General features: G+C 73.7%; 52 protein-coding genes and 4 pseudogenes (2 of these 56 running past the window's edge). 26 read left to right on the forward strand and 30 right to left on the reverse strand.

The genetic code is table 11. The features are described 5' to 3' along the window. The 3 genes from AB0N17_RS17435 to AB0N17_RS17445 form a co-directional block, all read left to right on the forward strand. On the forward strand, positions 1-293 hold the final stretch of the coding sequence (locus AB0N17_RS17435) for an electron transfer flavoprotein subunit alpha/FixB family protein (protein ID WP_366012176.1). 670 nt of this gene lie to the left of the window's left edge; only the last 293 of its 963 coding nucleotides appear in the window; the start codon falls outside the window, past its left edge; its stop codon occupies positions 291-293. Positions 294-476: 183 nt separating this feature from the next. Beyond that, entirely contained in the window at positions 477-1,775 is a 1,299-nt protein-coding gene (locus AB0N17_RS17440; RefSeq protein WP_366012177.1) for an aldolase, read from the forward strand. Between the two features lie 231 nt (positions 1,776-2,006). Further along, complete coding sequence (locus AB0N17_RS17445) at positions 2,007-3,530, forward strand: reprolysin-like metallopeptidase (RefSeq protein WP_366012178.1); 1,524 nt, start codon at positions 2,007-2,009, stop codon at positions 3,528-3,530. A gap of 107 nt (positions 3,531-3,637) precedes the next feature. Here AB0N17_RS17445 and AB0N17_RS17450 read toward each other — a convergent pair whose 3' ends face one another. Next, positions 3,638-4,396: a hypothetical protein gene (locus AB0N17_RS17450; protein ID WP_366012179.1), complete on the reverse strand. Its 759-nt coding sequence runs from the start codon at positions 4,394-4,396 to the stop codon at positions 3,638-3,640. A 7-nt stretch (positions 4,397-4,403) separates the two neighbouring features. Further along, positions 4,404-5,453: a LacI family DNA-binding transcriptional regulator gene (locus tag AB0N17_RS17455; protein ID WP_366012182.1), complete on the reverse strand. Its 1,050-nt coding sequence runs from the start codon at positions 5,451-5,453 to the stop codon at positions 4,404-4,406. 210 nt (positions 5,454-5,663) lie between these two features. Between AB0N17_RS17455 and AB0N17_RS17460 the strand changes: the two genes are divergently transcribed. Further along, positions 5,664-6,617 carry an ROK family protein gene (locus AB0N17_RS17460; protein ID WP_366012184.1) on the forward strand — a complete coding sequence of 318 codons (954 nt, stop codon included), beginning with the start codon at positions 5,664-5,666 and terminating at the stop codon, positions 6,615-6,617. A 132-nt stretch (positions 6,618-6,749) separates the two neighbouring features. Here the strand turns inward: AB0N17_RS17460 and AB0N17_RS17465 are convergent, their stop codons facing one another. The 3 genes from AB0N17_RS17465 to AB0N17_RS17475 form a co-directional block, all read right to left on the reverse strand. Then, the gene (locus AB0N17_RS17465) at positions 6,750-8,768 is read right to left on the reverse strand and encodes an NPCBM/NEW2 domain-containing protein (RefSeq protein WP_366012185.1); all 2,019 of its coding nucleotides are present in this window, start codon (positions 8,766-8,768) and stop codon (positions 6,750-6,752) included. Positions 8,769-8,922: 154 nt separating this feature from the next. Continuing rightward, entirely contained in the window at positions 8,923-9,696 is a 774-nt protein-coding gene (locus AB0N17_RS17470) for a maleylpyruvate isomerase family mycothiol-dependent enzyme (RefSeq protein WP_366012186.1), read from the reverse strand. Positions 9,697-9,746: 50 nt separating this feature from the next. Continuing rightward, positions 9,747-10,100: a hypothetical protein gene (locus AB0N17_RS17475; RefSeq protein WP_366012187.1), complete on the reverse strand. Its 354-nt coding sequence runs from the start codon at positions 10,098-10,100 to the stop codon at positions 9,747-9,749. Positions 10,101-10,284: 184 nt separating this feature from the next. On the opposite strand from AB0N17_RS17475, the gene AB0N17_RS17480 reads away from it, so the two are divergent. Beyond that, positions 10,285-10,485, forward strand: coding sequence for a hypothetical protein (locus AB0N17_RS17480; RefSeq protein WP_366012188.1), 201 nt, complete (start codon positions 10,285-10,287; stop codon positions 10,483-10,485). A gap of 144 nt (positions 10,486-10,629) precedes the next feature. After that, positions 10,630-11,673 carry an NUDIX domain-containing protein gene (locus AB0N17_RS17485; protein WP_366012189.1) on the forward strand — a complete coding sequence of 348 codons (1,044 nt, stop codon included), beginning with the start codon at positions 10,630-10,632 and terminating at the stop codon, positions 11,671-11,673. Here the strand turns inward: AB0N17_RS17485 and AB0N17_RS17490 are convergent, their stop codons facing one another. Both AB0N17_RS17490 and AB0N17_RS17495 read right to left on the reverse strand, forming a co-directional pair. Next, entirely contained in the window at positions 11,674-12,378 is a 705-nt protein-coding gene (locus AB0N17_RS17490; RefSeq protein ID WP_366012190.1) for an MBL fold metallo-hydrolase, read from the reverse strand. It lies immediately after the preceding gene. Positions 12,379-12,440: 62 nt separating this feature from the next. Then, positions 12,441-13,796: a dipeptidase gene (locus tag AB0N17_RS17495; RefSeq protein ID WP_366012191.1), complete on the reverse strand. Its 1,356-nt coding sequence runs from the start codon at positions 13,794-13,796 to the stop codon at positions 12,441-12,443. 128 nt (positions 13,797-13,924) lie between these two features. Between AB0N17_RS17495 and AB0N17_RS17500 the strand changes: the two genes are divergently transcribed. Next, positions 13,925-15,166, forward strand: a complete 1,242-nt coding sequence (locus AB0N17_RS17500) for a geranylgeranyl reductase family protein (RefSeq protein ID WP_366012192.1) — start codon at positions 13,925-13,927, stop codon at positions 15,164-15,166. A gap of 355 nt (positions 15,167-15,521) precedes the next feature. Here the strand turns inward: AB0N17_RS17500 and AB0N17_RS17505 are convergent, their stop codons facing one another. After that, positions 15,522-15,971 carry a nitroreductase family deazaflavin-dependent oxidoreductase gene (locus tag AB0N17_RS17505; RefSeq protein WP_366012193.1) on the reverse strand — a complete coding sequence of 150 codons (450 nt, stop codon included), beginning with the start codon at positions 15,969-15,971 and terminating at the stop codon, positions 15,522-15,524. A 126-nt stretch (positions 15,972-16,097) separates the two neighbouring features. Between AB0N17_RS17505 and AB0N17_RS17510 the strand changes: the two genes are divergently transcribed. The 3 genes from AB0N17_RS17510 (at position 16,098) to AB0N17_RS17520 (ending at position 18,861) form a co-directional block, all read left to right on the forward strand. Then, on the forward strand, positions 16,098-16,784 hold the full coding sequence (locus AB0N17_RS17510; RefSeq protein ID WP_366012194.1) for a TetR/AcrR family transcriptional regulator: 687 nt from the start codon (positions 16,098-16,100) through the stop codon (positions 16,782-16,784). A gap of 200 nt (positions 16,785-16,984) precedes the next feature. Then, complete coding sequence (locus AB0N17_RS17515; RefSeq protein WP_366012195.1) at positions 16,985-18,199, forward strand: sensor histidine kinase; 1,215 nt, start codon at positions 16,985-16,987, stop codon at positions 18,197-18,199. Then, positions 18,196-18,861: a response regulator transcription factor gene (locus AB0N17_RS17520; RefSeq protein ID WP_366012196.1), complete on the forward strand. Its 666-nt coding sequence runs from the start codon at positions 18,196-18,198 to the stop codon at positions 18,859-18,861. Before AB0N17_RS17515 ends, AB0N17_RS17520 begins: the two co-directional genes overlap by 4 nt. A gap of 32 nt (positions 18,862-18,893) precedes the next feature. Here the strand turns inward: AB0N17_RS17520 and AB0N17_RS17525 are convergent. Both AB0N17_RS17525 and AB0N17_RS17530 read right to left on the reverse strand, forming a co-directional pair. After that, positions 18,894-19,105, reverse strand: a pseudogene (locus tag AB0N17_RS17525) (DUF6332 family protein); the annotation flags it as partial. A gap of 157 nt (positions 19,106-19,262) precedes the next feature. Continuing rightward, a complete protein-coding gene (locus AB0N17_RS17530; protein WP_366012197.1) occupies positions 19,263-20,753 on the reverse strand; it encodes an MFS transporter in 1,491 nt (496 codons plus the stop codon). An 85-nt stretch (positions 20,754-20,838) separates the two neighbouring features. Here AB0N17_RS17530 and AB0N17_RS17535 point away from each other — a divergent pair, with 85 nt between their 5' ends. Then, positions 20,839-21,237 carry a MarR family transcriptional regulator gene (locus AB0N17_RS17535; protein WP_366012198.1) on the forward strand — a complete coding sequence of 133 codons (399 nt, stop codon included), beginning with the start codon at positions 20,839-20,841 and terminating at the stop codon, positions 21,235-21,237. A gap of 40 nt (positions 21,238-21,277) precedes the next feature. On the opposite strand, the gene AB0N17_RS17540 is transcribed toward AB0N17_RS17535, so the two are convergent. The 3 genes from AB0N17_RS17540 to AB0N17_RS17550 form a co-directional block, all read right to left on the reverse strand. Further along, entirely contained in the window at positions 21,278-22,018 is a 741-nt protein-coding gene (locus AB0N17_RS17540) for a maleylpyruvate isomerase family mycothiol-dependent enzyme (protein ID WP_366012199.1), read from the reverse strand. 105 nt (positions 22,019-22,123) lie between these two features. Next, a complete protein-coding gene (locus AB0N17_RS17545; protein WP_366012200.1) occupies positions 22,124-23,296 on the reverse strand; it encodes an MFS transporter in 1,173 nt (390 codons plus the stop codon). 285 nt (positions 23,297-23,581) lie between these two features. Continuing rightward, positions 23,582-24,400, reverse strand: a complete 819-nt coding sequence (locus AB0N17_RS17550) for a DUF899 domain-containing protein (protein ID WP_366012201.1) — start codon at positions 24,398-24,400, stop codon at positions 23,582-23,584. 577 nt (positions 24,401-24,977) lie between these two features. On the opposite strand from AB0N17_RS17550, the gene AB0N17_RS17555 reads away from it, so the two are divergent. Further along, positions 24,978-25,373, forward strand: a complete 396-nt coding sequence (locus AB0N17_RS17555; RefSeq protein WP_366012202.1) for a luciferase family protein — start codon at positions 24,978-24,980, stop codon at positions 25,371-25,373. Between the two features lie 14 nt (positions 25,374-25,387). On the opposite strand, the gene AB0N17_RS17560 is transcribed toward AB0N17_RS17555, so the two are convergent. Beyond that, entirely contained in the window at positions 25,388-26,839 is a 1,452-nt protein-coding gene (locus tag AB0N17_RS17560) for an amidase (RefSeq protein WP_366012203.1), read from the reverse strand. A 110-nt stretch (positions 26,840-26,949) separates the two neighbouring features. On the opposite strand from AB0N17_RS17560, the gene AB0N17_RS17565 reads away from it, so the two are divergent. Both AB0N17_RS17565 and AB0N17_RS17570 read left to right on the forward strand, forming a co-directional pair. Next, positions 26,950-27,705, forward strand: coding sequence for an MBL fold metallo-hydrolase (locus AB0N17_RS17565; RefSeq protein WP_366012204.1), 756 nt, complete (start codon positions 26,950-26,952; stop codon positions 27,703-27,705). 79 nt (positions 27,706-27,784) lie between these two features. Beyond that, complete coding sequence (locus tag AB0N17_RS17570; protein ID WP_366012205.1) at positions 27,785-28,174, forward strand: hypothetical protein; 390 nt, start codon at positions 27,785-27,787, stop codon at positions 28,172-28,174. A gap of 28 nt (positions 28,175-28,202) precedes the next feature. On the opposite strand, the gene AB0N17_RS17575 is transcribed toward AB0N17_RS17570, so the two are convergent. Then, complete coding sequence (locus AB0N17_RS17575) at positions 28,203-28,982, reverse strand: DeoR/GlpR family DNA-binding transcription regulator (protein WP_366012206.1); 780 nt, start codon at positions 28,980-28,982, stop codon at positions 28,203-28,205. Between the two features lie 125 nt (positions 28,983-29,107). Here AB0N17_RS17575 and AB0N17_RS17580 point away from each other — a divergent pair, with 125 nt between their 5' ends. Both AB0N17_RS17580 and AB0N17_RS17585 read left to right on the forward strand, forming a co-directional pair. Continuing rightward, on the forward strand, positions 29,108-29,989 hold the full coding sequence (locus AB0N17_RS17580; RefSeq protein WP_366012207.1) for an SIS domain-containing protein: 882 nt from the start codon (positions 29,108-29,110) through the stop codon (positions 29,987-29,989). 34 nt (positions 29,990-30,023) lie between these two features. After that, positions 30,024-30,884, forward strand: coding sequence for a class II fructose-bisphosphate aldolase (locus AB0N17_RS17585; protein WP_366012208.1), 861 nt, complete (start codon positions 30,024-30,026; stop codon positions 30,882-30,884). A 294-nt stretch (positions 30,885-31,178) separates the two neighbouring features. Here AB0N17_RS17585 and AB0N17_RS17590 read toward each other — a convergent pair whose 3' ends face one another. Beyond that, the gene (locus AB0N17_RS17590; protein WP_366012289.1) at positions 31,179-32,312 is read right to left on the reverse strand and encodes a methyltransferase; all 1,134 of its coding nucleotides are present in this window, start codon (positions 32,310-32,312) and stop codon (positions 31,179-31,181) included. A gap of 68 nt (positions 32,313-32,380) precedes the next feature. Here AB0N17_RS17590 and AB0N17_RS17595 point away from each other — a divergent pair, with 68 nt between their 5' ends. Together AB0N17_RS17595 and AB0N17_RS17600 are read left to right on the forward strand one after the other, a co-directional pair. Continuing rightward, positions 32,381-33,031, forward strand: a complete 651-nt coding sequence (locus AB0N17_RS17595) for an alpha-ketoglutarate-dependent dioxygenase AlkB (RefSeq protein WP_366012209.1) — start codon at positions 32,381-32,383, stop codon at positions 33,029-33,031. Between the two features lie 48 nt (positions 33,032-33,079). Further along, positions 33,080-34,318 (forward strand): ROK family protein, encoded by a 1,239-nt coding sequence (locus AB0N17_RS17600; RefSeq protein ID WP_366012210.1) that lies wholly within the window; start codon positions 33,080-33,082, stop codon positions 34,316-34,318. 305 nt (positions 34,319-34,623) lie between these two features. On the opposite strand, the gene AB0N17_RS17605 is transcribed toward AB0N17_RS17600, so the two are convergent. After that, positions 34,624-35,190 (reverse strand): TetR family transcriptional regulator, encoded by a 567-nt coding sequence (locus tag AB0N17_RS17605; RefSeq protein ID WP_366012211.1) that lies wholly within the window; start codon positions 35,188-35,190, stop codon positions 34,624-34,626. A gap of 84 nt (positions 35,191-35,274) precedes the next feature. On the opposite strand from AB0N17_RS17605, the gene AB0N17_RS17610 reads away from it, so the two are divergent. Beyond that, positions 35,275-36,198, forward strand: coding sequence for an SDR family oxidoreductase (locus AB0N17_RS17610; protein ID WP_366012212.1), 924 nt, complete (start codon positions 35,275-35,277; stop codon positions 36,196-36,198). Positions 36,199-36,559: 361 nt separating this feature from the next. Here AB0N17_RS17610 and AB0N17_RS17615 read toward each other — a convergent pair whose 3' ends face one another. The 4 genes from AB0N17_RS17615 to AB0N17_RS17630 all read right to left on the reverse strand — a co-directional run bounded on the left by AB0N17_RS17615 (position 36,560) and on the right by AB0N17_RS17630 (position 39,033). Further along, the gene (locus AB0N17_RS17615) at positions 36,560-36,748 is read right to left on the reverse strand and encodes a DUF1272 domain-containing protein (protein WP_366012213.1); all 189 of its coding nucleotides are present in this window, start codon (positions 36,746-36,748) and stop codon (positions 36,560-36,562) included. Between the two features lie 118 nt (positions 36,749-36,866). After that, positions 36,867-37,775: a phosphotriesterase gene (locus AB0N17_RS17620; RefSeq protein WP_366012214.1), complete on the reverse strand. Its 909-nt coding sequence runs from the start codon at positions 37,773-37,775 to the stop codon at positions 36,867-36,869. After that, positions 37,772-38,329, reverse strand: coding sequence for a DUF4865 family protein (locus AB0N17_RS17625; RefSeq protein ID WP_366012290.1), 558 nt, complete (start codon positions 38,327-38,329; stop codon positions 37,772-37,774). The genes AB0N17_RS17620 and AB0N17_RS17625 overlap by 4 nt, the downstream gene beginning before the upstream one ends. Positions 38,330-38,457: 128 nt before the next feature. After that, positions 38,458-39,033, reverse strand: coding sequence for a TetR/AcrR family transcriptional regulator (locus AB0N17_RS17630; RefSeq protein WP_366012215.1), 576 nt, complete (start codon positions 39,031-39,033; stop codon positions 38,458-38,460). A 180-nt stretch (positions 39,034-39,213) separates the two neighbouring features. On the opposite strand from AB0N17_RS17630, the gene AB0N17_RS17635 reads away from it, so the two are divergent. From AB0N17_RS17635 to AB0N17_RS17645, 3 genes and pseudogenes are all read left to right on the forward strand, one after another. After that, a complete protein-coding gene (locus tag AB0N17_RS17635; RefSeq protein ID WP_366012216.1) occupies positions 39,214-39,507 on the forward strand; it encodes an SHOCT domain-containing protein in 294 nt (97 codons plus the stop codon). Further along, positions 39,504-39,752: pseudogene (locus AB0N17_RS17640) on the forward strand (ATP-binding cassette domain-containing protein); the annotation flags it as partial. The gene AB0N17_RS17635 and the pseudogene AB0N17_RS17640, both read left to right, overlap by 4 nt. Beyond that, positions 39,752-41,380, forward strand: a pseudogene (locus AB0N17_RS17645) (ABC transporter permease); the annotation flags it as partial. The pseudogenes AB0N17_RS17640 and AB0N17_RS17645, both read left to right, overlap by 1 nt. Positions 41,381-42,011: 631 nt before the next feature. On the opposite strand, the pseudogene AB0N17_RS17650 reads toward AB0N17_RS17645, so the two are convergent. Next, a pseudogene (locus AB0N17_RS17650) lies at positions 42,012-42,428 on the reverse strand (ATP-binding protein); the annotation flags it as partial. A gap of 230 nt (positions 42,429-42,658) precedes the next feature. Beyond that, a complete protein-coding gene (locus AB0N17_RS17655; protein ID WP_366012217.1) occupies positions 42,659-42,982 on the reverse strand; it encodes a hypothetical protein in 324 nt (107 codons plus the stop codon). A gap of 307 nt (positions 42,983-43,289) precedes the next feature. On the opposite strand from AB0N17_RS17655, the gene AB0N17_RS17660 reads away from it, so the two are divergent. Beyond that, on the forward strand, positions 43,290-44,420 hold the full coding sequence (locus AB0N17_RS17660) for a PLP-dependent cysteine synthase family protein (protein WP_366012218.1): 1,131 nt from the start codon (positions 43,290-43,292) through the stop codon (positions 44,418-44,420). 227 nt (positions 44,421-44,647) lie between these two features. On the opposite strand, the gene AB0N17_RS17665 is transcribed toward AB0N17_RS17660, so the two are convergent. The 6 genes from AB0N17_RS17665 to AB0N17_RS17690 form a co-directional block, all read right to left on the reverse strand. Further along, positions 44,648-45,124 carry an SRPBCC family protein gene (locus AB0N17_RS17665; protein ID WP_366012219.1) on the reverse strand — a complete coding sequence of 159 codons (477 nt, stop codon included), beginning with the start codon at positions 45,122-45,124 and terminating at the stop codon, positions 44,648-44,650. A gap of 69 nt (positions 45,125-45,193) precedes the next feature. Beyond that, positions 45,194-46,042 (reverse strand): DeoR/GlpR family DNA-binding transcription regulator, encoded by an 849-nt coding sequence (locus AB0N17_RS17670; protein ID WP_366012220.1) that lies wholly within the window; start codon positions 46,040-46,042, stop codon positions 45,194-45,196. A 197-nt stretch (positions 46,043-46,239) separates the two neighbouring features. Next, complete coding sequence (locus tag AB0N17_RS17675) at positions 46,240-48,678, reverse strand: right-handed parallel beta-helix repeat-containing protein (protein WP_366012221.1); 2,439 nt, start codon at positions 48,676-48,678, stop codon at positions 46,240-46,242. A gap of 223 nt (positions 48,679-48,901) precedes the next feature. Next, the gene (locus AB0N17_RS17680; protein WP_366012291.1) at positions 48,902-49,507 is read right to left on the reverse strand and encodes a hypothetical protein; all 606 of its coding nucleotides are present in this window, start codon (positions 49,505-49,507) and stop codon (positions 48,902-48,904) included. 215 nt (positions 49,508-49,722) lie between these two features. Continuing rightward, the gene (locus tag AB0N17_RS17685) at positions 49,723-50,547 is read right to left on the reverse strand and encodes an MOSC N-terminal beta barrel domain-containing protein (protein ID WP_366012222.1); all 825 of its coding nucleotides are present in this window, start codon (positions 50,545-50,547) and stop codon (positions 49,723-49,725) included. A 43-nt stretch (positions 50,548-50,590) separates the two neighbouring features. Continuing rightward, the gene (locus AB0N17_RS17690) at positions 50,591-51,025 is read right to left on the reverse strand and encodes a DUF6643 family protein (RefSeq protein ID WP_366012223.1); all 435 of its coding nucleotides are present in this window, start codon (positions 51,023-51,025) and stop codon (positions 50,591-50,593) included. 293 nt (positions 51,026-51,318) lie between these two features. On the opposite strand from AB0N17_RS17690, the gene AB0N17_RS17695 reads away from it, so the two are divergent. After that, complete coding sequence (locus AB0N17_RS17695; protein ID WP_366012292.1) at positions 51,319-52,629, forward strand: TerD family protein; 1,311 nt, start codon at positions 51,319-51,321, stop codon at positions 52,627-52,629. Between the two features lie 6 nt (positions 52,630-52,635). On the opposite strand, the gene AB0N17_RS17700 is transcribed toward AB0N17_RS17695, so the two are convergent. After that, a complete protein-coding gene (locus tag AB0N17_RS17700) occupies positions 52,636-53,799 on the reverse strand; it encodes a glycosyltransferase (protein WP_366012293.1) in 1,164 nt (387 codons plus the stop codon). Positions 53,800-53,868: 69 nt separating this feature from the next. On the opposite strand from AB0N17_RS17700, the gene AB0N17_RS17705 reads away from it, so the two are divergent. Both AB0N17_RS17705 and AB0N17_RS17710 read left to right on the forward strand, forming a co-directional pair. Beyond that, positions 53,869-54,654 carry an aspartate/glutamate racemase family protein gene (locus AB0N17_RS17705; RefSeq protein WP_366012224.1) on the forward strand — a complete coding sequence of 262 codons (786 nt, stop codon included), beginning with the start codon at positions 53,869-53,871 and terminating at the stop codon, positions 54,652-54,654. A gap of 606 nt (positions 54,655-55,260) precedes the next feature. Further along, on the forward strand, positions 55,261-55,327 hold the 5' end (the start) of the coding sequence (locus AB0N17_RS17710) for a hypothetical protein (protein WP_366012225.1). It continues 479 nt past the right edge of the window; the window shows 67 of its 546 coding nt (coding positions 1-67); it begins with the start codon at positions 55,261-55,263; the stop codon falls past the right edge of the window.

Here is a 55,327-nt window from a genome sequence, read left to right on the forward strand (position 1 = left end):
ACTCCCTCGGTGCCGCTGTCGGTGCCTCGCGCGCCGCCGTCGACGCCGGCTGGTACCCCCACACCAACCAGGTCGGCCAGACCGGCAAGTCGGTCTCGCCGCAGCTGTACATCGCCAACGGCATCTCCGGCGCGATCCAGCACCGCGCCGGCATGCAGACCTCCAAGACGATCGTGGCCGTCAACAAGGACGCCGAGGCCCCGATCTTCGAGCTGGTCGACTACGGCGTGGTCGGCGACCTCTTCGACGTCGTCCCGCAGCTGACCGAGGAGATCAAGGCCCGCAAGGGCTGAGCCCCCTCCTGGCTTCACGAGGCCCCTGTGACCTGCGCGGTCACAGGGGCCTCGGTGCATCCTGGTGACGACCGGCGAGCGGAGGACCACGGTCCGGACGGGGTGTTGACCAGGGGGAACCACCCGGATAACTTCATTCTACGGATTGTTGATTCCGTACAGCGGAAAACAGGAGGGTGTGGGATGGGTCAGCAGGAGAAGGTGGCGACGAGCCTCGCGGGCGCGGTCAGCGAGGAGATCAGTGCCTCCCTCGCACCGGTCGACGCGGAGCTGGAGCGCCGCTACCCCGGGGACCCGGGCACCCGGCAGCCCGTCCACACCGTCTACGTCCCCGGCGACGCCTTCGCCGCCGACACCCTGCGCACCTGGGGCGACCAGGCCCTCGCCCTCCTCGACGAGCACGCCCCGGACGCCGCCTCCTTCGCGGCCGTCCTGGGCCTGGCCGACGACCTCGCCGAGCCGGTCTACTCCCGCGTCCGCGCCAAGCTGGAGCGCGAGCCCGTGGAAGACCTGCGCGTCGACTTCGAGGACGGCTACGGCCCCCGCCCCGACGCCGAGGAGGACGCGACGGCGGCCCGCGCGGCCCGCCTGATCGCCGAGGCCTACCGCGACGGCACGGCCGCGCCGTACATGGGCATCCGCATGAAGTGCATGGAGGCGGCCGTCCGCGACCGGGGCATCCGCACCCTCGACGTATTCCTCACCGGCCTCATGGAGGCCGGCGGCCTGCCCGAGGGCCTGGTGCTGACCCTGCCGAAGGTCACGTACCCCGAGCAGGTGAGCGCGTTCGTCCGCCTCCTGGAGGCCTTCGAGAAGGCGCACGGCCTCGACGCCGGCCGGCTCGGCTTCGAGATCCAGATCGAGACCAGCCAGTCCATCCTGGCCACCGACGGCACCGCGGCCGTCGCCCGCATGATCCAGGCCGCCGAAGGCCGCGCCACCGGGCTGCACTACGGCACCTTCGACTACAGCGCCTGCCTCGGCGTCTCCGCCGCCTACCAGGCCAGCGACCACCCGGCCGCCGACCACGCCAAGGCGGTCATGCAGGTCGCCGCCGCGGGCACCGGCGTACGCGTCTCGGACGGCTCCACCAACGTCCTCCCGGTCGGCCCGACCGCCAAGGTCCACGACGCCTGGCGCCTGCACTACGGCCTCACCCGCCGCGCCCTCTCCCGCGCCTACTACCAGGGCTGGGACATGCACCCCGGGCACATCCCCACCCGCTACGCCGCCGTGTTCGCCTTCTACCGGGAGGGCTTCGAGCAGGCGGCCGGCCGCCTCGCCCGCTACGCCAACCGCGCCGGCGGTGACGTGATGGACGAGCCCGCCACCGCCAAGGCCCTCAGCGGCTACCTGCTGCGCGGCCTGGACTGCGGCGCCCTCGACATCGCCGAGGTCGCCCGCCTGACCGGTTTCACCCGCGCCGACCTGGAGGCTTTCGCAGCACCCCGGCGCGGCGACCTGACCGCCTCGGCGAAGTAGCAAGCCGTTCCCCGGCCCCGGCCGGCCGCACACCTCGCCCCCGCTGCCCCCGACGAGGAGGGCGCCGGGGGCGAGGCGCGTCCCGAGCGACGCGGTTCTCGCCGTCGCCGTTGGCGGCTGACCGGATGAACCTCCGGGCGACTTCGCCCCGGCGCGACCGCGTGCGCGGGCACGAAGCGCTCCGACGCTGATCATGGGACCGATTTCACCACAGAAAGGCTGACGTCCCCGATGCGTCGTTCCCTGCTTGCCGCCTGCACCGCGGCGACCGCCCTCCTCGCCCCCCTGCCACTGGCCATGGCCTCGCCCGCCGCACACGCCGGGACGGGCTCCAAAGAGCCCTGGGTGGTGCGCACCGCCGTGCTGCGCACCAACGCCAAGCAGTACGCCGACCTGTGCGACAAGCAGAAGGACGGGGTGCCGGAGTTCCGCACGTTTCCGCTCTTCCGCGGCCAGCGAGGCATCACCGCCGAGCGGGACTACTACCGCAAGGACACGGACGGCACGGTCTACTGGGAGGGCCACGACCCCAAGAAGCCCCAGGACACGGTGTCCCTGAACATCATCGGGCTCTGCGCGAAGGGGCCGGTCACCCTCGACGGCGTCATCGAGATCGGCACCAAGGACTACCTGTTCTCGCCCCTGCCCAAGCGCCCCGGCGAGTACCGCCTGCAGGAGATCGACACCACGAAGCTGCCGCCCAGCGGGCACCCGGGCGACACCGTGACGCTCCCGCGGTCCCAGCGTTCCGAGTCCGAGCAGAGGGCGCCGAAGGCCGACCCCTCCCACCCCGTTGCCATCGACGTCATCGTCCCCTACACCCCGGCTGCCGTCACTGAACTCGGCGGCGTCGCCGAGGTGCAGGCCCGGATCCGCTACGGCGTCAGCCAGATCAACAAGGCCCTCGCCGCCAGCCATGTGCCGGCCAGCGTGCACGTCGTCCACTCGTACGAGACGCCGCCGTCCGGCGTGCCCAACGAGAACGCCAACACGATGCTCAACAAGCTCAACAACCCCGGGGACCAGACGCTCGGCGCCCCGGCCCACGTCAACCGGGAGCTCTACGGCGCCGACCTGGTCGCCCTGCTCGCCTCCATCCCCATCCAGAACAGCTCCGGCTCGGCGAACCTGCCGCTGCCCGTGACCTCCCAGACCGGCGAGGCCGCCTACTCCGTCACGAGCGTCCTGTCGGTGAAGGACTGGGACAACCTGGGCCACGAGATCGGCCACAACCTGGGCCTCCGGCACGACCGTCAGACGGTCGCCACCAACGGTGAGCTGCCGCCGCCCGGCCCGCACGACGTCAACTTCGGCTGGATCACCGCCGACCACAAGTACCACACGCTCATGGCCTACAGCACGCCCTGCCAGCCCACCTGCAGGGTCATCAACCAGTACTCCAACACCTTCAACGTGACGCCCGACGGCGAGGCGCTCGGCAACTCGAGCAACAACAACGCCGCCGTCGCCCAGATCGCCACCCCCCTCGTGTCCGCCTACCGTGCCTCGAAGGTGACCAACCGGCACAACCTCACCCTGTCCGTCTCACCGGGAGGCGGCGGCTCGGTCTCCGTCAGCGAGTACGGCCCCTACGACCCGGGCACGCAGGTGACCGTCACCGCCCGTGCGGCCGCCGGGTACACGTTCGCGGGCTGGGAGGTCGACGGCGTGCGACAGAGCGACCCCACGACCGCGTACGAGATCACCGTGAACGCGAACCACAGCATCGTCGCGATCTTCCACCCCTCGACGTGACCGCGGATCCGTACCGCCCCTGACGGACGGACGGAACCGAAACGGCTGCCGGCCGCACCCGACGCGGCCGGCGGCCGGCTCCGGTCCGGCGGCGCCCCGCGGCCGGGCTACCGGTGCGTCGGCCCGACGGCGTAGGGCTCCAGCCCCGACTCCGTCACCCACTCCTGCTCGGCGAACAGCCGCGTACCCCGCGCGCACAGTGCGGGGTTCCCGCGGGCCCGGGCGCAGAACTGCTCCGGCGTGACACCGAACAGCTCCCTCAACGGGGCGCAGGACGTCAGGAGTTCGGTCAGCAGGATCTGTTGGCTGCCGGGATGCAGGCGCGGCACTCCGGCACCGTTGCTCAGTACCCCGTGCCGGTTGACGTACACGTACGCCCCGTCGAGCAGGCAGCCGTCGGGCAGCTCGACCCGCACGTCGGGGGCGGGCAGCCAGGCCCGCCGGAAGTTCCCGCCGGGCAGCGGAACGCCCTCGCTGGCGTCGATCGCGGCCAGTTGCCGCGGGTCCAGCCAGATCACGAACAGCTCGCGCACGGACCGCGGCGCCCTGACGGGCGAGGCGGAGACGTAGCCCATGCGGCTGACATGCGCGGAGACACCCACGTCGAGGCCGGTCACCCGGGTGCGCACCATGGGGATCGGGGAGTCGTTCCCGCACTCCGTCATCTTGTGCCGCAGCTGGCCGGGACTGGCGTTGGAGCCGACGGCCAGCACCGGTACCCGGTCCGCGTACACCAGACGCTCCAGCGGGAGCATCCGGTCGCGGTCCAGCAGCCCGGAGTCGGCGGGCCAGGCGCCGGGATAGGTCAGCGGATGGTCGCGGGCCGCCGCGTCGAGCCCGAGTTCCTCCAGGGTGTGTCCGGTCATCCGCGGCTCAGTCCGCCGGCGGCAGCTCGCCGGAGCCGCGCGTGATCAGGCGCGTGGGCAACTCGATGCGCTCCGGTGCGACCAGGGTGCCGTCCAGCTGGCGGAAGAGGCGTTCGGCCGCGGTACGGCCGAGGGCCGCCGAGTCCTGGGCGACGACCGTGAGACCCGGCCGCAGCAGATCGGCGAGCTCGATGTCGTCGAAGCCGACGAGGGCGACCTGCCGGGAGTGCTCGGCGAGGACCCGGATCACGGTGACCGTCACCCGGTTGTTGCCCGTGAAGACCGCGGTCACGGGGTCGGGTCCGGACAGCATCTGCGCCGCCGCCCGGCGCACCCGCTCCGGATTCGTCGCCCCGAGGGACATCCAGCGGTCCTCGACCGGTATCCCCGCGTCCTCCATGGCCGCCCGGTAGCCGCGCAGCCGCTCGGCGGCGGTGTGGATGCGGGGCATGTCGCCGATGAAGCCGATCCGGCGGTGGCCGTGCGCGATCAGATGGGCGACGCCGTCCCGGGCACCGCCGTAGTTGTCGGAGAGCACCACGTCGGCGTCGATGCGCCCGGCCGGCCGGTCCACGAACACCGTCGCCACGCCCGCCCTGATCTCGGGCTCCAGATAACGGTGGTCGTCCCCGGCCGGGATCACCACCAGGCCGTCCACCCGACGCGCGCACAGGGCCAGCGCCAGCTCCTGCTCGCGGTCCGGGTCCTCGGCGCTGGAGCCGTTGATCAGCAGAGCGCCGTGGGCACGGGCCACCTCCTCCACGGCTCGGCTGAGGGGGCCGTAGAAGGGGTCGGCGAGATCCTCCAGGATCAGTCCGATGCTGGCCGTGCGGCCCTTGCGCAGCACCCGTGCGCTGTCGTTGCGGCGGAAGCCGAGGGCCTCGATCGCCTCCTGCACCCGGCGCTCGGTGTCGGGCGTGACGCCGGGCTCGCCGTTGACCACCCGGGACACCGTCTTCAGCCCGACCCCGGCCCGCGCCGCCACGTCCTTCATCGTCGGGCGGTTGCCGTAGCGGTTTGCGGTGAGGCCGTTTGCGCTGCGGGTGGTCTCGGGCACGATGCGCTGTCCTGTCCTGTCGTCCGTGTCCACGGGGGAGGTGCGCCATCCGTGGGCTTGTATGAGGATGTGGCGTCGAGCATAGAGCCTGGACAACGTTGTCAGATGCGAGAGAGACTGTCCACCGCTGTCAGTCGGCCTGCGCCCCCACCGCTCGACCGGCCTGCGTCTTCGATCGACATCACGCTTCAACGGGGAGATCTGACTCTGATGCACACCGACCTCGTGGCGGCCCTGGACATCGGCGGCACCAAGATCGCCGGCGCTCTGGTGGACGACGACGGCCGGATCCTGGTGCGGGCCCAGCGCGGCACGCCTGCCCAGCAGGACGGCGAAACGGTCATGCGGGCCGTGGAGGAGGTGCTCGGCGAACTCGCCGGGTCGCCCCTGTGGGGACGCGCGGGCTCGATAGGCATCGGCAGCGCCGGCCCGGTGGACGCCTCCGCGGGCACCGTCAGTCCGGTCAACGTGCCCGGCTGGCGGGACTTCCCGCTGGTCGAGCGGGTGAGCCTGGCCACCGGGGGCCTCCCGGTCGAGCTGATCGGGGACGGTGTCGCGATCACGGCGGCCGAGCACTGGCAGGGCGCCGCCCGGGGGCACGACAACGCGCTGTGCATGGTGGTCTCCACGGGCGTCGGCGGCGGCCTGGTCCTGAACGGCCGGCTGCACCCCGGCCCGACCGGCAACGCCGGTCACATCGGTCACATCAGCGTCGACCTCGACGGCGACGCCTGCCCGTGCGGCGCGCGCGGCTGTGTGGAGCGCATCGCCAGCGGTCCCAACATCGCGCGCCGCGCCCTGGAGCAGGGCTGGCGGCCCGGGCCCGACGGCGACACCTCGGCCGCCGCGGTGGCCGAGGCGGCCCGCGCGGGCGACCCGGTCGCCGTGGCCTCGTTCGAGCGGGCGGCGCAGGCGCTGGCCGCGGGCATCGCGGCCACCGCGACCCTGGTGGAGATCGACATCGCGGTGATCGGCGGAGGCGTCGGCAAGGCGGGCGACATCCTCTTCACCCCCCTGCGCAAGGCGCTCACCGACTACGCCACCCTGTCCTTCGTCCACCGTCTGACGATCACCCCGGCCCAGATGGGCACCGACGCGGGCCTGGTCGGCGCCGCGGCGGCCGCCCTGAGCCGCAGGCCGGACGCGACGGCGGCGGGGGTCTGACGCCGGTCCCGCCGTCCGGGCGGGGACACCGTGGCGGGGGCGCGAGCCCGGCGGCGCGCGGCCGTCGAGCCTCGCGCCGCCGCCCGGAGCCGGTTCGCCCGGAGCCGGCCGGTGCGCAGGGCCCGACGGCGCTCAGCAGGTGAGGCGGGCGTCGGCCCAGTCCGCCTGGTCCGAGTCGATGCCGTCTCCGCCGTCCGTGACGACGAGGCGTACCACCTGGGCGCCGGTGACGTCGGCGGTGAGGGGCCGGGCCGGCATCGCGTTGGTCAGGACGTCGGTCGAGGCGGCCTTCTTGCCGTCCGCCCAGATCTCGAAGGCGACCGTGCCGTGCGTGCCCTTCTCGTCGTCGAGGCCGACGTCCGCGGTGACCTTCTCGCAGGCCTCGCCGGTGTAGAAGGAGATGTCGCTCAGGGCGTGGACGCCGAGTCCCTTGGCGTACGCGGACCCGCCGACGCTGATCGGGTGCCCGTCGCCCGCCCCGCTCTCCCCGTTGCTGCTGTCGCGTTCCGCCGGCCCCCAGCCGCTGACCGCCGACAGCCACGGCAGATCGCTGAGGTACGACGTCCCGGACGGCGGCGGCTGCACGACGGCCGCGGTCAGCGGGAGCGTGCCGGTCACGCGCTCCCCGGACGGCGAGCGGTAACTCGCCCGGAGCGTGAGGTCGTAGGACCCGGCCGGGGTTCCGGCGGGCGCGGTCACCCGCCACGAGGTGCGCAGCGACCGGCCGGTGGGGAGGGCGTCGGCGGTGGTCGCCAAGGCGGGGCGCACCGTCCACCCGTCGGGCCCGGTCAGGGACACGGACACCCGGCGTGCCGGGGTGCGGCCGAGGTCGGTGACGGTGCCGGCCAGTGTGGCCGGGGTGCCGGCCTCCAGCAGCGGGCTGCCGTCCAGGCCGAGGTCGACGGCGGGCGGGTGGCCGGCCCAGTCGGTGTCGGCCGCGACGCGCACCAGGACCGTGCCGTGGGCGGGGACGGTGGCCGCGATGGTGCCCGCGGTGTTGTAGTCGCGGTGCTGCCACAGGTCCCGCAGGGTGTAGGCGGGGGCCTCGGGCAGGCCGGTCGCGTCCGCCGTGGTGGCGATCCGCTGGGCGGTGGCGGACTCGTTGAAGAGGGCCACCGCGCGGCTGCCGTCCTTCATCTCCTTGGCGATCACCCAGCGCCCGCCCGCGGAGGAGACGACCGTGCCCTGCTTGCCGAGCGGGTCCTGGTCGACGGCGATGACGTCCTTGTTGTCCAGGATGTCGAAGGCCGCCGGCGAGGCCTTGCGCAGATCGGTGCCGATGAGCAGCGGCGCGGCCATGACGGACCAGAGGGAGAAGTGCGAGCGGTACTCGGTGTCGCTCATGCCGCCGTTGCCGACCTCGAGCATGTCGGGGTCGTTCCAGTGGCCGGGTCCCGCGTACGGGGCGAGCGGGAGGTTCTGCTTCACGATCGACAGCATCGAGGACCAGCTGTCGCTGATGTCACCCGTGGTCCGCCACAGGTGGCCGACGTCCGCGGCCCACTGCCACGGCTTGTTCTCGCCCCATTCGCAGATGCTGTAGACGATGGGCCGCCCGGTCGCCCTGAGCGCGTCGCGCATGGTCGTGTACCGCTGCTTGGCGTCGACGCCCTGGTTGTTGCAGTTGTCGTACTTCAGGTAGTCCACGCCCCAGTCGGCGAACTGTCGGGCGTCGCTGTACTCGTGGCCCAGCGCGCCCGGGAAGCCCGCACTGTTGCAGGTCTTGGTGCCGGCGCTGGTGTAGATGCCGAGCTTGAGGCCCTTGGCGTGGACGTAGTCGGCGACGGCCTTGATGCCGTGGGGGAAGCGGGCCGGGTCGGGCACCAGCTTGCCGTCCGCGTCGCGCTTCGGCAGGGCCCAGCAGTCGTCCAGGTTGACGTACTGGTAGCCCGCGTCCTTCAGGCCCTTGGCCACGAAGAGGTCCGCGATCCCCTCGACCATGGCCTCGTCGAAGTCGGCGCGGCAGTGTGTGGAGTTCCAGTTGTTGAAGCCCATGGGCGGAGTGAGGGCCAGACCGTCGGCCGACGCGGCGGAGGCGGACGCCTCGTGGGCCTCGGCGGCCGCCGGAGCGGCCGCCGCCGTCGTGAGCACCAGGGCGGTGAGCGCGTAGACCACTCTTCGGCGGGTCGTGCCGGTGTGCGGGTGACGCATCGCTGACGTACCTCCGGCTCGCGAGAGGTGGATGACGGCATGCCGAAATGCGGCGGCATGTACGCGTCATCGGTGCGCGTTTACGGTAGGACGTGTCGGAGTCTGTTGGAAGATGCGCGGCGTCGGGCGTTCGGGTGTGTTGTCTTTGTCGGGCTCAGGGCGTGTCGCCGACTCGGCCCCAGCCGGGCAGCGGGGGTTGGGGCCAGGCGGGCGGGCGGGGCAGGAGAGGTGCCGGGCGGTCGGTCGTCAGGGCGTCGGGCGGGATCCGTCCGGTGAGCCAGCCGAGCAGCAGGTGCCCGGGCCCGGCGACTGCGGGCCCGTCGGGCGCCGGTGACCAGCGCCGGCCGAGATCCACGGCCGCCACCGAGGCGAGGGGGAAGCCCTGGGCGCGCAGCGTGGTGAGGGTGTCGTCCAGTGCCCAGGAGACGTAGCGGTGCGGCCATCTCTCGGTGCCGTGACCGAGGCCGAGGTCCAGGTGATGGGTCTCCAGTTCCCGCAGGCAGCGCAGCAGGAGGTACCAGGCGGGGTGGAGCCACCCGGCCAGCGCCGGCACCAGCCGGTCCCAGGCCGGGTCGGGCAGCGCCCGGGCCTCGGCCGTGAACCGGTCCAGGCTCTCCCGCAGCCGTGCGGTGAGCGCTGCGGCGGGCAGCGTGGCGTCCCGGGCGACGGAGGCGGCCAGGGCCGCCGCGCCGGCCCGCGGTCCCGGCTCCCGGCCGGTGCGCGCGAGCCCAAGCAGCCAGACGTAGGCGTCGGCGCTGTGGGCGACGTGCGCGAGCACATGGCCACGCGTCCAGCCCGCGAGTTCCGAAGGGGCCCGCAGCGCGGCGTCGGACAGGCCGGCCGCGGCCGCCACGAGCCGCTCGCCGGACCGTACGACGTCCGCGACGGCCTCGGTACGGGCCGCGCCGGACACGGGGGAAGCGCTCACATGACCTCCTGGGTTCGGACGTGACGGGCCGAGGCGTGCTGTGCCCCGGCTCACCGGAACTCGTGCACGACCTCGATCAGGCCGACGATGTGGGCGTTGAACTCGTCCAACTCCTCGGCGGGAACCCACAGTTCCAGGATCGTCTCGCCACCGGCCCGCCGCACCGGATAGCGGCCGAGGAACGCGGTGTCGACCTCGAAGCGGGTCACGAAACCGGCGCCGTCGTGCCGGACGTTCCAGTCCCGGGCGATCCGGATCGCGTAGTCCTCGTTGAGCACCGGGTAGAAGATCGGCTGCTCCGGCAGCCGGGGCGGCCAGGCCCGCCGGCCGAGCTCGTGGACCAGCTCCAGCTCCTTGGGGCCGGTGGGGCGCCAGAGGGTGGTGGTGGGGTGGAGGCCGGCCATGGCGTCGCTCTCTGTTCGGAGCCCGCCCGGTGGGCCGGGCGGATGCGGAGGGGCTGCGGACGATACCGGTGTGATCATCGGGCGAGCCAGCGGATTACGCCACGCCCGGACACGCGCGGCGAACGCGCCCGCCGGAACATCCGGAACCGCGTGACTCCTGGCCGCCAGGACAGTTGATCAGCGCATGAAGAAGCGCAGCATGCTCGCCATCGCCAGCCTCGCCACCGGATTCGTCGTGGCCGCCGTCACCCCGTCCCACGCCGCCCACGCGGCGGACCACCGCCCCTCCGGTGACCTGAACGTCTCGGACACCCTCGACTCGGCGAGCCACCTCGTCAGCCAGGACAGCTTCGCCGTCGACGACGACGCCCTCGGCCTGCGGTAGGCCCGCTCGGCAAGGCCTGTGTGCCGGTGTCCCCGCCCCCTCGGGGACACCGGCACCGCTGCGGGGGCGCCCTCACCGGGGCGGGGTTTTCGTGGCAGGGTGAAGCGGGCAAGCCTCAGGGGGCCAACAGAAGAGGGGGAGTCCGTGACCGTCGTCTGGATCAACGGCGCGTTCGGTGCGGGGAAGACCACCGCCGCACGGGAACTGATCGAGCTGATCCCGAACAGCACGCTCTTCGACCCCGAGGTCATCGGCGGCGCGCTCACGCATCTGGTGCCGCCCAAGCGCCTCGCCGAGGTCGGCGACTTCCAGGACCTGCCGATCTGGCGCCGGCTCGTCGTCGACACCGCGGCTGCGATGCTCGCCGAGCTGGGCGGGACCCTCGTGGTGCCCATGACTCTGCTCCGCCAGGAGTACCGCGACGAGATCTTCGGTGGTCTGGCCGCCCGCAGGATTCCCGTGCACCATCTGCTCCTCGCCCCGGCCGAAACGATCCTGCGCGAGCGGATAGCCGGGCGGGAGGTCCCGCCGGACCTCCCCGACGGCGAGATACGGCTGCGGCGCTGGGCCTACGACCACATCGAGCCCTACCACGCGGCCCTCGCCTCCTGGCTCACCGCCGACGCCCACCTGCTGGACACCAGCGCCCTCACCCCGTACGAGACCGCCGTCCACGTCGCCGACGCCGTCGGCAGCGGGGCCGTACCCGCCTGTGACATCGTGCAGACGCCCGAGCCCACGGCCGAGACGCTCGCCGCCGGGGTGCTCCTCTTCGACGACGACGACCGGGTGCTGCTCGTGGACCCCACCTACAAGCCCGGCTGGGAGTTCCCCGGCGGTGTGGTGGAGCGGGGCGAGGCCCCGGCCCGTGCCGGGATGCGGGAGGTCGCCGAGGAGACCGGGATACGGCTGCGGGAGGTGCCCCGGCTGCTCGTCGTGGACTGGGAGCGGCCGGCGCCGCCCGGCTTCGGCGGGCTGCGGCTGCTGTTCGACGGCGGCCGGCTGGAGTCGGACGAGGCGTCCCGGGTGCTGCTGCCGGGGCCGGAGCTGCGGGCGTGGCGCTTCGCCACCGAACAGGAGGCCGCCGAGATGCTCCCGCCGGTCCGCTACGAACGTCTGCGCTGGGCCCTGCGCGCCCGCGAGCGCGGCACCGCCCTCTACCTGGAGGCCGGGGTGCCGGTCGGCTGATCAGCCGGCGACCGCCACCCCGCGCAGTGCGGCGGCGGCGCCGCCCACCACCGCGTCGCCGTGCCCGAAGCACGCCACGTCCGCGTCGAGCTCCGCCAGGCGGCGCACGGACGCGAGCAGCCGAGGCCGGTCGAGGTTGAACACCCCCGGCATCACCGCACCGTCCAGCGGCGAGGCCGCCACGGTGTCGCCGGTGAACAGCACGCCCTCGTCGGGCAGGAACAGCGCGATGCTGCCGTCCGTGTGCCCCGGGACGTGGACGACCCGCGCGCCACCGCCGAAGTCCAGGACGTCGCCGTCGGACAGGCCCGTGACCGCGGGCGGAGGCACGGGCGTGCCCGCGGGGAGGTGCTCGGCCGCCGCCGCGTGGATCGGCAGCTCCCACTCCTCGAACCGCGGGGCGGGACCCGGGAGTTCACCCCGGACGAAGGGCGCGTCCAGGTCGTGCGCCAGCACCTCGGCACCGCTCAGCGCGGCGAACTCGCCCGCCCCGCCCGCGTGGTCCTCGTGGAAGTGCGTCAGCACGATCCGCCGTACGTCCTGCGCAGCGCGCCCCAGCTCCGTGACCGCGCCGGCGATCGTCCGGCCCGAGCCGATCGTGCCCGCGTCGATCAGTGTCAACTCCTGCCCGTCGGACCAGAGATAGGCCTGGCCGACGGGGAAGCGCAGGAGGTGCAGGCGCGGAAGCAGTTCGACGACGTCCATGCGCCGACCGTAGGCGGTGCCCCCGCCCGCGGGCGAGGGCACTCTGCCGTGGGCAGAAGGGTTCAGCCCGCCGCGTAGTTGCGCAGGAAGAGCGCCTCGGCGACCGACAGCCGCTCCAGCTCCTCGGGCGACACGCTCTCGTCGACCGCGTGGATCTGCGCCTCCGGCTCGCTCAGCCCGATCAGCAGGATCTCCGCCCGCGGGTACAGCGCGGCCAGCGTGTTGCACAGCGGGATCGAGCCGCCCTGGCCGGCGTACTGCATGCTCTGGCCCGGGTAGGCCACCGCCATCGCGTCGGCCATCGCCTGGTAGGCCGGGCTGGAGGTGTCCGCGCTGAACGCCTGGCCCTGCCCGATCTGCTCGGTGCCGACCCGGGCGCCCCACGGGGTGTGCGCCTCGAGGTGCGCCTGGAGCAGCTTGGTCGCCTCGGCCGCGTCCACGCCCGGCGGCACCCGCAGGCTGATCAGGGCGCGGGCGCCGGCCTGCACCGACGGGGTGGCACCGATGACGGGCGGGCAGTCGATGCCGAGGACGGTGACGGCGGGGCGGGTCCAGATGCGGTCGGCGACCGAGCCGTCACCGATCAGCTCGACGCCCTCCAGCACCTTGGCGTCCCGGCGGAACTGCTCCTCGGTGTACTCCAGGCCCTCCCAGCCGGCCGCCGCGTCGAGCCCGTCGACCGTCGTGGTGCCGTCCTCGGCGCGCAGCGAGTCCAGGACGCGGATCAGCGCCGCCAGCGCGTCCGGGGCGGCGCCGCCGAACTGGCCCGAGTGCAGGTTGCCCGCGAGGGTGTCGACGCGGACGCGGACCAGGGTCATCCCGCGCAGGCTGGTGGTGACCGTCGGCAGGCCGACGCGGAAGTTGCCCGCGTCGCCGATCACGATCGTGTCCGCGGCCAGCAGCTCCGGGTGCTGCTCGGCGTACCGCTCCAGACCGCCGGTGCCCTGCTCCTCCGAGCCCTCCACGATCACCTTGACCGTCACCGGGACGCCGCCGTTCGCCTTCAGGGCGCGCAGCGCGAGCAGGTGCATGATGAAGCCGCCCTTGCAGTCGGCGGCCCCGCGGCCGTACCAGCGGCCGCCACGCTCGGTCAGCTCGAACGGCGGGGTGGTCCAGCCGGACTCGTTCAGCGGCGGCTGGACGTCGTAGTGCGCATACAGCAGAACCGTTTTTGCACCCTCCGGGCCCGGCAGGCAGCCGTAGACCGACTGGGTGCCGTCCGGGGTGTCCAGCAGGGCCACGTCGGTGAAGCCCTCCGCGCGGAGCGCCTCGGCGATCCAGTTCGCGGCGGCCTCGCTCTCGCTCCTCGGGAACTGCGTGAAGTCCGCCACCGACTGGAAGGCGACCAGCTCGGCCAGCTCGGCCTTCGCCCGCGGCAACAGCGAGGCGACGGTCTCGGCGACCGGATTCGACGACATGGGCACGCTCCTCGTGGGTGCGACGTTGAACGGGGTGAGTCCGATCCTCCCACAGCGGCCTGCGACGACGGCCGCCGTAGGATGCGAGGGACACTACGGCAGCGGCTTGATCGGAGCAGTAGACCATCGTGAGCGGCGAGAACTCTTCGGCGGACGACGTGCAGCGGGTGTGGGACGTCGTCGTGGTGGGCGCGGGACCCGCGGGGGCCTCTGCGGCCTACGCGGCGGCGGTCGCGGGACGCCGCGTGCTGTTGCTGGAGAAGGCGGAGCTGCCCCGCTACAAGACGTGCGGCGGCGGCATCATCGGCCCCTCGCGCGACGCGCTGCCGCCCGGCTTCGAGCTGCCCTTCCGGGACCGGGTGCACGCGGTCACCTTCTCCAACAACGGACGCTTCACCCGCACCCGGCGCTCCAAGCAGATGCTGTTCGGGCTGATCAACCGGCCCGAGTTCGACCAGCAGCTGGTCGAGCACGCCCAGAAGGCGGGCGCCGAGCTGCGGACGGGCGTCACGGTGCAGCGGGTCGAGCAGCACGGCTCGGCGGTGCCGGACCGGCGTACGGTCGCCGTCGTCCTGCAGGGCGGTGAGACGGTGCTGGCCCGCGCCGTCGTCGGGGCCGACGGCAGCGCCAGCCGGATAGGAGCCCACGTCGGCGTGAAGCTGGACCAGGTGGATCTCGGCCTTGAGGTGGAGATCCCGGTCCCGGAGTCGGTCGCCGAGGACTGGCAGGGGCGGGTCCTGATCGACTGGGGCCCCCTGCCCGGCAGTTACGGCTGGGTGTTCCCGAAGGGCGACACGCTGACCGTGGGCGTCATCTGCGCGCGAGGTGAAGGCGCCGCCACCAAGCGCTACTTGGAGGACTTCGTCGCCCGGCTGGGCCTGTCCGGCTTCGAACCAGCCGTCTCCTCCGGGCACTTGACCCGCTGCCGTGCCGACGACTCGCCGCTCTCCCGGGGCCGGGTGCTGGTCTGCGGTGACGCGGCCGGGCTGCTCGAGCCGTGGACCCGAGAGGGCATCTCCTTCGCGCTGCGCTCGGGCCGGCTCGCGGGGGAGTGGGCGGTGCGGATCGCGGAGGCGCACGACGCCGTCGACACCCGGCGCCAGGCCCTGAACTACGCGTTCGCGATCAAGGCCGGGCTCGGCGTCGAGATGAGCGTCGGCAAGCGGCTGCTGACGGTGTTCGAGAAGCGTCCGGGCCTGTTCCACGCGGCCCTCACCGGCTTCCGCCCCGCGTGGCGGGCGTTCCGGGACATCACCCAGGGCTCGACGTCCCTGGGGGAACTCGTCCGCTCCCACCCGTTCGCCCAGCGCGCCTTGACCGCGATGGACCGTGGAGCGGCGGCGCCGGCGGAGGATCCGGCCGGTTCCTGACCACCGGAGCGGCGGGCGACTCCCCGCTCGGCGGCAGGGCGGTAGTGCGCTGAAGCCGGGCGGCGGGGTCCGCCGTCCTGGTTCGTGTCGGGCCCGGGCGCCCCGGTGCCGGCGGCGGGTCTTCGCCGGCCGGGCGCCGTCGGCGCGGCTTCCTGCCGCGACGGCGGCTGCCGGGCACTGTCGGCTCGGGTTCCGGCCGGCGAGGGTTGCCGGACGTCGTCGGCTCCGGTGCACGCGGGGCCGGGCGCCGTCGGCCGCCGTCGGAGTGCCCTCGCGTCGGGCCGGGGCCGGTGGGGGACGGCGCCCGGTCCGTGGAAGCGCCGGCGGCGGGGGCGGCCCCCGGTGCGGGAGTCGCTCAGCTCGTGACCGTGATGCGGAAGACCGGGTGGTCGGGGGCGATGCGGCGCAGTTCCTCGTCCGGGGAGTCGGGGCCGACGCCGTCGAAGAACACCCCGACCTCGGCCTTCCAGCGCTTGAGGTAGGCCCGTAGCAGCGGCACCTTGTCGTCGTCGGTGACCTCGGTCGCGGCGAAGACGTCGACGTTTTTGCCGAGCCGCAGTTCGCCGCCGCCGGCCGCGCGCATGTTGTGGGTCCACTGGACGTGACCGCGCGGGGCGAGCAGGTACTGCTGCCCGTCGACCGTCAGCAGGTTCACCGGGGTCGTGCGCCACTGCCCGCTCTTGCGCCCGCGCACCGCGAGCACCCGGGAGCCCCAGACGCTGAGACCGCGCCGGGTGAGCCAGGCGACCAGCCGGTTGAAGACGTTGACGGTGAACCAGCCGGGCTTCTTGACGTGTGTCGACATGGTGACCCCCACGGTTTGGGAGAGCGGTGCTCTCGCTCGACTCCAGTGTGGGACAGCACGGCAGGCAAAAGCAAGAGCACTGCTCTCTTTTGTGTGCACTGCTCTTCTGCGTGGCACACTGCTGGCATGAGCACCGCACAGGGAGCCCGCGCACGGGCCAGGAGGGAAGTCACCGCCGCCATCAAGGAGGCGGCCCGCAGACAGCTCGCGGAAGAAGGCGCGGCCAAGCTCTCGCTGCGTGCCGTCGCCCGAGAACTGGGCATGGTCTCCTCGGCGCTGTACCGCTACTTCCCCAGCCGCGACGAGCTGCTGACCGCCCTGATCATCGACGCCTACGACGCCGTCGGCGAGGCCGCTGAGCAGGCGCGGGACGCCGCTGCCGACGCCCCGCCGGTCGCCCGCTGGACGGCCGTGTGCGAGGCGGTGCGCGCCTGGGCCCTCGCCCACCCGTACGAGTACGCGCTGATCTACGGCTCGCCCGTGCCCGGCTACTCCGCCCCCGACACCACGGTCCGCGCCGCGTCCCGGATCGGCCTGGTCCTCATCGGCATCGTCCGCGACGCCCACCAGGGCCCCGGCCTCGCCGGCCTGACCCTGCCCGCCGAACTGCGCCCCGAGGCCGAGCGGATGGCCGCCGACTTCGCGCCCGACCTGCCGCCCGAGGCGGCACCCCCGCTGGTGGCGGCCTGGGCCCAGCTGTTCGGACTGGTCGGCTTCGAGCTGTTCGGGCAGTTCAACCGGGTGGTGGAGGAGCGCGAGACGTTCTTCCGGCATGCGGCGGCGAGGCTGGCGCACGGGGTGGGGCTGCGGTAGACGCCGGCGAGCGAGGGGCGGCGAGCCCGGGTGTGCGAGGGGCGCGTACGGCGTGCGAGCGGCTCCCGCCGCCCCGGCACGCGGGGTGAGGGGGACCGCGGAGGGCGCCGCGCCGTCCGTCTCGTACTTCCCCGGGAGTACGTGTGATCACCTCGCCCGGCTGACGCCCTCACCTGCCCGCGGCGTTTAGCGTGGCGGGCATGGAAGAGCAGCGCGCGCCGCACCACTGGTGGCGATACGGGCCCCCGTGGCGGCACGCCGCGGACGGCGTGGAGCCGGGCCGCGCCCGGTGGCCGTGGCGGTCGACCGCGCTGCTCACCGCGTTCGTGCTCATCGGCACCCACTTCGCCGCCCACGGCCAGCACCACCGGGTACCCCTCGACGACTCCGCGCGCGTGCTGCTCGTCGCCACCTCGCTCCTGTTGCTGTGGCGGCAGCGGTACCCGGTGTTCGCCGTGTTCGGCACGGCGGCGCTGGCGCTCGGCTACCTGGCCGCCGGCTATCCCTACGGGCCGGTGTTCCTGACGGTCGCGGTCGCCTGCTTCAGCGCGGTCGTCGCCGGGCACCGGCGGGCCGCCTGGATGGCCGTCGCACTGCTCTGGACCGGGCACGCCCTGGTCGCGCTCTGGCTCTACCGGTGGCTTCCGCCCGCCGGGGACCGGGGCGCCGGCCTCGCCCAGGAGATCGTCATCGCGACCTGGGTCCTGGCCGTCGTCGCCGTGTCCGAGCTGGCGCGGGTGCGGCGCGAGCAGTGGGCACGGGAGCGCGCGGACCGTGCCCAGGCGGCGCGGCGGCGCGCGGACGAGGAACGCCTGCGGATCGCCCGGGAACTGCACGACGTCCTCGCGCACAGCATCTCCGTCATCAACGTGCAGGCGGGCATGGGGCTCGCGCTCATCGACAGCGACCCCGAGCAGGCGCGGGCCGCGCTCACCACCATCAAGGCCGCCAGCAAGGAGGCGCTCGGCGAGGTGCGCCAGGTCCTCGACACGCTGCGCGCGCCGGGAGCCGCGCCCCGAGCCCCCGCGCCCGGCCTGGACCGGCTGCCGGAACTGGTGGAACAGGCGGCGGCGGCCGGGCTGACCGTCGACGTCGAGGGCGAGCCGCCGCCCCTGCCGCCCGGCGCGGACCTCGCGGCCTTCCGCATCGTGCAGGAGGCCCTGACCAACGTCGTACGGCACTCCGGAGCGCGGCACGCGCGCGTGGGCCTCGCCCACGACGGGGGCGCCCTGCGGCTGCTGATCGACGACGACGGGCCCGCGACCGGCGCGGACGCCGGGGGCAGCGGGAACGGGCTGGCCGGAATGCGGGAACGGGCCGCCGCCCTCGGTGGCACCATCGAGGCGGGACCGCGCCCCGACGGCGGATACCGGGTGCTCGCCGTACTTCCGTCGCGGCTCAGGGAGGACCAGTGATCCGGGTACTGCTCGCCGACGATCAGTCGCTGGTGCGGGCCGGTTTCAGGGCGTTGCTCGACGCGCAGCCCGACATCGAGGTGGCCGGGGAGGCCGCCGACGGCGCGGAGGCCGCGCGCCTGGTGCGGGAACTGCGCCCGGACGTCGTCCTGATGGACATCCGCATGCCCGTGCTGGACGGCCTGGCCGCGACCCGGCGGATCACGGGGGACGCGGAGCAGGCGGAGGTGAAGGTGGTCATGCTCACCACCTTCGAGCTCGACGAGTACGTCTTCGAGGCGATCCGCGCGGGTGCCTCCGGTTTCCTGGTGAAGGACACCGAGCCGGACGAACTCGTGCGCGCCGTAAGGGCGGTGGTGGCCGGTGACGCGCTGCTGTCGCCGGGCGTCACCCGCCGGCTGATCGCCGAGTTCGCGGCCCGTTCCAAGGCTCCCGCGGCGGTCGACGTGCTCGCCCGGCTCACCGAGCGGGAGCGGGAGGTGATGGCGCTGGTCGGCATCGGCCTGTCCAACGAGGAGATCGCCCGCCGGCTGGTGGTCAGCCCGCTCACCGCCAAGACCCATGTGAGCCGCACCATGGTGAAGCTGGGCGCCCGGGACCGCGCCCAACTCGTCGTGCTGGCCTACGAGTCGGGGCTGGTCCGGCCGGGCTGGCTGGGCTGAGCCGTGTGCCGGAAGCGCACCAGCACGCTGATCACGCGGGCCATGAACACGACCGGTGCGATCACCATGCCGGTCCTCAGCAGGACCTTGGACGGCAGGTGCGGCAGATCGAAGAGCAGCGCGGGCCCGGCCAGGGCCCCGACAGCACCGCCGCCGCGAAAGCGGCGCTCACCAGCGCGTAGCCGATCTCGACCGTGGCCGCGTCCCGTTGGGCCTGGCTGCGGCGTCCCCCGTATGCCTGCATTCCCCCAGTTTCACGGACGGGAGCCCGGCGGGGCAATCGCCACCGCCGGGCTCCCGCCGGGAGGCTTCCCCCGAGGCCCTCTCCTTCGGATCTTGCCGGGGTCGCGGGGCGCCGGAAAGCCCCGTCGGCCGGAGCCGGCCTGATCCGAAGGAAGGCCCTAGTCGCGGACCGCCACGCGCTCCGCTCCTGCCTCCTCCACGGTGGACCGGGCGACCACGAGGGACGGCTGGGTGCGCCGGCCGCGCAGGCCGGTGAGGGTGATCAGCAGCCCGGCCGCCGCGACGCCCGTGACGACCAGGAACCCGGGCCGGTAGCTGTCGAGGACGGCCTGGGGGGTGGCGTGCGCGGGGGCGTGCGCGGTCACCACGGCCGTGACGACCGCGAGGAAGATCGCCCCGCCCACCTGCACCGAGGTGTTGAGCAGCCCGGACACCATGCCCTGCTCGTGGTCCTCGACGCCGTTGGTCGCCTGGATGTTGAGCGAGGGGAAGACCAGCGCGCAGGCGGCGCCGATCAGCAGCATGGACGGCAGGACGACGGCCGCGTACACCGGGTCCAGGTCGACGCGCAGGAACAGCGCGTAGCCGAGGACCATGAACGCGAAGCCGGTCGCGATCAGCCGCGGGGTGCCGAACCGGTCGACGATGGCGCCGACCTTCGTGGAGGACACCGCCACCAGCGCGCCCGCCGGCAGGAAGGCGAGGGCCGTGTGCAGTGCCGACCAGCCCAGCAGGGACTGCATGTAGAGGGTCGTCAGGAACTGGAAGCCGACGTAACTGCCGAAGAAGGCGACCGCGCCGAGCTGGGCGCGGACCTGGCTGCCCGAGCGCAGCACGCCCAGCCGGATCAGCGGGCCCGGCGAGCGCCGTTCGACCAGCACGAAGGCGCTCAGCAGCACCGCGACGGCCAGGAAGGACAGCAGCGTGCGGGCCGAGGCCCAGCCGGCCTGGGGCGCCTGGACGACGGTGAAGACCAGCAGCAGCATCGACGCGGTGCCGAGGACGGCGCCAGGGATGTCGTAACCGGCGTGGTTCTCCTCGCGGGCGCTGCGCGGCAGCAGTTTCAACCCGGCGGCCAGCGCGATCAGGGCGATCGGCGCGGGGAGCAGCATGGTGAGGCGCCAGCTGGCCTCGGTGAGCAGGCCGGAGAGCACCAGTCCCATGGAGAAGCCGGTGGCGGCGCAGGTGGTGTAGATGGAGAGGGCGCGGTTGCGCAGCGGGCCCTCCGGGAACGTCGTGGTGATGATCGACAGGCCCGCGGGCGCGGTGAAGGCCGCGCTCAGGCCCTTGATGAAGCGGCTGGCGATCAGCAGCGGACCCGAGTCCACGAGCCCGCCGAGCAGCGAGGCCAGCGCGAAGACGCCGAGTGCCGCGAGGAACACCTGGCGCCGGCCGAGCAGGTCCGCGGTGCGTCCGCCGAGGAGGAGCAGTCCGCCGTACCCCAGGATGTAGCCGCTGACGACCCATTGCAGCGTCGACGTGGACAGATGCAGGTCCGAGCCGATGGACGGCAGCGCGACGCCGACCATCGACACGTCCAGCGCGTCCAGGAACATCGCGGCGCACAGCACCAGCAGGGTGCCCCACAGCCGGGGAGTCCAGCGAACCGCCGACGACGCGGTCGCGGAAGTGGTGAGCGGAGAGGTCATGCCGACGACACTACATGCGTATGCATCGAATGCAAACGCATTTAATTACGGTGCAATAATTCCGGTTCTCTGCTACGGTGCGCTCATGGCGGCGAAGAAGGCCGAGCAGGCGCTCGTGGAGGAGTGGCGGGACATCCTCGCCCTGCACGCCCGCACCCAGTGTGAGCTGGACCGGGCCCTGCACGGACACGGTCTGTGCGCCAGCGACTTCGAGGTCCTCGACGTGCTCGCCGAGGGCGGCACGACGGGCGACGGCTGCGGTTACCGCGTGCAGGAGATCTCCGACCAGGTCCATCTCAGCCAGAGCGCGCTGTCCCGGCTGATCGGACGCCTGGAGAAGGACGGCCTGGTCGAGCGGGCGATGTGCCCCGAAGACCGGCGCGGAGTGCGCGTGGTGCTCACGGCGAAGGGGCGCGCGCTGCACGGCGACGTACGGCCGGTGCAGCGCGCGGTACTGGCCCGGATGCTGGACGTGGCGGGCTGACGGGGCGTCGGTCACCGCGCCGTCCTCACCGCAAAGGGCGTCAGATGCCCGACTTCTCGCGCCACAGGGCCGCGAGGGACTGATCACCGGTCACGCTCGGCAGGGGCGCCCGGTTCCAGAGCGCCAGGTACAACCGGTCGGCCGGGCCCGACAGTTCGGCCTCGGCATCCCCGGCCGCGTCCCGCACCGTCACCGGTGGATCGGCCGTGAGCCGTACGGTCCACACCGCGTCCGCCCCCGCGTCCACGGCGCGCACCCGCAGCACGCGCGTCCCCTCGGTGCGGACCCGGCTCCGGGGCCGGGCGTGGAAGCCGCGCAGCAACTCGTCGATGCCGTCGGCCGCGAAGTCCGTCGCGACCGGGGACGCCGAACCGCCCCGCGCGGCCTCGGCGTCGTGACGGTGCACGGCCGTCTCGTGCGCCTGCCGCCGCGTCCAGAACGCCAGCGGTGACGGACTGGGTGCCGGAAGGAAGGTCCAGCACTCCACGTCGGACGGGGCCGCCGCCAGGGTGTCCACGAGCAGGCGGTGGCTGTCCCGGTACCAGGCCACCAGCTCGGCGCCGTCCAGATCGGGCGCCTCGCCGAGGGGGCGCGGCTCGGTGCGGCCGTCGGCGACGAAGGCCGCGGCCCAGCGGTGCACCGCCCCGGTGTGCCGCAGCAGGTCACGCACCTGCCACTCCGGGCACGTCGGCACCTTGGCGTCGGTCCCCGCCTCGGCGGCGGCCGCCGCGAGCAGGCGCCCCTCGCGGTCCAGGGTCGTAAGGAAGTCGGCAGTCTCCATGGGGGTGAGTCTCGCGGATGGAGCGCCCTCGAAGCCCGGCCTTTTCCGGGCCAGGGTGCGGACGACCGCGCCCGAGGACTCACCGGGCCGCCGGTCCGCGAGGCGTCAGCCGCTCATCACGCGCCGCGTCGACACCCCGATGACGGTGGCCACGGCGGCGAGCGCGGCCACACTCGTGAGCGCCGCGGGCAGCGAGAACCAGTCGGCCATGAACCCGATCGCGGGCGGCCCGAGGAGCATGCCGCCGTACCCCAGCGTGGAGGCGACGGCGACGCCCGAGGGGCCGGCCAGCGCGCCCGCCCGCTCCACGGCGACCGGGAAGAGGTTGGCGAGCCCGAGCCCGGTGACGGCGAAACCGGTCAGCGCCGCCCACACCGACGGCGCCAGTGAGCCGAGCAGCATGCCCGCCGCCGCGACGGAGCCGCCCGCGATCACGGTACGGGCGCGGCCGAGGCGCTCCAGCAGACTCGTGCCGGTCGCCCGGCCCACGGTCATCGCCAGCGCGAAACACGAGTACCCGGCCGCCGCCACGCCGGACGAGGCGGCCAGGTCCTGCTGGAGGTGGAGCGCGCCCCAGTCGGCCATGGCCCCTTCGCCGTAGGCCGTGCACAGCGCGACCAGCCCGAAGACGACGACCAGCCCCCGGGTGCGGCCGCCCGGCCGCGGGGCCGTGCCGGACGGCTCGGCCGAGGGGCGGTCCGGCGGCACCGGAGGGTCGTGCCGCAGCAGGGTCCGCCCGGCGACGGCGGTGACCAGCAGCCCGATCAGGGCCAGGCCGAACAGGTGGCGGGTGGGAGAGAGCGTGCCGGCGACCAGTCCGCCGAGGCCCGCGCCGATCATGCCGCCGAGACTGAACGCGGCGTGGAAGCTGGGCATGACCGGCCTGCGCAACGCGGCCACCAGGTCGACGGCCGCGCTGTTGAAGGCGACGTTGATGCCGCCGTACGCGGCGCCGAAGAGGAGGAGCGCGGCGCCGAGGGCGGGCGCGGAGTGGGTGAGCGGGGGCAGCGTGACGCTGAGGGAGAGCAGGACCGCGCAGACCACGGTGACCGGATGGCTGCCGTACCGGCGGCAGAGGCGGCCGATGAGGGTCATGGTGATGACCGCTCCGGCGGAGACGCCGAGGAGGGCGAGGCCCAGGGAGCCGGCGGAGGCGCCGGTCTGCTGCTTGATGGCGGGGATACGCACGACCCAGCCGGCGAACACGAAGCCGTCGAGGGCGAAGAACGCGGTGAGGGCGATGCGGAGTCGGGTGAGGTCGTCACCCTGGCCCGGCACGACACTGTGCGAACGGGTTTTGTTTATTAGCGGCACAAAGTCAGGCTAGGCGGAGTCCGGGACGGCGGGCAAGCGGGCTGCCGGGGCGGTGGGCAAGCGGGCTGCGGGGGCGGTGGGCAAGCGGGCTGCCGGGGTGGTGGGCACGGTGGGGGCGCTGGGGGCGGTGGGGGAGGGCACTGAGGGGGCGGCGAACGCGCTGTCCGCGCCGACGGCGAGGTCGCCCGGATCGTCAGGTCGTGGCCGAGGCCGCCGGACCCTCAGGTCATGGCGAGGTCGCGCGGCCCCTCAGGTGCTCCCTCCGGCCGTGGCCTGCGGCCCCGGTGCCGTCCGTGCGGGGGCCGGGCCGTCGTACTCGTCGTGGCGGCGCCACCACAGGCCGGTCTCGTTGCGGCCGAGCGGTGCACGGTCGAGCCACGGGTACATGCCCCACAGGGCGTCGAGGCCCCGCTCGTACGTCGAGTACGTGTGGTGCACCACCCCGTCCGCGAGCACGAACGCGCTCATGCCCGGGCCCTCTCGCCGGTAGGTCTCCCAGTCCGTGCCCACGGCGGCCGCCAGCCTGGTCAGCTCCTCACCCTGCTCGCCGGGCGGCAGCCGGAAGTCCAGGCCGTCGCGGTAGTTGTACGAGACGGACCCCGACCTCCACTCCTCCTCGGTGTGGGCCACGCCGAAGTCGTGGTTGAAGTCGCTGCCGTACGACGACGCCCAGGGGAAGCTCCAGCCCATCCGCTCCTTGTACGCGCGCAGCTGCGCGAGCGGGGCCCGCGACACCGCGCAGAGGGTGACGTCGTGGTGCGCGAGGTGGACGACGAAGCCGTCGAAGCCGTCCGCGATGGCCGAGCAGGACGGACAGCCGGCCTGATAGTCGGGGCCGAACATGAAGTGGTAGACGAGAAGTTGGGAGCGGCCGTCGAAGAGGTCGGCGAGGGACGCCGGGCCCCGGTCGGTCTCGAAGCGGTACTCCTCGGCCACGCGGACCCAGGGCAGTTCCTGCCGCCGCCGGGCCAGTTCGTCGCTCTGCCGGGTCAGGGCCTTCTCCGCCTCCAGCAGATCCAGCCTGGCCGCGAGCCACTCCTCACGGGTTCCGGTCCTGTGATCGGTCATGGTGGTGTGCCTTTCTCGCTCACCTCGACGGGGTGCCGGGGCGACCGGCACGTCGAACGCGGTCCGGGCGGTGAGGGCGCCGAACGGCCCGCGCCCGGTCGCGGCACCCGCCCCTCTTCGAAGCCTTCGACCGGCGCCCGGACGACGCCGCGATCGCCACCGGTGACCGGGACGGCACTGACCGCGATGTTCGCCCGGGTGCCGGTCTCCTCGCCCGTTTCTCATGATTGCGCTGTTCGATTCCCGCCGCTTGTCGAAGCGCGACCGGCGCGAGGCGGGCGCCGCGCGTTCTCGGCCCGGGAGACATCTCGGCCGTCACCCGCCTCGGTGACAGCGGCCTCTTCCCCGGGTGCCGGCTGCCGGGAGTTTTCCATGTGCTCTACACATGTGCCCTGATATCGCCCTGACCTGCTGGCACTTGTGGCGCGGACCTGGGGAGCCGGGGTCAACGCGGGACGCCGCCGCCCTCGTTCGGTGGGCTCGTGGTGGGCGGGAGCGCGTTCCCCGGACGGATACAGGTCGGTTAATGCTTGCTCACGAGCTGGTTGCAAGCGGGTGAGCGGGCCATGATGGGCCCATGACGTTGGCCTCGCGCGCGCTCGCGCAACTGGCGACCTGGCCGGACCTGCGACAGGCCGTCCCGAGCTGTGGCCTGGGACAGGCCGTGAGTTCGGCACAGGGCGAGATCGCCCACTTCCACTCCGACCGAGATGTCGATCTGCGGCTCACCGACCGGGCCATCCGGCGGTTCGCCAAGGACTTCAAGAGCTCGGGTGCGATCAGGATCGTGCCCGGCTCGCAGTGGGTGACCCTGCGCCTCGACGCCGCGAGCGACGTCGACCTGCTGCTGACCCTGGTGAGCGTGGCGCTCCAGGCCCAGCAGACCTGGCCCGACCCGGCCGACCGCCCCCTGGTGGGGTGCAACGACCAGCGCGGGGCGGGCTTCGTCAAGGTGGACCACAGCGGCACCTGACCGGGTGGTACACCCTACTTCGGGGCCTGGAAGCCGCCGATCTCCCGCTCGAGCAGTTCGGCCAGCCGCAGCGGGGTGCGGTCCTCGAACATCGGGCCGATGAGCTGCACTCCCACGGGCAGCCCCTCGGGGGACCGGCCCGCCGGTACGGCGGTGGCCGGCAGGCCGGGCATGGTGGGCAGACCGGCCCAGACGAGCTGGTCGAAGTACGGGTACTCGGCGCCGTCGATGTCGATCCGGCGCTGCCTCGGATCGGGATGGTGGTCGTGCGGGAACGCGGGAGTGGGCGTGATGGGGCACACCACGGCGTCGAACTCGGCGAAGAGCTGCCGCCAGCCCCGGCGGTGGAGCTCGCGACGGTTGTGCGCCTCGAGCCAGTCGCGGTGGCTGAACACCAGTCCGCGCAGCATCGCGGCATCGACACTCTGGTCGTCCGCGCTCAGCGCGGCGGCACGGGCCTGCAGCTGCTCGTACGCTTCGACAGGAAAGCGTGCGACGGAGCCCGAGAACAGCAACTGCCTGTAGAGCATCGCGGCTTCGGTCAGATCGGGCAGCAGCGGACTGTGCCGTTCGACGCGGGCGCCGCCGGCGACGAGCGCGTCGGCCACCCGGCCCACGCCCGCCCGCACGGCGGACCCGGTCGGAATGATCGGATGCTCGTCGAGCACCAGGACCCGGAAGTCACGGAGCCGTTCGTGGCGCGCGGGCGGCAGCGTCAGGTGGTACGCCACACCATGCGTCTGCGGGTCCGGTCCGGCCATGACGTCGAGCAGGAGCGTGAGGTCGCGAGCGGTGCGCGCCATCGGTCCGACGACGGCGAGGTCGTGCTCGACCGGCAGGGCCGGACCGGGCGGCGGGACCATGCCGCGGCTCGCCGCCAGCCCGAGTGTCGGCTTGTGCGCGTAAATCCCGCAGAAATGCGCGGGGGTGCGCAACGAACCGGCGAGGTCGGAGCCGATGGACAGCGCGCCGAATCCGGACGCCAGGGCCGCCGCCGAGCCGCCGGATGATCCGCCCGACGTACGACGGTGGTCCCACGGGTTGTTGGTGGTGCCGTAGATCTCGTTGAAGGTCTGTATGTCCTGCAGCCCCAGGGGCACATTGGTCTTGCCGAGCACCACCGCGCCCGCGGCCTTGAGCCGCGACACCTGCACGGCGTCCTCGGCCGGCACGAAGTCCCGGTGCGGCGGCATACCCCAGGTCGTGGGCAGCCCCGCGATGTCGTACGACTCCTTGACCGTCACCGGAATGCCGAGCAGCGGCCGGTCCTCACCGCGGGCGCGTGCCTGGTCGGCGTCGCGCGCCGCGGCCCGTGCGCGCTCGAAGTCCGGCACACAGATCGCGTTGATCGCCTTGTCGTCCCGTTCGATACGGGCGATCGCCTCGTCGGTCAGTTCCGCGGACGTCACTTCACCGGCGCGCAGAGCGGCCGCGAGTCCTTCGGCCGTCGCAAAATTCCAGTCCATGATCCGACCGTAACGACCCCTGGCGCAGGCCACGAAATGCCTTTTCACACAAGGGGGTTCGGCGTCTCGGCCCTGCGCTCGATCACGGCGACACGGCTACTGTGGCCCGTATGGAACTGACCGTCCTCGGCGGCTGCGGAGCGTGGCCCACCGCAGTCCAGGCATGCAGCGGCTACCTCGTCGAGTACGCGGGGTTCCGCCTCCTCCTCGACCCCGGCTACGCCACGCTGCCGCGCCTGCTGGCGCACCACACGGCCGACGCCGTCGACGCCGTGCTGATCAGCCACGGGCACCCCGACCACTGCGCCGACCTCAACCCTCTCCTGCGTGCCCGAGGCCTCAGTGACACGCCACCGCCGGCGCTGCCGGTGTACGCGCCGCACGGCGCGGCCGACGCCGTCCTCGCACTCGACAGACCGGGCATGCTCGCCGACGCGTACCACCTGCGCGAGTTCCGGCCCGGCGACCGATTCGACATCGGCCCGTTCCGGACCGACACCTGGCTCCTGCCGCACTTCGTGCCCAACGCCGGGATCCGGCTGACCACACCGGACGCCGTGCTCGCCTACACCGGCGACACGGGCCCGAGCCCCGACATCCTGCGCCTCGCCGAAGGCGCTGACCTGCTGTTGTCGGAGGCCACCTACATCCACGAGGTACCGACCGCCGACGCGCCGTACCTGCTGACCGCGCGGCTGGCCGGCCAGTACGCGAGCCGGGCGGGCGCCGCCAGGCTCATGCTCACCCACCTGTGGCCGGGAACGGATCCGGCAGCCGCACAGGAAACCGCCGCGCAGGCCTTCCGGAACCCCATCGACATCGCCACCCCGGGCCTCGTCACCGACCTCGCCCATGCCCGGGGCTGACGTCCGAGGGCGGGCCGGGGTGACCGCCGTGCGGTGGGGGGATCGTCCGCTGCGGATCCGGTGCGCAGCGGCCGTGTACGTGGCAGGCTTCCTGGAAGGGGCGGCGGCGCACGGGTACTTTCTGGCGACGGGCGGCCTCCGTGCCTACGACTATGCGCCGCCGCTGCTCCAACTGCTCTTCCACGCACTTCTGTTGCTGGATCCGCTGGTCGCCTTGGTGGTCGTCCGTGGCCGCCCCGGTGGCCCCGTGCTGGCTGCCGCGGTCATGCTCGCGGACGTGGCCGCCAACTGGAGCGACGCGTGGAGCGCGGTCATGCGACACCCCACCGAGTTCCTCCGCCCGACAGGGCTGTTGCCGATCACGCTCTTCGGCCTCTTCGTCCTGCTGACGGCGGTTCCGCTCCATCGAGCGCTGGCGTCCGGCGGTGACGTGGAGTCAGGCGTTCCATCCCGGGAGAGGCGGGCGTAGACCGAACGGCCGCCGGGGGCGCTCCCGTTCACACCGCGAGGACCCGCACGCCCGCCTCCTCGAAGCGAGCCACCGTTTCGCCGTCCACCGCCGTGTCCGTCACGAGCGTGTTCACCAGGTCCGTCCCGCAGATCCGCGCGAAGGCGCGCTGGCCCAGCTTGCTGGAGTCGGCGGCGACCACCACCCGCTCGGCACGCTCGCACAGCAGCCGGTTGATCGCGGCCTCCGCCTCGTCGTGCGCCGCCGCGCCGTGCGTGACGTCGAAGGCGACCACGCCGAGCACGGCCACGTCGAGCGTGATCTGACCGAGCACTCCGTCCGCGAGCGGCCCGATGAGCTCGTACGACTGCGCGCGCGCCACCCCGCCCGTCACCACGATCTTGAACTGGGGCCGCACGGCGAGCTCGTTGGCGATGTTGAGCGCGTTGGTGACGACGGTCAGCGCCGGCGAACCGGTGGACAGGTCACCGCGCACGGCCAGGGCACGGGCCACCTCCGTGGTGGTCGTACCGCCGGTCAGCCCCACCGCCTCGCCGGGCGCGACCAGGTCGGCCACCGCCTTGGCGATGCGCTGCTTCTCGGAGGCGCGGCGGGCCGTCTTGTAGCGCAGGGGAAGCTCGTACGACACCCCGTGCACCACCGCACCGCCCCGGGTGCGGACCAGCATCTGCTGCTCGGCGAGCTGGTCGAAGTCCCGGCGGATCGTCGCGGCCGACACCGCCAGCTCGGTCGCCGCCTCCTCGACCTCCAGCCGGCCGCGCTCCACGAGCAGTTCCAGCAGCGCCTTCCAGCGGGCGTCCCGGGACATCCGCGGCCTCCGTTCTCCTGTCGTCCCGGTGACCCTAGCGCACCCCACTCCCGGCCGAGATGCTTGATTGTGCTCGAAAGCTCGCTATATCTTGCAGGAACAATCAGCAAGGAGAGGGTGTGGGCATGACCCATGTCGAGGACGAGCTGAACAGCCAGCCCGAGTGCTGGATCCGCGCCGCCGAGCAGGCGGGACGGCACGCGGCGGTGCTGCCCGCGCCGGGGGAGCGGGTCGCGATCGTGGGGTGCGGGACGTCGTACTTCATGGCACAGGCGGTCGCCGCGCTGCGGGAGGGCGCCGGGCAGGGGGAGACCGACGCGTTCGCGGCCTCCGAGTTCCCGTACGGGCGGTCGTACGACCGGGTCGTCGCCCTCACCCGCTCCGGCACCACCACCGAAGTGCTGGACCTCCTCGAGCAGGTGAAGGGACGTACGCACACCACGGCCCTCACCGCCGACCCCGCGACCCCGGTCATGTCGGCCGCCGACGACCTCGTCGTCCTGGACTTCGCCGACGAGCGCTCCGTCGTGCAGACCCGGTTCGCGACCACCGCCCTCACCCTCCTGCGTGCCCACCTCGGGCTGCACTCCGACGCGGCCGTCGCCGACGCGCGGACGGCCCTCGCCACTCCTTTTCCCCAGGGGCTGGTCGAATGCACCCAGTTCACCTTTCTGGGGCGCGGCTGGACCGTCGGACTCGCCAACGAGGCCGGGCTGAAGATGCGCGAGGCCTCCCTGTCCTGGACCGAGGCCTACCCGGCGATGGAGTACCGGCACGGCCCGATCAGCGTCAGCGCCGCGGGCACGGCCACCTGGATGCTCGGTGCGGCGCCCGACGGGCTCGCCGAACAGGTCCGCGCGACCGGCGCGCTGTGGGTCGCGGGCGGCCTCGACCCCCTGGCCGAGCTCGTCCGCGTCCATCGGCTCGCCGTCGCCGTCGCCGCCGCCCGGGGCCTGGACCCCGACCAGCCGCGCCATCTCACCCGTTCGGTGATTCTCGCCTCCTGAACCCGCCGTCCCGCGCTCCGGAAGGACACCGCGCGTGCCCCTTGCGTCCACCGGCGAGCTGGTCGGACGGGCCGTCACGGCCCGCACCGCCGTCGCCGCCTTCAACGTCATCACCCTGGAACACGTCGAGGCCGTCATCGCCGGCGCGGAGTCGGCCGGTGCGCCCGTCGTCCTCCAGGTCAGCGAGAACGCCGTGAAGTTCCGCTACGGCCGGCTCCTGCCGTTGGCCCGCGCCGCCGTGGCCCTGGCCGAACGGGCCACCGTGCCCGTCGCGTTGCACCTGGACCACGTGCAGAGCGACGACCTGCTGCGCCAGGCCCCCGGCGCCGGGTTCAGCTCGGTCATGTACGACGCGGCCCGCCTGCCGTACGCCGACAACCTCGCCGCGACCCGGGCCGCCGCCGACTGGGCGCACGCACAGGGGCTCTGGATCGAGGCGGAGCTGGGGCAGATCGGCGGGAAGGACGGCCGGCCCGCGCTGGACGCCCACGCGCCCGGCGCCCGCACCGACCCCGACCAGGCCCGGGACTTCGTCGCGGGGACCGGCGTCGACGCGCTCGCCGTCGCCATCGGCAGCGTGCACGCCATGACCACCCGTACCGCGACCCTCGACCACGGCCTGCTCAAGCGGCTGTCCGCCGCGGTGACCGTCCCGCTCGTCCTGCACGGTTCCTCCGGCGTGCCGGACGACGGGCTGGTCGCGGCGGTCGCGGGCGGCATCGCGAAGGTCAACGTCGGCACCGCCCTCAACATCGCCATGACCGGCGCCATCCGGGACTTCCTCGCCGCGAACCCCGAGGCCGTCGACTCCCGCAAGTACCTCAGCGTGGGCCGGGAGGCGATGGCCCACGAGGTCGGCCGGATCATCGGCGTCCTCTCCGCCCCACCCGCCTGACCGGCCACCGCCCGCCCCTCCAGCCCCGTCCGGCCACCGCCCGCCCTTCAGCCCCGTCCGGCGGCCGACCGACTCTCTCGCCTCGGCCGGCCGCCGGACGGTTCACCACGGCACGCACAGCACTGACGGCCCCTTCCGCGCCGGTGGCCGGGGGGCCTTTCGTCTGCGTGTGCCGTTGGCCGGTCCTGTGCCCCGGCGGCCGGGGGCGGGTCCTTCCGCCCGGGTGTGGCGTCGGCCGGATCTTCGCCTCTGTCAGTCGCCGGACGGCTCCCGCCCCCGGCCTCTCCCGGGCCCTCAGCCCTTCTTGACGGACCTCAGGACCACGAACTTCGGGTCGCTGGCGATCAGTTCGCTGTTGCCGAACAGGCGCCTCAGCTTCACGTGGTAGCCCAGGTGCCGGTTGCCGATCACCCACAGCTCGCCGCCCGGGCGCAGCGCGCGCTTCGCCCCGGTGAACATGCGCCACGCCGTCGCGTCCGTGGTCGCCTGGTGGGAGTGGAACGGCGGGTTGTTCAACACCACGTCGACGCTCCCGGGGGCCACCCCGGCCAGCCCGTCCCCGACCCGGAACTCCGCGTGCCCCGGCACCCCGTTGGCCTTGTACGTCGCCTCCGCCGAGGCCACCGCCTGGAACGACTCGTCCACGAACAGCACCTCGGCCGCCGGATCGGCCAGCGCCACCGCCGTACCGACGACGCCGTTGCCGCAGCCGAGGTCCACCACACGGCCCGCCCCCGGTCCGGGCAGGTGGTCCAGGAAGAAGCGGGTGCCGATGTCGAGGCGGTCGGCGCAGAAGACGCCCGCGTGATTGACGACCGTGCGCCCCGACACCGCGCCGATGCCGTCCGGCAGTGCGTAGCTGTACGGCCATGGATTCGCCGGCCGCTCCAGCGAAGGGTCCGGGGTGCAGAAGATCAGCCGGGCCTTCTGCCGCGCGAGCGAGGTCCGGGTCGGTCCGAGGATCCGCTCGAACAGCTCCAGCGTGGAGGTGTGGATCTCCTTGACCATCCCGGTGCCGACGACCACCGTGCCCGCGTGCACGGCGGGCGCGAGCCGCAGCAGCTGGTCCTCCAGCAGCGCCAGACTCTTCGGCACCCGCACCAGCAGCACGTCCACCCGCTCCGGCGGCGGGTCCTGGGTGGTCAGCAGCCGCACGGCACCCGGCTCGACCCCGGCCCGCGCCAGGTTCGCCCGGCTCGCCTCCTGGCTCAGGAAGGAGTCCGTGATCTGCGTCGGCCCGCGCTCCGCCAGCGCCGTGACCAGCGCGCCCCAGCGGTCCCCGACCACGACGACCGTCCCCGTGAGCGGCACCTCCTCCTCGGCCAGATGGCGCAGCAGGTACGCGTCGGACGCGTCCCAGGCACGCAGCCGGTCGCGCGGGTCCTCGGGGAAGCGGGCCAGCTCGACCTCGCCCCACGGTGTCGTCATACGGTCGCTCATCGTGCGTCCAGGCTAGCCGAGCCGCAGATCAGAGACGGTACGGCAGGATGGGGCACATGGACGCGGAGCTGTTTCCCCGGGAGCGCGCCCAGGTCGCGCCGGGCGCCGTGCACGTCCCGGACTGGCTGGACGCCGACCGCCAGCGCCGCCTGCTCACCGCGTGCCGGGAGTGGGCGCGGCCCCCGGCCGGGCTGCGCACGGTCCGCACCCCGGGCGGCGGCACCATGACGGCCCGTCAGGTCTGTCTGGGCCGGCACTGGTACCCGTACGGCTACGCACGCACGGCCGTCGACGGCGACGGGGCGCCCGTGAAGCCGTTCCCGGACTGGCTCGACGAGCTGGGCCGCCGCGCGGTGGCCGACGCCCTCGGCCCGGCGGCGGTGCCGGCCGCGGCGTACGACATCGCGCTGATCAACTTCTACGACGGCGACGCCCGTATGGGCATGCACCGCGACAGCGACGAGCACGCGGACGCACCGGTGGTCTCGCTCAGCCTCGGCGACACCTGCGTGTTCCGCTTCGGCAACACCGAGACCCGGACCAGGCCGTACACCGACGTGGAGTTGCGCAGCGGGGACCTGTTCGTCTTCGGCGGGCCGTCCCGGCTCGCCTTCCACGGCGTGCCGCGCGTGCACCCGGGCACGGCACCGGCCCGGCTGGGCCTGGCCGGACGGCTCAACATCACCCTGCGCGTCAGCGGCCTGTAGCAGGCGGCGCAGGCCACGACGGTTGCGGATCATGGGAGACTCGCCCTCATGAGCGGCAAGGCGGACCCCCGGACAGCGGGGGAGAGGACCACCTCGAGGGCGCGGCTGGATCGCGGGCGCGGGGCGCTCGGACCCGCGCTGGAGCTGGTGCACACCGGACGGGCGCCGACCCGGGCCGTGCTCACCGCCGAACTCGGCGTCACCCGGGCTACGGCCGGTGCGGTGGCCGCCGAGCTGGAGGCGCTGGGCCTGATCCGGGTGGACGCCCGACCGAGCGCGCCGGCCGGTGCCCAGGGCCGGCCCTCGCACCGGCTGGAGGTCGCGGAGGACGGTCCGGTGGTCCTGGCGGCGCAGGTGCACGCCGACGGCTTCCGGGCCGCCCTGGTCGGGCTCGGCGGGCGGATCGTGGCGACCGCGCCGGGCTGCGAGACCGTAGACGCCGACCCGGCGAAGGTCCTCGGCTCGGTCGTCGAGGCGGGCGCCGAACTCCTGCGCACCACCGGCCGCCGCTGTGTCGGCGCCGGGCTCGCCGTCCCCTCGGCCGTCGCCGAACCCGACGGCCTCGCCCTCAACCCCCTGCACCTGGCCTGGCCCGTCGGCGCCCCCGTCCGGCGGATCTTCGCGGAGTGCGTGCGTGCCGCCGGCATCACCGGGCCCGCGTTCGCGGCCAACGACGTGAACCTCGCCGCGCTCGCCGAGCACCGGCACGGCGCCGGCCGGGGCGCCCGGGACCTGCTGTGCGTGGCCACCGGGCACCGGGGTGTCGGTGGCGCTCTGGTCATCGACGGCCGTCTGCACACCGGCAGTTCGGGTCTGGCCCTGGAGGTCGGCCATCTCACGGTCAACCCCGAGGGCCGCCCCTGTCACTGCGGCAGCCGGGGCTGTCTGGACGTCGAGGCGGACCCGCTGGCCCTGCTGGTGGAGGCGGGCCGCGAGCCGGGACCCGAGGTGTCCCTGCTCCAGCAGGCCAACGACCTGCTGCGCGACCAGTACGGCGACCCCGCCGTCCGCATGGCGGCGGAGGCGCTGATCGACCGCCTGGGCCTCGGCCTCGCCGGCCTGGTCAACATCCTCAACCCGGACCGGATCATCCTCGGCGGACTGCACCGCACCCTGCTGGACGCCGACCCCGGACGGCTGCGCGCGGTCGTCGCCGACCGCAGCCTGTGGGGCCAGAGCGGCGGCGTGCCGATCCTGGCGTGCACGCTGGACCACAACAGCCTCGTCGGCGCGGCCGAACTCGCCTGGCAGCCGGTGCTGGACGACCCGCTCGGGGCGCTGCAGTGACGGCCCACCCGACGGGTACGTAACCCCGCCGCCGCCCCTGAACCGAGCCCGCCGCTGCTCCTGGACCGAGCCCCGCCGCTGCTCCTGGACCGAGCCCCGCCGCCGCCCCTGGACCGAGCCCGCCGCCGGGCCGGTCGCGGGGGCTGCCGGTGAGCCAGTTGTGGGAGCCGTCGCCGGGCCGGTCACTGTGGCTGCCGGCGGGCCGGTCGCGGGGACGGCCGCCGGGCCGCTCACCGGGGCCGCACGGCCCCGCGCCCTCGGCGAACCGGTCGTCGCCGAGGCCGCCCGGTTTCCGGCGGCGGCCCTCAGCCGGCCGCGGTCACCGCCCTGAGCTGCTCCAGTGACTCCCGCATCACCTGCGCCATCGAACGCTCCTCGGAGTCCGTGATCCAGCGTTCGAAGCCGACCTTGAAAACGGCCATCCCCGCCTCCGCGGTCAGGCTCGCGGCCGGCTCCGTGACCCCGCGCCGGCGCAGGGTGTCGGCGAGCGCGGCCGACATCGAGGCGAGCTTGATCAGCTCGCGCTCCCGCAGCTCCGCGTTCGCCACGATCACCGCCTGACGGTTCCGCGAGTGTGCGCGCCGGTCGACGAACACCTCCGAGAGCGCGTCGAGGCCCACCGCGACCGCCTCGATCGGCGCGGCGGACTCCGGGGCGCCGGCGACCGCCCGCACGAACAGTTCCTCCAGCTCGCCCGCGCCCGCGAACAGCACCTCGCGCTTGTCGGCGTAGTGCCGGAAGAACGTGCGCTCCGTGAGCCCGGCCCGCTTGGCGATCTCGGCCACGGTGGTCTGCTCGAACCCGCGCTCGCTGTACAGCTCCAACGCCGCCTCCGCCAGGCGCTCGCGCGCGTTCGGCTCCCATCTACCCATGCGCCGATCCTACGTGATGACAGGAGCTGACATCAGGGTGTAGCGTCGATGACAGTTACTGACATCAACGTCTGGAGTGCTCCCATGCGCATCTTCGTGACCGGCGCGTCCGGCTGGATCGGCTCCGCACTCGTGCCCGAACTGATCGACGCGGGCCATGAGGTCCTCGGACTCGCCCGCTCGGACGCCTCCGCCGCCGCGCTCACCGAGGCCGGAGCGGAGGTCGTCCGCGGCACCGTCGACGACCTCGACACCCTGCGGGACGCGGCCGCCGCGTCGGACGGTGTGGTCCACCTCGCCTTCAAGCACGACGTCGCCTTCTCGGGCGACTTCCAGGGCGCCGCGGAGGCCGACCGGCGTTGTGTCGACACCCTCGGCGAGGCGCTCGCCGGCACCGGCCGGCCGTTCCTCCTCGCCTCCGGCGTGGCCGGGCTCGCGCCCGGGCGGCGGGCGACCGAGCGGGACATGCCCACGGTCGACGGCTCTCCCGTCTCGATCCGCTCCGCCACCGCGCAGGCGGTCCTCGCACTCGCCTCCCGTGGCGTGCGCTCGTCCGTGGTGCGGCTCTCCCCGACCTGCCACGGCGACGGGGACAACGGCTTCATGGCGACCCTGGTGGCCACCGCCCGCGCCAAGGGCGTCTCCGGTTACCTCGGTGACGGCACCAACCACTGGCCGGCCGTCCACCGCCTGGACGCCGCACGCCTGTTCCGTCTCGCGGTCGAGAAGGCCCCCGCGGGATCGGTGCTGCACGGTGTCGCCGAGGACGGCGTCCGCATCCGCGACATCGCGGAGGTGATCGGCCGGCACCTCGGCGTCCCGGTGACCTCCGTCGCGCCCGAGGCCGCGGCAGGGCACTTCGGCTTCCTGGCGGGCTTCCTGGGAATGGACGCGCGGGTGTCGAGCGACCTGACCCGTGAGCTCGTCGGCTGGGAGCCGGTCCACCCCGGCCTCCTCGCCGACCTGGACGAGGGGCACTACTTCCGCACCCCCGCCCCCACCGCCTGATCCGCGCCTCGCGCGCCCACCGGTCTCAGCGGTTCCCGCCCCGCGACCGGCGGGCGCCGCGCTCGGCGGCGGCATGCCACCACCCGGGCGGGGACGGTCCGTCGGCCCTCGCGGTCGGCCGGTCGGGACGGAGGCCCAGCCGGCGCGGCGCGTCGGGGCGGACCCGGACGTCGAAACATCCGCGCCAGTGGCCGTCGGGACCGACCCCGCAGAGGAGCCCCCGGCGAACCTCGCCCGGGCCGAACGGCGTCCCGTCGATGCCCCAGCCGCCGAACGCCGACTGGATCCGTGTCGCGGCCTACGAGAACCTGCCGGGCCGGCTCCCGTGTGCGCAGGGGGGCCGGTGGTGCCGGACGCGCGGTCAGGCAGCCCGGGCCGGCCGGCGGGGACGAGCGGCCAGTTCGCCGCCGCAGTTGGAGCAGACCTGCCCCAGGGCCTCGCCGCACGCCTCGCAGAAGGTGCACTCGTAGGAGCAGATGCGGGCGGGGCCGTCGGCCGGCAAGGGGGCGGCCGTACAGCGCTCGCAGCGGTCGCGCATCTCCAGGGCCATGGCGGTGTCGTCTCCTCGGGGTGGGGCGGGCGGCCGTCACCTCCCATCCTGCGGCGGGCCGCCGGGGGTGCCAACGGCCGCGAAGGCCACGGAACCGCAGGATCGGGCCACCGCCCGTTCACTTCCAGTCGACCGCGAACGCCCGCCCCGGATGGACCCGCAGGATGCGGTCGACCAGCGGCGCGCCCAGCGCCTGCGCCAGCCGCGGCCCCATCCGGCGCAGCAGATACGGCATGCCCGGGCCGCCGTCGACCGAACGGGCCCCGGCGACCACCGTGTCCCCGCCGAGCAGCAGCCGGTCCGCGAACCCGGCGTCCGCCAGGGCCCGTAGCGCCTCGGGCATCCGCCAGTCCGTGGCGTGATGGGCGCGGGACGGCCCGTCGAACGCCAGCCAGCAGCCCGACTCGGCGGCCTGCCGCTGCACCACCGGATCGGGGAAACGGTTCAGATGGCCCAGGACGACCCGGTCCCCCGGCACCCCCAACTCGCCGCACAGCAGGTCGAGTACGTCCGGCGCGCCGGTGCCCAGCTCCAGGTGGACGGCGATGGGCGCACCGGTGGCGTGATGGGCCTCGGCCGCCGCCGCCATGGTCCAGCGGGCGTGCGCGTCGAGCGCGTGGAAGCCGCCCGCCACCTTGATCAGACCGGCCCGTACACCCGTGGTCCCGATTCCCTCGGTCAGCTCCGAGACGAACACCTCGGCCAGCCGGCCGCGCAACCCCTGAAGGGTCTCCGCCGGGTAGTGCGCGGCCTGGTGCAGTCCCGTGGCGCAGACCAGCCGCACGCCGGTGGCCCGGGACAGCGCCGGCAGGTCCGCCGCCCGCCGCCCCATGCCGTACGGGGTCCACTGCACGACGGCCGCGCCGCCCGCTGCGCGGAAGGCGGCCAGCTCGGCCCGTGCCGCGGAGACGTCGTCCAGCTCCTGGCCGGGCAACTGCGGACTGCGCAGGAAGAGATGGTCGTGCGCGTCGCACACGCCCAGTTCCCCGGGCCGGACGTCACCGAGGACGGTACGGACGCGGCTCACCACTGTCGTCCGCGCGGGAGCCGGTCCCGGCCGGGGGCGGACAGGTGCAGCACCTGGAAGAGGTCACCGTCGGCCTTGGGCGTGGCGTGCTCCCAGAGGGAGAAGTGCACGACCTCCCACGCGCGCGTGTCCACGGCCGCCGCCGCCAGGACCGCACCGTCCTGCGCGGCCAGCCGCGCCGTCTCGGCCGCCGCGTCCGCCATGAACGCCGCCAACTCCACTCCCGCTGGGACGACATGACGCCGACGCAGGGCGAACGCGGGCACGGACCCGGTCGCGGCGCCCTCCTCGAACGCCAGGCCCGTCCACTGCCGGACCGCCGGTCGCCCGAAGTCGTCGACAGGCCCCTGGAAGGCGCCTCCCCACAGGAACCTGTTCATGCCCTCCACGGTGTTCCACAGGTAGAACGGCCCGTACTGGTTCACGGGGGAGCCGTGCACCCCGCGCTCGCGCAGCACGTACGTCTTGACGCCGAGGCCCTCCCAGTCGTCCAGCAGATGCCCGACGCGGGCGACACGTGAGCGGATGACCTCCATGTCGTAGTCCGCGGGCAGGGTGAACTCCTACTGCATGGCGTGCATGTCCCGGTTCCCTTCTCAGGCGGGGTGGTCGTGCATGTGCGCGTGCCGCTCGCTCGTCGTGCCGTCCGCGGCGGCCTCGACGACCGCCACGCGCACGTGCCTCAGTCCTCCTGTCCGGAAGTACGGGGTGCGAGCAGGGAGAGCAGGCCGCGGACCCCGGCGTCGAAGGCCGCGGGGGAGCCGGAGGCACGGGCGAGGACGTAGCCGCCCTGGACCGTGGCGAGCACGGCCGCGCCGACCTCCTCGCCGTCCAGTTCCGGCGCGAACTGCCCCTGTCGCTTGCCCTCGTCGACGAGCGCGGCGATCCGCTCCCGGATGCACGCGATCGTCTCGTCCACCGGCGCGCGCAGCTCGTCGCTGGCGATCACGTCCGGATCCATGGTCAGCCGGCCGACCGGGCAGCCGCGCAGCACGTCACGCTCGCGCAGCAGATACGCCTCGATCCGCTCGTACGGCGTGCCCGGACCGCCGAGGACGCGTTCGGCGGTGGCGCGCAGCTCCTCGGCGGTGCGCCGGATCGCCGCGAGGGCGAGGTCCGGCTTGCCCGTGAAGTGGTGGTACATGCTGCCCTGGCCCGCGCCCGCGCGCTCCAGGATCGCCTTGGGGCTGGTCCCCACGTACCCCCGCTCCCACAGCAGCTCACGGGTGGACTCGATCAGGCGTTCCGAGGTGCTCATGTGCCTACTGTACATACTAGTAGTTACATTCGTCAGCGCTTCGGGAGCAGCCGCGTGCCGTTCTCGTACTCCCCGGGAGGTACGCGTACGGCCGCCGCCCGCACGACGCGCCGGGCCCCCTGCCGGAGGGAGTCTCGGGACAGCACCGGAAGACCGCAGCCGACGAGGAGTTGACCCGAGATGCAGACCCTGGCGACCTGGAACGGGGGACCCGGACCGTGGATCCTGTTCTTCCCGCTGATCTGGGCGGCCGTCGTGATCGGCGCCGTCACCTTCCTGCGCCGCACCGCATGGCGCGGGCGCGGCGGGGGCCCCTGGCGGCCGCTGGACGCGGCGCGCCCGGCGGGCGACTCGCCGCTCGCCGTCCTCGGCCGCCGCTTCGCCTCCGGGGAGATCGACGAGGACGAGTACTGGCGCCGCCTGTCCGTCCTGGAGGAGCAGTTCGGCCGCGCCGGCAAGGGCGGTGCGGCATGACGACGACGGCCACGCGGGCCGCGGCCCGCGTGGTGGGCGCGGTGAAGGTGTACGGCTCCGGCGACACCGCCGTCCGCGCCCTGGACGGCGTCGACGTGGCCTTTCCCGCCGGACGCTTCACGGCGATCATGGGCCCCTCGGGCTCGGGCAAGTCCACCCTCATGCACTGCGCGGCCGGCCTCGACACGCTCACCTCGGGCGCCGCCTGGATCGGCGACACCGAGCTGGGCGCGCTGGACGACCGGCCCGCCGCCAGGTCACCGCCTCCGCCCTCGCCGAGGCCTGCCTGGTCGCGCTCACCGCGTCCCTCACCGGACTCGCGGGCGGCATCGGGGTCGCCGCCGGGCTCCAGGCGCTGTTCCCCGCGGTCGGATTCCCCTTTCCCGGCGGCGACCTCGTGATCAGGACGCCGTCGATGGCGCTGCCGCTCGCGGTCGGGATCGTGGTCTGCCTGGGCTCCGCGCTCGTGCCGGCCCTGCGCGCCGGACGTACCGCGCCCCTGGCCGCCCTGCGCGAGACGGCCGTCGACGGCTCGGGCGCCTCCCGCGTCCGTGTGGCCGCCGGGTGCGCCCTCGGCGCCCTGGCGCTCGCCGCCACCCTCACCGGTGTCCTCGTCACCCCGTCCGTGTGGCTCGCGGGCGCCGGCGCCCTGCTCGCCCTCGCGGCCTTCGTCGTCCTCGGCCCGGTCGCCGCCACCACGGCCGTACGCCTGCTCGGCGGCCCGCTGGACCGGCTGCGCGGGGTCACCGGCGCACTGGCCCGGCGCAACGCCCTGCGCAGTCCGAAGCGGACCGCCGCCACGGCGAGCGCGCTGATGATCGGGGTGGCCGTCGTGTCGCTGTTCACCGTGTTCGGTGCCTCGCTGAAGGCCACCATGGACCGGACGGTGTCCCGGTCCTTCGCGGGCGACGTCGCCGTCAGCACCCCGTCGTTCGGCGCGGGCGGCAGCGGAGTCAGCCCGCGGCTGGCACCGGCCCTGCAACGGCTGCCCGAGGTGGACACCGCCGTCGGACTCGGCCGGGGAGTCGCCGAAGTGGACGGCAAGGGCCGGGCGTTGACGGTCACCGACCCGGCCGCGCTCGCCCGCACCTTCGACCTCGGCACGGTCACCGGCTCGCTGCGCGACCTCGGCGGCGACGGCATCGCGATCTCTCGTGCGGAGGCCGGCCGGCGGCACCTGGGCACCGGTGACACCGCCCGGCTGACCTTCACCGACGCAAGCAGCGCGAACTTCACCGTCCGTGCGGTCTACGGCCGCTCCGAACTCGCCGGTGACTACGTCATCACCCGGTCCGCCTGGGCCCCGCACCGCACCCAGGACTCCGACACCGTGATCGCCGTGACGTTCAAGCACGGCGTCGGCACCGACGCGGGCACGGCGGCGGTACGGAAGGTCGCCGCGCGGTACGGCAATCCCCAGGTGCAGACACGCGACGAGTACGCGCAATCCTCCGCGGCCGGGGTCGACATGATGCTCACCCTCGTCTACGCGCTGCTCGCCCTCGCGGTGGTCATCGCGCTGCTCGGCATCGCCAACACGCTCACCCTGGCCCTCCACGAACGCACCAGGGAGCTGGGGTTGCTCCGGGCCGTCGGCCAGACCCGCGCCCAGCTGCGGGCCATGGTCCGCTGGGAGTCCGTCCTGGTCGCCGCCTTCGGCACGGTGGGCGGTCTCGGTCTCGGCGCCTTCCTCGGCTGGGTGCTGGTGAAGGCGTCCGACGGCGCGAGCGACACCGAGTTCGCCTTCGCGCTCCCGCCGGCGCGGCTCGCCGTGGTGGCCCTCGTCGGCCTCACGGCCGGCGCCCTCGCGGGCCTGCGCCCGGCGCGAAGGGCGGCCCGCCTGGACGTGTTGCGGGCGATCGCGACGGAGTGACGGCCGGAACCGGCTACGAGGACTGCGCGGATGGAACATGCGGGGCGTCCCAGGTGGGCGGGTCATGCGGCGGCGGACGCAGGGGGGCAGGCCCTCCGGCTCCGACGTATCACGGCCCAGCCGCGGCGGACGCTCGCGGCGGACCGCGTGGACCTGTCGCGTGGGGGAACGCCCAAGACACAAGGCACAACGCAGAACGCACAACGCCCAACGCGAGCCCGTACCGCCCGTCGAGTCGCGCGAGGGCACCGCCCGGTCAGCCGGTGACGGCCGACCGGGCGGGAACCTTCCTCGCCGTCGCGGCGGGAGCGCCGGTCAGGGCGGTCGCGGCAGCCGCGGTGGTGACGGGAACACCGGCGGCCACCGTTGCCGGGGCCGCGGCCGGAACTCCCGCGCCCACGGGTGCCGGGGCGGTGACGGGAACACCGGCGGCCACCGTTGCCGGGGCCGCGGCCGGAACTCCCGCGCCCACGGGTGCCGGGGCGGTGACGGAAGTCCCGGCGGCCACGCTCGCCGCGGTCACGAGCGGCGCCCCCGCGGGCACGGGCGCCACCGGCCTGGCGGGGGTGGGCTCCGGGACCGGCGGCACCTCGGCCGTACGGCGCGGGGCGCGGGCCGCCTGGGTGCGCACCGCCGCCGGGGCGGGCAGCGTGAACCACACGACCTTGCCGTTCTCCCCGTCCGGTCGCGCACCCCAGCTCTCGCTCACCGCGGCGACCATCGCCAGCCCCCGCCCACAGGTGGCCAGCGGGGTGGCGTCCGGCGTGTCCGCGCCGTCGGCCAGCACCGGAAGCCGCGGATCGTGGTCGCGCACCGAGACCGTGAGCCGTTCCTGCAGCAACTCCAGCTCGACGGTGCACGACTTGTCGGGCCTGGCGTGCCGGTGGACGTTGCTCAGCAGCTCCGTCACACCGAGCGCGGCCCGGTCTATCAACGGGTCCATATGCCAGTAGCGCAACTGCGCAGATACGATTCTGCGGACCTGGCCGATCCGCGACGGCAGGGCTTGGAGCTCCACCGTGCAGTGCCTGCTTGGGTGACTGATCACGGCTGCGACTCCCCGGTGTAGAGGTCCGGAAAGGACCGGAAGAACACGGAGAACAACGGATCCAGCAGGATGCCACCGTCCATGCGGCCGCCTGCTGTCGTGGCCGGCGGGCTGGTTCGCAGCGTTATCGCCGGTAAACCCAGAGTGACGTGAGACCAGCGTGACGCAGCGGATGCCCTCCCGCAACTCGCCGCGCCCGCACGAACACCGTGCGATGACACCGGGGCCCGTCAGCCGCCGCGCCCGGCCGCCCGCCGCACGGCCTCGATGAACCGCCGGGCCGCGGGCGGCCCCGGCTCGCCCGGCGCGGGGTCGTTCTCGCCCAGCCGCAGCAGGTACCGGTTGCCGTTCAGATCGGCCAACGCCCGGTCCTCCGACGCGAACCAGGGCTTGGACGCGCGCACCGCCTGCACCGGCGCGCTGTCGATCTCGCTGCCGTAGCTGGTGAGCAACTCCAGCCTGCCGTCGTTGATCCGGACCTGCCCGGCCCGGGTGAGCGAACGCATGCGCTTGCCGATCCGCACGCCCGTGGCCGTGAACTCCGGCTCCGCCATCCTTCGCCGCCCTCTCGCGCGTGTTCCCGTGCTCCCGTGTGCGCCCCCGTACGGGACGACCGTCCCGGCACGCGTGCAGTCTGCCCCGATGTGACGTGGAGCACCAGTACGCCCGGGGCGCGTGCGACGGGCTACCGGAGCACTCGCGCCAATGCGCCCCCGGCGCGCCTCGCACGCCTGTGTCCCAGGGTGTCTTTGGGTGGCTGAAAGATACGTTTATGCAGGTGGGACGCGGTGTGAAAGGCGCCTATGCTCGATGTGCCGGCCGCGCGAGACGTCGTCGGCGCCCAGCGTAAGGAGCCCCGCCGTGAGCACCACCTCCCAGACCCGGACCGGCGCCACCCTCGACGTCGACCGGAGCGACGCCGCCTACCGCGACTGGCTGAAAGAAGCCGTGCGCAAGGTGCAGGCCGACGCGAACCGATCGGCGGACACCCACCTGCTGCGCTTCCCGCTCCCCGAGCCGTGGGGCATCGACCTCTACCTGAAGGACGAGTCGACCCACCCCACCGGCAGCCTCAAGCACCGCCTCGCCCGCTCCCTGTTCCTCTACGGTCTCTGCAATGGCTGGATCCGCCCGGGGCGCCCGGTGATCGAGGCGTCGAGCGGCTCGACGGCCGTCTCCGAGGCCTACTTCGCCAAGCTGATCGGCGTGCCCTTCATCGCGGTCATGCCGCGCACGACGAGCGCCGAGAAGTGCCGTCTGATCGAGTTCCACGGCGGCCGCTGCCACTTCGTGGACGACTCTCGGAAGATGTACGAGGAGTCCGCCCGCCTCGCGGTGGAGACCGGCGGCCACTACATGGACCAGTTCACCTACGCCGAGCGGGCCACCGACTGGCGGGGCAACAACAACATCGCCGAATCCATCTTCCGCCAGCTGGAGTTGGAGCGGTTCCCGGAGCCCACCTGGATCGTGGCCACGGCGGGCACCGGCGGCACCTCCGCGACGCTCGCCCGGTACGTCCACTACATGCAGTACGACACCCGGATCTGTGTGGCCGACCCGGAGAACTCCTGCTTCTTCGAGGGCTGGACCACCGGCGATCCGGACGTCACCTGCGACTGCGGCTCCCGGATCGAGGGCATCGGCCGGCCGCGCATGGAACCGAGCTTCGTGCCCGGCGCGATCGACCGGATGATGAAAGTCCCGGACGCGGCGAGCGTCGCCGCCGTCCGCGCCCTGGAGCGGGCCATCGGGCGCAAGGCCGGCGGATCGACCGGTACCGGCCTGTGGAGCGCGCTGAAGATCGTCTCTGAGATGGTCGCCGAAGGCCGCCGGGGGAGCGTCGTCACGCTGCTGTGCGACCCGGGAGACCGGTACCTCGACAAGTACTACTCGGACGCCTGGCTCGAGGAGCAGGGCCTCGACATCATGCCGTACGCGACGGCGATCGAGACCCTGCTGGCGACGGGCGTGTGGCCGGACCCGGCCTGAGCAGCGTTCCGGGCCGGGGCGGCCCGAGAGATACGCCGGGACCTGCCGCCCGGATCGCGCCGGGGCCGCCGGGCGGTGGCAGGAGTGCGGGACTCCCGGCACGTGGTGCACGGTGAAGGGCAGCGGCCGCGGACACCTCGGCGATCACGTGGCCGAGCGCGGAACCGTCCCAGCCGCTTCCCGCGGAGCGTCGGATCGTCCGCTCGCCGGTGCCGGGTGCGGCCGGCTCACGAGCGGTGGGCCCGGGCCAGGCGCCGGTCCAGCTTCCCGACCGCCTCGCGGAAGGAACGGCCCACGCCGGGGCGGGCGACCGCCCACATCAGGCGGAACGGGGCCGCCCCGTCGAGGGCGAAGGTCATCTGGACCCGGGTTCCGGTGCCGGCGGGGGACAGGCGCCACTCCTCGACCCAGGCGCCGGCTCCCGGCATGTTCGTCGCATCGACGCGGTAGGCGTAGAGGTCCGGCGCCTCGGCGGCGATCACCGACTCCTCGAAGCGGACGCCGCCGCGCAGCCGGACCGCGCGGCCGTCACCGGACGGCCGGACCGAGGCCACGCCCGGGAACCACTCCGACCAGCCGGTCAGGTCCTCGGCGAGCGCGCGGAAGATCATGTCGGGGGCCGCGGCCGCCTCCCGTACGAAGACCAGCCGCACCGGCGCGGCTTCGACGAAGTCGAGGCCGACCGGTCGCAGACGATGAGCCATGGTGCGAACCCCCTCGTGAGACCCTTGGCGGGGAACGGGTGTTGCACCGTCACCCTAGCTGGCGCCCCGTCAGATGTCGTCGTCCCCGCCGTCCCCGTCGCCCTCGTCCGGCTCGCCCGCCACGATCAGCCGCGGCAGATGCTCCGAGATCTCCGCGCGGGCCTCGGCCGGCAGTCCCGCGTCGGTGACGAGGGTGTCCACCTGCTCCAGCGCGGCGAACGAACTCAGGCCCACCGTGCCCCACTTGGTGTGGTCGGCGACCACCACCACCCGGCGCGCGGAGTGCACCAGCCGCCGGTTCGTCTCGGCCTCCGCCAGATTCGGCGTGGACAGCCCCGCCTCCACCGATATGCCGTGCACACCGAGGAACAGCAGATCGAAGTGGAGCGCCGCGATCGCCTGGTCGGCCACCGGTCCCACCAGCGAGTCCGACGGGGTGCGCACCCCGCCGGTCAGCACCACCGTGGCCGCGCCCTGCCGCTGCCCGGAGGTGCGCTGCGCCGCGTGGAAGACGTCGGCGACCCGCACCGAGTTCGTCACCACGGTCAGGTCGGGCACCTCCAGCAGGTGCTGCGCGAGCGCGTACGTCGTCGTACCGCCGGAGAGGGCGATCGCCGAGCCCGGGGTGACCAGCCGGGCGGCGGTGCGCGCGATGTCCTCCTTGGCCGTCAGCTCCAGACCCGACTTCGCCTCGAAGCCGGGCTCGTGGGTGCTGGCCTCGACCACCGGGACCGCGCCGCCGTGCACCTTCTCCAGGACCCCCTGGCGGGCGAGGGCGTCAAGATCGCGGCGGACGGTCATGTCCGACACACCGAGCTTGCGGGTCAGCTCGTTGACCCGCACACCGCCCCGGCGCCGGACCTCGTCCAGGATCAGGGCGCGGCGCTGCTCCGCGAGGAGGTTCTGATTCTCACTCACGTACGCTCCGGTCCTTTCGCCGCAAACCGTCCGACCCGCCCGGCGCACCGGCTCCGACCAGGATCTCCCGTCCGTCCGGCGGTGCGCGGGCGTCCCATCTTGTCACGGGTCGGCACCGCTTGCGCCACCACCTGACCCGACGCGCACATGCCACTCGGGTCACGTCCCGTCGCGCGGGGGACCGGCCGGGCGGCGGCTCAGGGCAGCTCCGGCAGGTCCTCCGCGTACAGCAGTGTCAGGTCGTCGGTGCTGGGGTCCTCGAGCTGGGCGACACGGCTCGCGTGCCGTTCGACCATCGCCTCGAAGGTCTGCCGGGCCGTGCGGCCGTTGCCGAACGCCGGGCCCTTGGGGATCGCCGTGAAGTACTTCAGCAGCGCCTCCGCCGCGCCCTGCGCCAGCCGGTACTCGTGCTCGTCGGCCTGCTGCTCCACGATCCTCAGCAGTTCGTCGGGGCCGTAGTCGCCGAAGGTGATGGTGCGGGAGAAGCGGGAGGCGACGCCGGGGTTGACGGAGAGGAAGCGCTCCATCTCCGCTGTGTAGCCGGCGACGATCACCACCACCGCGTCCCGGTGGTCCTCCATCAGCTTCACCAGCGTGTCGATGGCCTCCTTGCCGAAGTCCCGCCCGGCGTCCTCCGGGGACAGCGCGTACGCCTCGTCGATGAACAGCACCCCGCCGCGCGCCCTCTCGAACGCCTCCTGGGTGCGGATCGCCGTGGACCCGATGTGCTCGCCGACCAGGTCGACCCGGGACACCTCCACCAGGTGGCCCTTCTCCAGCACGCCGAGCGAGGCGAGGATCTCCCCGTAGAGCCGGGCGACCGTGGTCTTGCCGGTGCCGGGGGAGCCGGTGAAGACCAGATGCCGCTTGACCGAGGCCGCCTTCAGGCCCGCCCGCTGCCGGCGCCGGCCCACCTCGATCATGTCGGTCAGCGCCCGCACCTCGCGCTTGACGCTGTCCAGGCCGACCAGCGCGTCGAGTTCCCCGAGCACGTCCTTGGAGGTCCGCACCGGCTTCTCCGGCTCCGCGGCGGTGACCAGCGGCTCCTGCTCCGTGGTCCGCTGCCCGGGGATCGACCCGAGCAGGCCGGGGGAGTGCGCCACGGTCTGCACGGCGGTCTCGCGGGGCGCCGGCGGCCGCAGGCCGCCGCTCTCGTCGCTGGTGCAGTCCTCCACGACCGGACCGCTCCCGGAGCCGGCGTCCGGTCCCGCGTCGGCGAACTCGTAGCCCCCGCGCGCGCACCGCTCCGTACGGCACTTGCGCAGCGTCGTACGGCAGCCGTCGATCACATGGAAGCCGTAGCCGCCGCTGCCGCTGACCCGGCAGTTCAGGAAGCTGCCGCGACCGCCCGCGGAGACGTAGAAGCCGGCCTCCGCCGGGGAGTCGACCGTGCAGCGCTCGATGGTCGGGTCGGCGCCCTTGGTGACGATCACGCCGGTCTGGGTGCCGTCCAGGGTGCAGTTGTTGAGGGTGCCGCCGCTGCCGTGGTCGCGGAACCAGGCTCCGGTCGCCGCCTCCCGGATCCGGCAGTCGTCCAGCTGCGCCGTCGCCCCGTCGCTCACCGAGACCGCCGTGTTGCGCACCTGCGTCAGGTCGCTGTCGACGACGTCGGCGCGGGAGCCGCGGTCCAGCACGAACAGCGCGTCCGGCACGTCGTGCACCCGGCAGGAGTCGAGCACCGCGGTGGCGCCGTCGCTCACCCAGACCGCCGGGTAGTCGCCGGTGCTGTCGAAGATCTCGCACTGGTTGGCGTCCACCCGGGTCCCCGGGTCCCACACCGACAGGCCGTTGCGCCCGAACTGACGCACAGTCGTGCGGGTCAGGGTGAGCACCGAGCGGGAGCGCAGGTCCACCGCGTTCTCGGGGATGTCGTGGAGGCGGCAGTCGGCGAGCGTGAGCACCGCGTCGGTGTCCAGCGTGACGCCGTCGGCGGTTGTGCGGTGCACGTCGCAGTCGGTCAGGTGGGCGGTGGCCCGCTGGGTGACCTGCACTCCGGAGCCGCGGACCTCGTAGATCTCGCAACCGACGGCCTCCAGCGAGGAGTTCTCCCCGGTCGCGGTCAGGCCGGTCCCGGAGGCGTGGTGCACGCGGCAGCGCTCCAGGCGCGGGTGGGCGCCGCCGCGGACGGCCACGCCCGCCTGCCCCGCCGCGACGACCTCGCACTCCTCGAACACCCCGCCCGCGCCGTCCAGTACGGCGATGCCGATGCCGGCCGGGTTGTCGACCGTGCAGCGGCGCACGGTCGGACGGGCGCCGCCGCGCACTTCGATGCCGGACGCGGACCGGGTGACGATCCGCACGTCCAGCAGCTCGGGCGTACCCTCCTCGACCAGCAGTGCGGGTGCCGCCGCGTCCTGGCCCTCCACGTGCACGTCCTGCACCACGGCCGAGGCGCGCACGGTCAGCGGCACCCCGTCGACGGGGGCGATCCGCACCGAGCCCGGCGAGCCCTCGGGGCCGCGGAGCGTCACCGCCCGCTGGACCACGAGGTTCTCCCGGTAGGTGCCGGGGGCGACCGTGAGGACGTCGCCGTCGGCGGCGGCCTCCAGGGCGGCGGCGAGCGATGCGTACTCACCCGTGCGGCGCCGCCACCGCGATGTGCCGGTGTGCGTCACCTGGACCGTGCCCTGTGCCATGGCGTTGCTGTGCCCCCACCTCGTCGTACGTCGGCTCGCTCCCGATCGGGGCGGCGGCGCCGGGACCCCGACCGGACCGGTCCGCGGACCGGGCACGCCCGTGCTCTCGACACCTGCCTGCCGCCCCGGCGGTTCGCTCACCCGCGGGTCGTCGCCGAAAGCGCTTCGGCCGGTCCACCGTAGCGTGTACGTGCACGGTCGTCCGACCAGAGCCGGAAGGCCGTCAGCTGTTGGTGCCCGCCTTGCCCCAGTCCGGGCCCGCCCGGTCCCAGGCCCGGTCCCAGCGTGCGTACCGGCGGCGGACCATGCGCCACACGGCCAGCCGCCGCAGACCCTCGACCAAGCCCGCGGCCAGCAGGGCCGCGCCGACCCCGGCGAGCACCGCGTGGGTCGTCGCCGTGGCGGAGTCCAGCGGGCGGGTCGCTATTCGGCCGTGCGGGTCCGTCCAGAGTCCGAAGTGGTCACCGGTGTGCGGGGACTTGAGGTCCGTCAGGGTCCGGCCGTGCCGCTGGGTGCCGTCCGGTGCGGTCCAGTCCGCGAGGACCCGCCTGTGCGCCTCCCGCGCGGTGGTGGTGTCGGGGTCGGTCTCCAGCGGGGCGTCCCCCAGGTCGCGTACCACGGTGGCCGTCACGAGGTGACGCGTGTGCTGCTGCTGCCGCGCGGTGCGCTGCAGCGAGTCCTGGGCGACGGCACCGACCAGGCAGCCGGTCACGGGCGCGGCCACGGCGATCAGCACCAACGCCACCAGGGCCACCCATGCCTCGGTCAGGTCGGTGGCACGGCGCAGCGGATTGTGCCGCCAGTGCCACAGCCCCCTGAGTGCCCGCACGTCCCCCACCCCCTTCCGCTCCGTCATGGCCCCCGGCACGGGCAGTCACCCCGGCCGGCGTCAGGAGAGAGCGTCATCACTTCCGCCACGTGCCTGCCCGCACGCGGCCTCTCACGAATTTCTCATGACCTCTCAACGACCGGGGCCCGGCCCAGTGTTCCCGCCCCGCCCCGGTCCTTCCGCCGGCCGGATGCGCAGGGCCGCACCGGTGGCCGCTACGCCAGCACCCGTACGGGGTCGCCGACCCTGATGGTGCCGGGGGAGAGGGGCACCACGTTCTGGCCGAAGACCAGGTTCCCGCCGATCCGGCGGTGGCGTGCCAGCGTGTACAGGGGTTCCCTGCCGCGCTCGGCGGTGTCCTGGTCGGTGGTCGTCACGACGCACCGCCCGCTCGGCTTCACGACGCGGAACACCACCTCGCCGACGGAGATCCGCGACCAGCCGTCCTCCGCCCAGGGCGACGTGCCCGCCACGACGACGTTGGGCCGGAAGCGGTTCATGGGCAGCGGGCCCTCGTGGGCGTGCCGGCCCTCGGCCATCAGGGAGTTGAGCGCGTCCAGGGAAGCCGTCGTCGTGACCAGCAGGGGATAGCCGTCGGCGAAGCTCACCGTCTCGCCGGGCAGCGCGTACCGGGGATCGACCGGGCGGCGGGTGGCCGGGTCGTCCATGTGGACGAGACGGACGTCGGCTTCCAGATAAGCGCTGCACCAGGCGTGCGCGGCCGCGGCGGCCGGAACCGCCTCCACCTTGGTGCCGAACACGCTCATGGGCACGGTCGCACCCGGCTCCGGCACGAGGACCGTCAACGGTGCGTGACCGGGTGCGGACAGACGGATGCCGCCGCCGGCCAGAGGCTCGGCGGCGGCAAGCGCGAGGCGCGGCTGCTCCCGCTGGGTGACGACCTTTCCCCCGTCGTCGATCAGCGCCCAGCGTCGGTCCCCGGCCAGCCCCCAGGGCTCCACCACGGCCTCCCGGAGCGAAAGGCTCCGGAACGCCTTGACCGGATGGACGTGGATCGACTGCACTTCGGCGTTTCCCATGACGCCATCGTGCCAGGTGCCACCGACAGCCGGGGGCGGCCGGTCAGTAGCCGCGGTACTGCTGGTTGTTGTACGGGTCCTGGTAGCCGGCCTGGGCGGGGCGCGGGGCGGCCGGACGCATGGCCTCGTACCCCGTGCCCATCATCGGGCGCTGCTGCTGCGGGGCCTGCGGACCCGGGTAACCCCGCGGGGCGCTCGCCTGCTGCGGGATGTACGCCGTGGGCGCCTGCTGCAGCGGGGCGGGCTGCGGAGCCTGCGGATAACCGTAGGCGGGGACCTGCGGGGACGGGGCCGCCGGGAGGGCGGGCAGTGCCGACGGCAGGGCGGGGAGATGGCTGCCCGTGTCGTAGGCGGCGGGAACCCGGATCGGGGCGATCTGCGGGGTGCCCCGCTCGGCGACGAGGGAGTCGTAGATCGGGGTGTCCGGGAAGGAGGCGGAGTAGTAGCCGCCACCATAAGTGGAGCGGGGGGAGGTCATGGCACATAAGTTAAGCCCACGATGTGCTCGTTGGGGAGACCGATAAGAGGGTTGTTTTCCGTGTCCGTAGTGACCCGGGATCCCCAATCCGAGCGAACGCGGCAAAAAGGGGCACCGATCGGCGTTTGGATCGTGTAAAGGCCGAGTTCCTGCGGGGTTACCGGCGGTTGACCGGCGATCTTCCGGCACCGCTCCGGGAGTTCATCGTGCCGTTCCCCGCGTTGTACGGGTAGGGATGATCTGGACGACCGGGGAACACCGGAAGCCGACACGGGATGGGGGCGGACATGTCAATGTCGAAAGGGTCGAACACGCCGGTGCCGACCACGGCGCTGCGCGTCGAATTGGGCTGGCGCTCCGGACCCGGCGTGCCCGACGCGGACGCCTCGGCGCTGCTGCTCGCCACCGGAAAAGTCCGCTCCGACGGTGACTTCGTCTTCTACAACCAGCCCGCCCACCCGTCCGGCGCGGTGCGCCACGAGGGAAAGCGGACGGCCGGCGGACACGTCACGGACACCCTTCTCGTCGACCTCGCGCGCGTGGAGAGCGACATCGAGCGGATCGTGCTCGCCGCCTCCGCGGACGGCGGCACGTTCGGACAGGTCCCCGACCTCTACATCGAGGTGACCGACGCCGCGACGGGCGGGTCGGCCGCCCGCTTCGACAGCCCCGGCGCCACCGTGGAGACGGCCTTCCTGCTCGGCGAGTTCTACCGCCGCCAGGGCGGCTGGAAGTTCCGCGCCGTCGGCCAGGGCTACGGCAGCGGACTCGCGGGCCTGGCCACCGACTTCGGCATCACCGTCGACGAACCGCAGCGCCCCGCGCCTCCCGCCGGGGCGGCCCCGGCACCGCCCCGGGCGACGCCCGCGCCGCCCGGCCCGGCCACGGCGCCGCCTCGCGCGACGCCCCCCGTGGCACCGCCCGTGACCGTGCCGCCCCCGCCCGCGGCCCCTCCGGCCCCCGCGCCCCAGCCGGTCCGGCTGTCCAAGGTGACCCTGACCAAGGCGGCCCCTTCCGTCTCGCTGGCCAAGCAGGGCGGTACCTCCGGCGCCCTGCGGGTGAACCTCAACTGGCAGATGCGCAAACACTTCGGCGGCCGGAGCAGCCGGTGGGGCGGCGGCGGGCCGGACCTCGACCTGGACCTGTGCGCCCTCTACGAACTCGCCGACGGCGGCAAGGGAGTCGTCCAGGCCCTGGGCAACGCCTTCGGATCGCTGGACCGCCCGCCGTACATCCACCTCGACGGCGACGACCGCACCGGTGCCGTGGCGGCGGGCGAGAACCTCACCGTCAACCTCGACCACAAGCAGGACTTCCGGCGCCTCCTCGTCTTCGTCACCATCTACGAGGGCGCCAGCTCCTTCGCCGATCTGCATGCCACCGTCACCCTCCACCCGCAGCACGGCGCGCCCATCGAGTTCTCCCTGGACGAGTGCACCGTGCCCTCCACGGTGTGCGCGCTCGCCCTGATCACCAACACCGGCGGCGATCTCCTCGTCCAGCGCGAGGCGCGGTACCTGGTGCCTCAGCGGGGTGTGAGCCCGCAGCGGACCATAGACCGCGCCTACGGCTGGGGGATGAACTGGACACCCGGCCGCAAATGACCGTGCTCAGCCCTCGTCGGTGACCGTGTCGGGACGCGCGTAGGTACGGCCCTTCCAGGCGGCCCCGCGTCCCCGGTAGTGCTGCACGGCCGAGTCGACCGTCATCAGGAGGTACAGGAACGCCGTGAACGGCAGCAGCGGAGCGAGCCACAGCGGCTGCCGGTAGTAGCGCAGCATCGGCAGGTACGTGCCCGCCATCACCGCCCACGCCGTCGCGCCCAGGGCGGCGGTCGCCGTACCGCCGGCCGCCGCTCCGGCGACCAGCGCGGCCGGCGGCACCAGGTACACCAGGGCGAGCCCGGCGACCGTACCGAGGAGCAGCAGCGGGTCGTGCCGCAGCTGGGCGTAGGCGCTGCGCGAGACCATCCGCCACAGGTCGTGCAGCCGCGGATACGGCCGCACGCTGTCCACCCGGTCGGCGAGCCCCAGCCAGACGTGCCCGCCGGCGCCCTTCACCGCGCGCGCGAGGGCCACGTCGTCGATGACCGCGTGCCGGATGGCGTCCGGGATGCGCGCCCGCTCCGCCATGCTCGTGCGCAGCAGGACGCAGCCGCCGGCCGCCGCCGCCGTGTGCGAGCCCCTCCGGCCGATCCGGCGGAAGGGGTACAGCTGCGCGAAGAAGTAGACGAACGCCGGGACCACCAGCCGCTCCCACGGACTCTCCACCCGCAGCCGTGCCATCTGCGACACGACGTCGAAGCCCCCGGTGCGGGCCGCCGCCACGAGTTCGCGCAGGCTGTCCGGCGCGTGCGCGATGTCCGCGTCCGTCAGCAGCAGGAACTCGGGATCACGCGGGCGTGCCAGCCCGATGCCGTACCGCATCGCCCACAGCTTGCCCGTCCAGCCCGCCGGCGGCTCACCGGGCGAGCCCACCGTGAGCGGCAGCCCGCCGTGGCGCCGGGACAGCTGCCGGGCCAGCTCCCCGGTGCCGTCCGTGCTCCCGTCGTCCACCAGGAACACCTCCGCCCGCCCCGGATACTCCTGCGCCAGCAGTGACGGCAGGCTCGCGGGCAGCACCGCTGCCTCGTCCCGGGCCGGTACGACCACGCACACGGACGGCCACTCCCGCGGTTCCCGGCGTGGGGGCAGCCGTACGTCCGTGCGCCAGAAGAAGCCCTGGCACAGCAGCAGCCAGCACCAGGCGGCCAGTGACACGACGGTGATCCACATCAGGGCGCTCACGGCCGCAGTCTGCCCCACCGGAGCGGCCGGCAGTACCGCATCGTCTATCGTGGCCGGGTGAAGATCGCGCTCATGGACTCCGGAATCGGCCTGCTTCCCGCCGCTGCCGCGGTACGCCGGCTGCGGCCCGACGCGGACCTCGTCCTCTCCTGGGACCCGGACGGGATGCCCTGGGGACCGCGCACCCCGGAGGACATCACCGAGCGCGCCCTCGCCGTCGCCGGAGCCGCCGCCGCCCATGAGCCGGACGTCCTGATCGTCGCCTGCAACACCGCGTCCGTGCACTCCCTGCCGCAGATGCGGGCCCGGTTCGAACCGCACCTGCCGATCATCGGCACCGTCCCCGCGATCAAGCCGGCCGCCGCGGGCGGCGGGCACGTCGCCATCTGGGCCACCCCGGCCACCACGGGCAGCGCCTACCAGCGGGGGCTGATCGAGCAGTTCGCCGGCGGTGTCCGTGTCACCGAGGTGGCGTGCCCGGGCCTCGCGGACGCGGTGCACCACGCGGACGAGGCGGCGATCGACGCCGCGATCGCCTCGGCCGCCGCCCGCACGCCTCAGGACGTGACCGCGGTCGTCCTGGGCTGCACCAACTACGAGCTGGTCGGCGAGCGCATCCGGGCCGCCGTCCAGCAGCCCGGCCGTGCGCCGCTGATCCTGCACGGCTCGGCCGGCGCCGTGGCCGCCCAGGCGCTGCGCCGGATCGGAGCCGAACCGCAGCCGGCGGCCGTCGCCGACACCACGCTCACCGTGCTGCTCAGCGGACGCGAGGCGACCCTCCCGGACACCGCCCTGGCGTACGCCGAGGGCCGCTTCCTCCAGACGGTCACCCCGGTCCGCTGACCCCGGCGGACGCCGGCCCGTCCGCCGCGCACCGGCCCGCCCGTCCGCCGCGGCACCGGCGGGGCACCGGCCCGCCTGCCCGCCGACCGCCGTGCAGCAGTCCGCCGCCCGCCCCCGGACGCCGGCGCGACCACAGACCGTCGGACACCCGGCCCGGCGCCCCGTCCGCTGACCACCCGCCGGCCGTGCCCGCACGACCGGCCCGTCCACCGACCCGCGCGGCCGGCCCGGCACCGGCCTGTCCGCCGAGCCCCTGTCCGCCACCAACCTGGACGGCCGGGACCGGTCCGTCCGCCCGGCACCGGCCCGTCCGCTGACCCCCTGTCCGCCACCAACTTGGACGGCCGGGACCGGTCCGTCCGCCCGCCGGTCGTGCCCGCACGACCGGCCTGTCCACCGACCCGCGCGGCCGGCCCGGCACCGGCCTGTCCGCCGACCGTCTGTCCGCCACCAACCTGGACGGCCGGGACCGGTCCGTCCGTCCGCCCGCCGCCCGCCGGACGCCGGCACCGTCCCGCTCCGATTCGCGCGCCGTCTGCTCCTCCCGGGCCAGTCACGCTGTGCCACGCCCTACCCGCGCAGCGAAACCTGAGTAACCTCATAAACATGAGGGACCACTCCCGCGCCGACGACTCCTCGCACCCCGACGTCTGGACGGGACGCGCCACCAACC

The sequence above is a fragment of the Streptomyces sp. NPDC051133 genome, assembly GCF_040682635.1.
In the GTDB taxonomy this organism is placed as follows: Bacteria; Actinomycetota; Actinomycetes; order Streptomycetales; family Streptomycetaceae; genus Streptomyces.

Bases quoted from the DNA above. Each gene is read 5' to 3' on its own strand.
- AB0N17_RS17440 (WP_366012177.1), top strand. From the start codon at position 477: ATGGGTCAGCAGGAGAAGGTGGCGACGAGCCTCGCGGGCGCGGTCAGC.
- AB0N17_RS17445 (WP_366012178.1), top strand. From the start codon at position 2,007: ATGCGTCGTTCCCTGCTTGCCGCCTGCACCGCGGCGACCGCCCTCCTC.
- AB0N17_RS17450 (WP_366012179.1), bottom strand. From the start codon at position 4,396: ATGACCGGACACACCCTGGAGGAACTCGGGCTCGACGCGGCGGCCCGC.
- AB0N17_RS17460 (WP_366012184.1), top strand. From the start codon at position 5,664: ATGCACACCGACCTCGTGGCGGCCCTGGACATCGGCGGCACCAAGATC.
- AB0N17_RS17465 (WP_366012185.1), bottom strand. From the start codon at position 8,768: ATGCGTCACCCGCACACCGGCACGACCCGCCGAAGAGTGGTCTACGCG.
- AB0N17_RS17475 (WP_366012187.1), bottom strand. From the start codon at position 10,100: ATGGCCGGCCTCCACCCCACCACCACCCTCTGGCGCCCCACCGGCCCC.
- AB0N17_RS17480 (WP_366012188.1), top strand. From the start codon at position 10,285: ATGAAGAAGCGCAGCATGCTCGCCATCGCCAGCCTCGCCACCGGATTC.
- AB0N17_RS17490 (WP_366012190.1), bottom strand. From the start codon at position 12,378: ATGGACGTCGTCGAACTGCTTCCGCGCCTGCACCTCCTGCGCTTCCCC.
- AB0N17_RS17495 (WP_366012191.1), bottom strand. From the start codon at position 13,796: ATGTCGTCGAATCCGGTCGCCGAGACCGTCGCCTCGCTGTTGCCGCGG.
- AB0N17_RS17505 (WP_366012193.1), bottom strand. From the start codon at position 15,971: ATGTCGACACACGTCAAGAAGCCCGGCTGGTTCACCGTCAACGTCTTC.
- AB0N17_RS17510 (WP_366012194.1), top strand. From the start codon at position 16,098: ATGAGCACCGCACAGGGAGCCCGCGCACGGGCCAGGAGGGAAGTCACC.
- AB0N17_RS17515 (WP_366012195.1), top strand. From the start codon at position 16,985: ATGGAAGAGCAGCGCGCGCCGCACCACTGGTGGCGATACGGGCCCCCG.
- AB0N17_RS17530 (WP_366012197.1), bottom strand. From the start codon at position 20,753: ATGACCTCTCCGCTCACCACTTCCGCGACCGCGTCGTCGGCGGTTCGC.
- AB0N17_RS17535 (WP_366012198.1), top strand. From the start codon at position 20,839: ATGGCGGCGAAGAAGGCCGAGCAGGCGCTCGTGGAGGAGTGGCGGGAC.
- AB0N17_RS17540 (WP_366012199.1), bottom strand. From the start codon at position 22,018: ATGGAGACTGCCGACTTCCTTACGACCCTGGACCGCGAGGGGCGCCTG.
- AB0N17_RS17550 (WP_366012201.1), bottom strand. From the start codon at position 24,400: ATGACCGATCACAGGACCGGAACCCGTGAGGAGTGGCTCGCGGCCAGG.
- AB0N17_RS17555 (WP_366012202.1), top strand. From the start codon at position 24,978: ATGACGTTGGCCTCGCGCGCGCTCGCGCAACTGGCGACCTGGCCGGAC.
- AB0N17_RS17560 (WP_366012203.1), bottom strand. From the start codon at position 26,839: ATGGACTGGAATTTTGCGACGGCCGAAGGACTCGCGGCCGCTCTGCGC.
- AB0N17_RS17565 (WP_366012204.1), top strand. From the start codon at position 26,950: ATGGAACTGACCGTCCTCGGCGGCTGCGGAGCGTGGCCCACCGCAGTC.
- AB0N17_RS17575 (WP_366012206.1), bottom strand. From the start codon at position 28,982: ATGTCCCGGGACGCCCGCTGGAAGGCGCTGCTGGAACTGCTCGTGGAG.
- AB0N17_RS17580 (WP_366012207.1), top strand. From the start codon at position 29,108: ATGACCCATGTCGAGGACGAGCTGAACAGCCAGCCCGAGTGCTGGATC.
- AB0N17_RS17590 (WP_366012289.1), bottom strand. From the start codon at position 32,312: ATGACGACACCGTGGGGCGAGGTCGAGCTGGCCCGCTTCCCCGAGGAC.
- AB0N17_RS17595 (WP_366012209.1), top strand. From the start codon at position 32,381: ATGGACGCGGAGCTGTTTCCCCGGGAGCGCGCCCAGGTCGCGCCGGGC.
- AB0N17_RS17600 (WP_366012210.1), top strand. From the start codon at position 33,080: ATGAGCGGCAAGGCGGACCCCCGGACAGCGGGGGAGAGGACCACCTCG.
- AB0N17_RS17605 (WP_366012211.1), bottom strand. From the start codon at position 35,190: ATGGGTAGATGGGAGCCGAACGCGCGCGAGCGCCTGGCGGAGGCGGCG.
- AB0N17_RS17610 (WP_366012212.1), top strand. From the start codon at position 35,275: ATGCGCATCTTCGTGACCGGCGCGTCCGGCTGGATCGGCTCCGCACTC.
- AB0N17_RS17615 (WP_366012213.1), bottom strand. From the start codon at position 36,748: ATGGCCCTGGAGATGCGCGACCGCTGCGAGCGCTGTACGGCCGCCCCC.
- AB0N17_RS17630 (WP_366012215.1), bottom strand. From the start codon at position 39,033: ATGAGCACCTCGGAACGCCTGATCGAGTCCACCCGTGAGCTGCTGTGG.
- AB0N17_RS17635 (WP_366012216.1), top strand. From the start codon at position 39,214: ATGCAGACCCTGGCGACCTGGAACGGGGGACCCGGACCGTGGATCCTG.
- AB0N17_RS17655 (WP_366012217.1), bottom strand. From the start codon at position 42,982: ATGGCGGAGCCGGAGTTCACGGCCACGGGCGTGCGGATCGGCAAGCGC.
- AB0N17_RS17665 (WP_366012219.1), bottom strand. From the start codon at position 45,124: ATGGCTCATCGTCTGCGACCGGTCGGCCTCGACTTCGTCGAAGCCGCG.
- AB0N17_RS17675 (WP_366012221.1), bottom strand. From the start codon at position 48,678: ATGGCACAGGGCACGGTCCAGGTGACGCACACCGGCACATCGCGGTGG.
- AB0N17_RS17685 (WP_366012222.1), bottom strand. From the start codon at position 50,547: ATGGGAAACGCCGAAGTGCAGTCGATCCACGTCCATCCGGTCAAGGCG.
- AB0N17_RS17690 (WP_366012223.1), bottom strand. From the start codon at position 51,025: ATGACCTCCCCCCGCTCCACTTATGGTGGCGGCTACTACTCCGCCTCC.
- AB0N17_RS17695 (WP_366012292.1), top strand. From the start codon at position 51,319: ATGTCGAAAGGGTCGAACACGCCGGTGCCGACCACGGCGCTGCGCGTC.
- AB0N17_RS17700 (WP_366012293.1), bottom strand. From the start codon at position 53,799: ATGTGGATCACCGTCGTGTCACTGGCCGCCTGGTGCTGGCTGCTGCTG.